Here is a 57,671-nt window from a genome sequence, read left to right as displayed (position 1 = left end):
GAGGATTTAGCATGTAAGGATACTAATCTAACCGCGACGGATCGAAGCATAAATAGATCAAAAAAGGCCAGTACCGTTACAGAATTCAGTGCAAAACTTGAAGCTGATAAACAGGGTCGCCAAGCAAAAATAAAAGAACTAGAAACTAAAGGTAATCTAACAGATAAAGAGCGTAACGAATTAAATAAACTCCAGAAGTTAGATGAAGTAGATCCTGAAAAAATGAAAAAAAAGGATGATAAAGCCAGGGAAGCATATGAAAGAGAATTGGCAGGAACCTATTATACAAGCAAGAAATTCCTAAAGGATACAGCTACCAGTAGTTTGAAAAGTGGTTGCACGCTGGGACTTCGTCAATGTATTGGCCTCATTTTATCAGAAGTATGGTTTAGTGTTTCAGAAGAATTTCCTCAAATAATGAAACGAATGAAAGATAAATTTAAACTTGATGAGTTTTTGAAAGAGATGGCAGAGACTTTTAAAAAGGCGTTTATTAAGATAAAAAGTAAGTATAAGGAAGTAATAAGTTCGTTTAAGGATGGGATGTTGGCCGGGATATTATCCTCACTTTCTTCTACAATTATTAATATCTTTTTTACCACAGCAAAATTCGTCCAAAGAATTCTTCGTGAATCCTGGGCATCAATCATTGAAGCTGTAAATATTTTGGTATTCAATCCGGACAATTTACCTTTTGGTGAAGTAATAAAAGCAGTTGCAAAAATTATTGCAGTTTGTGCCTCTGTTTTGTGTGGTGGTTTGGTTCAAGAAGCAATGACAAAAATGATCCCAATTCCAATAATAAATGATATTGTAGGAACGTTTTTAGGTGGGATGGTTACAGGAATTATGTCGATTTCGATGCTTTATTTCTTTGACCACTCAGAGATGGTAAAAAAAATTGTCGATTTTGCAAATGAACAAAGATCCGAATTTGATATTAAGTTAGAGCATTACAAAGAAATTAAAAAGAATTTAACTTCATATGTTGCAAAGCTTGCATCGATTGACTATGAGGCACTGAACAACGAAGTCGCAAAACTTGAAAATATTAACAGAAAGTTAGAAGAAGCAACTAATGAAAAAGAGTTAAATATGGCACTTCACAATGTAGTGAGTTTTTGTGGAATTAAGCTACCTTACCAGAATTTGAAGGAGTTAGACGATTTTATGGCAAATAAGGACATGATCCTTATAATATAATAATTTAAGAAAGAGGTAAAACATTATGTATTTATCGCAATTGGATTTAGAAGAGAAAGAACTGTTTTTAGATTTAGCCATATACGCTGCACTGGCAAATAATGAGTTTGCAGATAAGGAAAAAGAAATCGTAGATGCTTACTGTATTGAAATGGGATTAGAGAAAAGTTCATATGAACCAAAATTAGAATTAGAGGCAGTACTGGATAGAATTTCAAAAAAATGCACGAAAGTGGAGCTAAATATGATCATTGTAGAGATATTGGCTTTGGTAAGATCAGATGATACATATGATTCATTGGAAGAGGCATTTGTAGAAAAAATTCATCATGCATTCGATATTTCGGATGAAAAACTTGAACGGATTTATGGAGCAATAAACCAATTAACATCAGCCTATGCGACATTAAATGGTGTAATACAAGAATAATGTTCAAGTGTGACCGATGCGGCTTGTGTTGTCAAAATATTGGAGGTAATCCGGTTTATTCAGATTTAGACAACGGGAAAGGGACATGTAGATACTTTGATGAATCAACAAACCTATGCAGGATTTATAAAAACAGACCATTAAAATGTAGGATTGATGAGGCATATGATCTATGGTTTAAAAATTCAATTGGCTTAGAAGATTACTATGAATTAAATAATGAAGCATGCAATATTTTAAAAAAGAATAGGAGGAAATAGATGCCTTTACCATTTATATTAATTGGAGCAGCAGTTGTTGCTGGAGGCACCGGTCTTTTTACTGGTGCAAGAGGAACGATGAAAATTAATGAAGCGAAAGAAATAATTAGTAAAGCAGAAAATAAGTATTATGAAAAAGTACATTCTCTGGAAGAATCAGAGAGAAATACAAAAGATGTACTTGAAAATTTAGGTGAATTGAATTTAAATATTTGGAAAAGTTTTAATCGATTTTCGATTGCATTTGAAAAAATCAAGAATAAGCCGAAATATAGCAGTAATTCTAACGAAAAAATTTCGTTCTCAAGAAATGAACTTGAAGAAATAAAAAAGATCTCAATCACAGCAGTAGATGTTTTGAGTGCAGGGGCACTGACGGTAGGAGGAACGGCAATTGTATGCGTTTCAGGAATGGCAGTTTCAAGCGCAACTCTAGCGACTTTGGGTGGTGGAGCATTGGCTGCCGGAGGTGGAGGGATGGCTTTAGGAGCATCTGTATTAACAGGCGCTGTTGCTGGACCGATTATTGCAGTAGGTGGACTACTAATCAATGCTAAGGGAAATGATAGCATACAAAAGGCTTATGGAGTTGAAAAAGAAGTTGATGAAACTATAGACTTAATGCAGTCTAGTCTTATATATTTAGGACAACTCAAAGAAGTATCTAGAAAAATGGAAACTGAATTAAAAAAACTGTTTGTTTTATATGAAAAACAAGTAGGCATTCTAGAATACCTAGTAAACAAAGAAACGGATTTTGCCATGTATAGCGATGAAGAAAAAAGAATTGTTGATAATAATATAATGCTTGTAAAATTGCTTAATAAACTAACGAGAGTAAATCTGGTAGAAAAGATCAATGATAAAGATGTTGTTCAAGTTGGTAAAGTAAACGTAAGTGTTCTTGAATCAGAAAAACTTAGAGCTAATATTCATTAGTTACGATTATGTAAATCCGGTCTATTCAGATTTAAACGATGGATAAGGTGCCTGTCAATAATTTAATGCATTAGCGAATCTATGTGAAATTTATAATAATCGACCATTATGCGCAGGATTGATGCAGAATATAGACTTTGGATTGAAAATTTAATTATGAATCATAAAATACTTAAAAAAAGACGACAGGAGGAAATAGATGCCATTACCATTTATATTAATTGGAGCAGCAGTTGTTGCAGGTGGCACTGGTCTTGTTACTGGTGCTAGAGGCACAATGAAAATAAATGAAGCTAAAGAGATAATTAGTAAAGCTGAGAAAAAGTATAATGAAAAAAAATATATTCTGGAAGAATCAGAAAGAAAAACAAAAATTGCGCTTGAAAATTTAGGTGGATTAAAACTAAATATTTGGAAAAACTTCGAGCGATTTTCGGTTGCATTCGAAAAAATAAAGAATAAACCGGAATTCTCAGACAATCTTAACGAAAAATTTTTATTTTCAAAAACTGAATTAGAGGAAATTAAAAAAATATCAATAACAGCGATTGATGTTCTAGGGACAGGTTTGCTTTCAGCTGGGGCTGGTGCATTAGTGGGTGTTGCAGCATATGGAGGTACTATGGCATTGGGAGTAGCCTCAACAGGAACTGCAATTGCGACATTATCTGGCGTTGCTGCAACAAACGCAACATTGGCAGCTCTAGGTGGTGGTTCATTAGCTGTTGGAGGTGGAGGAATGGCTTTAGGAGCGTCTGTATTAACAGGTGCTGTTGCTGGTCCTATTGTTGCAGTAGGTGGACTCCTAATCAATGCCAAAGGGAATGACAGCATACAAAAGGCTTATGGAGTTGAAAAAGAAGTTGATGAAATTACTGTTTTAATGCAGTCAAGCCTTGTTTATCTAGATCAACTAAAGGAAGTATCCAATAAAATGGAGGCAGAGTTAAAAAAATTATTTGGTCTGTATGAAAAGCAAGTAGGTATTCTAGAATACCTAGTAAACAAAGAAGTCGATTTTTTCATGTATAGCAATGACGAAAAACGAATTGTTGACAATAATATAATGCTTGTAAAATTGCTTAATAAACTAACAAAAGTTAACCTCGTCGAAAAAGTTAACAATAAAGATTGTGTTCAGATTAATAAGGTTAATGGAAGTGTTTTGGAATCAGAAAAACTTAGAGCTACAATTAAATAATATCGAAATAGAAAGAATATTAAAATAGTCGATGAGATCTGCTGTTTAATTATTCGTGTGGGATTGGTGGAGTTGAAAAAATCGATTGTAAACTTGAAGATTTTGTGATAACATATACAGTATAGAAGACATAATTTTTTGGAGTCGCTTCTGGACAACACGCACCTTCTCCGCCACCAAGAACTACGCATCAAATATGATGTTAGATAGAACCTGTTACGAAAGTAGCAGGTTTTTTTTCAAAAAAAAGATCGTATCAATCTCTGGAATAGAAGTTGATATGATCTTTTTCTTTTTTATCTGGCTATTGAAAAATTGGAGAGTCGCTTACGTAAGTCCAGGGTTTGCCCCAGATATTAATAATTCCATCGCCCTGTGTACCAACATCAACTGTAAAAGAATCATCAATATAAGTAATAACCACTAGCTTCCGCAGTGCGATGTTCCTATAAAATAGTGGAATAAGAAGCTTCAATATTCTCTTTGAATGGGCTTGCGTAGGTCACATTGTCATTTGGTGCTGGATCACCTTTTGGCACGAGTTTAATTCGAATACCTTCTAGCCGATAACTATAACCAGCAGTACCAGCATTCTCACCGTTTTTAGCCCAACCCATCCAACCAATATTTTCGGCATGAACCTGATAATAGATATCATATTTATCCGTATCGGTTCCAGTCAGTTTGATTTGTATTGCTTCCAAACGGAGGGATTGAGCATAAGTGCCACTCATATCTCCGTCACTCTTCCATCCTCTACCAGTATTTGCTTCCCAACCAATATTTTGGATATGAGTCTGATATGTAACGCCAAGATTTTCATTGTTATTTAAATTGATTCTGATTCCTGTTTTTTGCAAGTGCTTTTTGCAGAAAGTTGCAAGTTAAAAATACAGAATGTTGCATTATGGAAAATCCATAGTTTTGCAAGCTGAAATGCGAAGCGATTTCGTCAGAAATCAAAGCATTGCAGGCAGTTTTTTTATTGTTTTTTTAATTGATTGTCTGAGATTGAACGATACAACTCATTGATGCTGGATTCCCGCATCCGATTACTGGGGCCCGGAAACATGAGCAGGTGACAGTGATGCAGCAGCCGATCCAGCATGGCGGCCGTCATCTGTTCGTCATAGAGCACATTAACCCATCGGGAGAATTCCAGATTGGTATTGAGAATGATGCTCCGACGTTCATAACAATCGGATATGATTTCGAACAGGAGCTGTGCTCCCGTTCGATCCAGTGGTACATAGCCATATTCATCTAGAATAATCACTTCCGCTTTATTCAGTCTTTTCAGAAAAGCGGACAGGGTGCCGGCTGTTTTGGCTTCGGACAGTTTATTCACCAGGGCTGCCGTCCGGAAGAATTTCACCGGGATTCCCTGCCGACAGGCGGCCACGCCGAGAGCGGTTGACAGCATAGTTTTACCGGTGCCGGTTCCACCATACAGGATGAGATTCTTCTTTTCGTGAATAAACGCAAGGGATTTCAGGCGTTCCGGAGTCAGATCCGAAGGCAGGGTGATTTCATCAAACCGATAACCTTCAAAAGTGTTGATCACATAGAAACCGGCACTGCTCACCAGCTTTTCGGTACGGGTAATATTCCGGTAACGGAGTTCTTCACTGAGCAGCTGATGCAGATACTCCTGGTGATTACTGCCATCAGTGGTTTGAGCCAATTCAGCCAGATTGCGGCTCAGTCGAAGTTTACGGCAACATTCAGCGATTTCTTTATCCAACATGGCAGTCAGCTCCCGTTCGCTTAAGCAACGCATCATAAGCTGTCAGATTGGGCTGCATTACCTTCATTTGTGGAATACCCAGATTCAGCGTCATGGCAGGTAGCTCGGGAATATCGGAATACAGCCGTCTGTAAAGATTTGAAAGACTATCGGCATCCTTCACCCGGTAGGTAATTGCATGATTAACCGTATTCACGGCACTGTCAAAACCGGTGCGACCCGTCAACTCGGAAAGAAGCTTGAGGATCTGTCCCACTTCGCTGCTTGAGCAGCTTGCCAGATAGGTTTGCATGGATTCCGGCATCATCTCGTAGATTCCCGAGTATTTGAGGGCTCGGGGTCGCAGGGATAATTGTTTCAGATAGGGCAGCCAGTCCATCTGCTCCTGTCTGGTATCCCCGTAAAGTCGCCGGTGCCGGATAATTTCACGAAAGTTTTCATCCTGAATGATCACCAGCGACGAAGTCAACACCAGGTGAACCGGACACTGGGCATACTTTGGTGCCACCGAATAGGCATGCTGTTTTTTGTTCAGATAAACCTTGGCCCAATTATCAGCTTTGAGGGTTTGATGACCGTTTAAGTCAAAGGCAATCACCGGCAGCTCATGGCAGGCCTTGAGATCAGCCTGAAACCGCTCCTCAATCGTTTCATTGTGGCGATAATGTTCCCGGTTGGCATCTTTCTCACACTCTGAAAGCAGTTGGCGGTTATATTCTGACAGCGACAAAAAGCGGGGAACCGGTACCATAAAGTTGCGGCGCTGATACCCAACTTTATTTTCGACATTTCCTTTTTCATGGCCAGCGCCGGGATTCATGAAGACAGCTTTGAAGCGATAGTGTTCCCGAAACCGTTCGAATTTATCAGTCAGTTTCCGTCCGCCACCATGGATGATTTCCGTAACAATGACTTTTGTGTTATCAAACCAGAGTTCCTCCGGAACAACACATATGTGGCGGAATATGGCATCCAGTCCTTCCAGCAGGCATTCCATGTTTTCGCCATAGAATAGCTGAAGATAGCCTTTATTACTGTAAGGGAAAGAGACCTCCAGGTATTTTCCAGTCAGTTTCAGGCCATTTTCATAAAATTCAGCAGTGCCAAAATCAACCTGAGCTTCCCCGGGTCGATGCACCAGTGGCAGATAGGCATCTTTGTTTTGTTTGAAAATTTCCCGGTGCTTCACCGCATAATAGGCAGCAACAGTTCGATAGGAACAGTCAAAACCAGGCACTTCGGCAAGCAGCCGCTGAAACACCCGTTTTGCCGTATGTCGTTGTTTTCTCGGGGCTGATTTATCATCAATCAGCCATTCATTGATGTCCGCCTTGTATGGGTCAAGTTTGGGACAGAATTTTTTATCCACCACCGGTTTGGGTGCCGGGTCATTAAAATCATTCTGATCAATGTACTTGCGTACCGTTCGCCAATCAAGGTGCATAGCTGCTGCGATTTCTGAAACATTTTCCCCTTTCTCATAAAAACGAAATCTGATATCATGTATTTGATCCATTGTGAGCATTCTCCATTTCCTCCTTGTTCTTTGGTCAGATACAAGGATAATTGACTTGAGTTTTGCCCGCAATGGATTTTTGCAATATTATGCATTTTCCAACTTGCAATACTCTGGATTTTTGCTTTGCAACTTTCTACGTTTTTATTTTACAATAAACACTGATTCCCTCTAAACGTAGAGATCGGCCATAAGTGCCACTTGTATTACCATTGGTTCGCCAGTCCTGCCAACCGACATTTTCGACATGCGTTTGATAGGAGATGCTGGGATCTGGATTAGTGACAGGAGATTTTTTCACATTAACTGTACATTTTTCACTTAGGTTGTTAGAAGTTGTTGCTGTAATGATTGCAGTACCTTCATCAATTCCAGTAACATTTCCGCTTGAATCAACAGTTGCAATATCTGAATTATTTGAGTCCCAAGTGATGGTTTTATCGGTTATGTCGTTTGGACTAAGTGTTGGGATTAGCTCGTAACTATTGCCGACGGTCAAATTGAGGTTAGTTTTGTTTAAAGAAATGCTGGTAGGGAGTATCTTTTCAGAATTCTCGATTTCGATAAAGGTGCGATTGTATTTTACCGCGAAATCTTTGGCCGTTGATGGATTGTGACCAATGATTGTTGCAGAGGTAGGGAATGTCCGACCGGGTATACCATCACCACCGGTGTCAATAATGGTCGTATTAGCTGAATTGATTTGAATTGATGTTAAACTGGAACACCCCAAAAAAGCAGCACAACCAATACTCGTAACACTGTCAGGGATGGTGACAGTTGTTAAACTGGAACACCCATCAAAAGCAAAAAAACCAATACTCGTAACGGAATCAGGGATGGTGATACTGGTTAAACTGGAACACCCCCGAAAAGCCATAGAACCAATACTTGTAACCCTATCAGGGAGGGTGACATTTGTTAAACTGGAACACCCATAAAAAGTCATATACTCAATATTTGTGACGCCGTTAGGGATAGTGACAGTTGTTAAACTGGAACACCCATCAAAAGCGTTTCGACCAATAGCAGTTACGCTATTCGGGATCGTTATACTTGTTAGGCCGCTGCACTCATAAAATATATAATCACCAATTGTAGTCACGCTATTCGGGATGGTGATACTTACTTTTCCTCCAGGACATGCGATTAAAGTAGTTACTGCTTTGTCAAATAGTATCCCGTCAAGACTTGAGTAGTTTAAATTATTAACATCGACATCAATACTGGTTAATCCAGTGCATTTATCAAATACCCTTCCACCAATCGTTGTCACGCTATTCGGGATCGTAATGTTTGTTAAACGGGAACACTCTTCAAAAGCACCGTAACCAATATTTGTGACGCTATCAGGGATGTTGATAGTTGTTAAACTGGAACACTTCTGAAAAGCCCACGAACCAATATTTGTGACGCCATCAGGGATAGTGACACTCGTTAAGCTACTGCACCCGTTAAAAGCAGAGGATCCAATACTCGTAACCGAATCAGGGATGGTGACATTTGTTAAACTGGAACAATCATAAAAAGCATACTCACCAATGGCCACGACTTTTTTTCCACCCAGCGTACCGGGAATCACCACATCTACAACTGATTTAGATTTATTATAAAGACTTATGGAAACCCCGCCTTCAACAGCTACATACCCAAAGTCACCTTCGATAGCGCTGGTCTGAATGGATTCGGTTATTTCCGAAGTTTGCGTCACGGTCTGCTGGGCCGGATCAATGCCGCTTTCGGCTGCTGCCGGTTCACCCGGTATGTTGTTACGCACGTTAACCATCGGGTCATTAGCTGATGGCATGGTTAGACTATTGGGCATCGACGTTAGAGCACTGTTCCCCTGACTATCAACACTTTCACCGCTCTGATTAACTGCCGCTCCATTTACCGCGGTTGCCTCTTCCGCCATGGCCCCTATTGGCATCATACTGATTAGCATCAGCACACCAACCAGTACGCTTAAACCTTTCTTGAATCCCTTTTTCATCGTTTTCTCCCTTTCAAATTTTAGTTTTTCCATGATGTCTCCACTGTTGCTGTCGTTTTCCCTCAATCATCGATCTGTTTATTTCAAATGATTTGTTTATGGTTTCTAAACCTTACTTCCATACTAACAGAGCTTTAAAAAAATCGTTTACAAAATCGATTGTAAAGATAGGAAGCCTAAATAATGGTTTTCTTATAGTAAGATATTAATAAGGTGTGCTTGTTTATCGAGTGGTGATAAATAAAATAAAGTAAAATAAAGCAATATAAGGACATTGTACAGCAATATAGTAGAAATGACAATGAATTTAAATGATAAAACGCAATAAGCGTTGATATTATTTAAAATAAATCACTGTGGCATGTTGTAACTCTAATCGCGATTGATCGATTCAAGTAAACAGCGCTGACAGTTTAAATTTTATTTCAGATAATGGGGTAACAGAATGGTTGACACCAGTTGATCGTTTTGCAACGATACGGGAAAAATGGTTGCTGTTTTCAATTTTTTTGTTTATACTCTAGCAAAGTGGAGGTATGACGGATGAAAAAGAAATTAGCATTGTTACTTGCATTAGGCATGGTATTCACCCTAACAGCCGGCTGCACGCAAACCAAAGAAAAATCAGCAAATGCTGAAAGTGATCGCTATGTTGGTTATACGACCGATGCCGACAAATTCATTGATGTCCCGAATTTGCGCCAATACGGTAATTACACCTGTGGCACAACGTGCGTGCAGATGCTGATGAATTATCTTTATCCACAGACTGGTGATAAAAACCTTTCAACCTACGAGCAGGAGCTGGGGACAACCCCGGAGAATGGCACATCGCCGCAGCAGCTTTACGATTATTTTAAATCGCAGGGGGTTGATGTTGAGAAAAAAGAGCAGATTACAATGCCAGAACTGGTTTCGTTGCTTGATGCTGGTCACCCAGTGATGATGTGCATTCAGGCCTGGAGTGATCAATACAACACCACCGATCCCAATGCAACGGATCACGCCTATCTGGCCGATGGGCACTGGGTGATTTGCGTCGGTTATAAAAAGACCGCGGATGGGTATCAGTTCTATTTTAATGATCCGGCCTGTGTCGGACATTGCCTGATGTCCCAGCTTGATCTTGAGAATCGTTGGATTGATCGGGATGAAGCCGGAACGATCTACAAGCACTTTGGCTTTGTTATAAAAGGGACGACCGAATATAATGATGATGGGGTGTTCTACCTCGATTAAAATGATGTTGATATATAAAAGCCAGCCCTGTCAGCCGCACTTGGTTGACAGGGTTGCTGGCAAAATCGGCAGAGGCCGATATTGATAAACGCCGTATTGCTCTGAAGAACACTAGATGACGGTTCTTTTGAGCTATCTCCCTCCATAGTGCCACAACACAGATAAGTCAAATAAAGTGTATAATAAATACGTTTTATTTGACTTATCTGTGCGTAATATGGTAAATTAAAAGAAAAGAGCACGATGGAGAATAACGATGAAGCGTAAATTTGAAGATGTTTTAGTATCATGGAAAAACAAGCATTCCCGTAAACCGGCCTTAATTTATGGCGCCCGTCAAATTGGGAAAACAACCAGCATTAAATCTTTTGGCGAAAAATATTTTGAAAATATGATTTATATCAATTTTGAATTAAACCGAGAATTAGCTGAAGATTTTCAAGCTAATATTTCTCCGGATTTTTTAATTCATCGCTTTGAGGTTTATTTTGGTGAAAAAATTAATCAGGAGACAACATTGATTGTCTTCGATGAAATACAGGCCTGTGAGCGGGCCTTGACCAGCTTGAAATATTTCTGTGAAGATGCCCCAGAATATTACATCATCGGTGCGGGCAGTTTGCTTGGCGTTGCTCTAAAACGTGAAGATTTCAGTTTTCCGGTGGGAAAAGTTAATCAAATTCATATGTATCCGATGGATTTCGAAGAATTCTTATGGGCGAAAAATCAAAAAATGCTGGCGGATGAAATAAGGGTGTCTTACGAAAAACGTGAGCCGATGGATCTGGCCTTGCACAAAAAAGCGATGGGCCTTTATCGTGAGTATTTGATTGTCGGTGGAATGCCGGAAGCAGTAAAAGAATATACAGAAAATAATAGCTTGCTTGAGGTAGCAGAGATCCAGGGAGCAATCATCAATGCCTACGTTGCAGACATGGCCAAGTATGCAACGCCTGGCGACACAACAAAAATCATGGCATGTTTTGATAGTCTTCCGGCGCAGTTGGCCAAAGATAATAAGAAATTTCAATATAAAGTTGTTGCCAGGGGCGGACGTGCCTCACTCTTTGGCGCCTCAATTGATTGGCTTTTGGCATCGGGGATCGTCATAAAATGCGAGCGGGTTGATCAAGGGCAGCATCCATTGGCTATTTTTAAAGACATCGCTTCATTTAAACTCTATATGGGTGATGTTGGATTATTGTCACACCGGGCTGGCGTCAATGAATATGATATCATTAAAGGCAATGACCATGTTTTTATCGGTGCACTGACAGAAAATTATGTTGCCAATGCTTTAACACAGAAGGGATATCCCTTATACTACTGGACTTCAGGTACGTCAGAGGTTGATTTTATGATTGAGAACCAAAGTGATGTTTTTCCCATTGAGGTCAAAGCAAGGGAAAATGTGAAATCCAGAAGTTTGTCAGTCTATGTCAAACTCAATCATCCGAATTATTCGATGCGCATCTCAGGCAAAAATTTTGGATTTGAAAATGATATCTTGTCGATTCCATTATATGCGGTTTTTTGTTTATAGCGGATATTATTATGTTTAGCGAGAGCTGCATCCAAGCCGTAAACCGGCGCATCAGGAAGCCGCAAACGACATCGGCAGAGGCCGATATTGAGAAACGCCGTATCGCTTTGAAGCGATACGGCGTAATTTTTTCTTAATACAATGAAGTTGTTATTTTAACGAAATCGGCATTGATTTGGCTCCATAAAGCCGTAGCCAGTTTTTGATGATAAGGTTATCGTCCGCGTGCGCCTGATTCTTGATGCAGTAGCCTCATTTTTATAATGAGGCACTAAGCAATGTGCCAGCCACAATTTACGCTTCTTGGGAGATTTCATTAGTATTTTTCACACTCAATGCTACCAGAACCATGGAAATGGCACTGCCAAGTATTAATGTCACAGCGGCAATTTGCCAATCTGCTCGTGAAGCCGTTAAGTTGAGTGTTCCCCGCAAAAACTTCAATACATAGGGCGATAAAAACTGGCCAATTCCAGTTCCGCTGACATAGATTGAAATAGCAACTGCTGCGTATTTAGGCTTGGTGGCACTTTTGGCGACAGCAATGACAATGGCTGGATTAAACAGTCCAAATCCGATGCCAAAGATAACAGCGCCAATGATGAGCATCGTCAAACTGTTGGCAAAAATCAATACAACAAAGGATAAGCCAACAAATAAAGCACCAATGGAGGCACTGCACTGTTTTAAGATTTTTGCAATATTTCCGTAGAGCAAACCGACAACAAATGCGGCTGCGGTAAAGATACTCAGGACGGTTGCTGATTGGGTTGCGTTACCAATCCCATCCGCTTTCATTACCATTGCCAGATTTGTCATAAAGCAGAACTGAACCATGTTCAGCAAAGCACATGCAATTGCCAGAACATAGGTCATCGTGGTCAGTTTCTTTTCTTTAACCCCGGAAGCATCAAGTTTTTCTGGTTTCTTAACGCCGGTATCGGGAAGAGTAAACCAAATAATAAGTGCAATTGGTATCACCAGTAGAAACCCGAGGAATGAAAAACGCCAATTATAGGCTGCAAGTATGCCGCCCAACATCTGGAAAATCATCCCTGCTGCAGCACCAACGGCACTTTTAAAACCCATTAGCTTATTTGCTTGTTGGCCGGTGAACAGATCGGTAATAACGGCGGAAGCCATTGGGAAGATTAGGCCATAACCGGCGCCAAAAACAAACCGCATGATGATCATGAATTGCAGATTCCCGACAAACGCTGAAGGAATACCACCGATAAAAATAAGCAGCATCGCAATCGTTATGATTTTCTTAATGCTCATATACTGAGTTAATTTCCCAGATATTAAGGCAAAAAACACCATCATCAGTGAAGGAATCGTGGATAACAGCTTAATTGTTTCCGGGGCCGCGTCGGGAAAAGCTTTTGCAATTTCTCCCAATGCTGGGGTTGTCATACTGGTTGTGTACAGCAGTAAAGCAACCGATAAGGCGGCTATCTGAACCCATACATTGTTAGTCTTTTGTTCGCTCATTTCTTTTTCTCCTTTAAATAAAATAGTTTGAGTTGAATTTTGAAGATTTACTTTGTCTAACGTAACTGCGTTTAAATATAACCGCGTTTAGTTTTTATTATAGTATCATCATTCGTTTCAGTTGTCACTATTTATTTATAGTAATTTTTGATATTTACATAATTTAGCCGATAAAATTGACAAAATGTGGCGTTATTTCAGATATGTTTCGTAATATATGGGTATTTATAATTTAAACGATGACATGGTTTTTTCTGCAAAATACAATCCCGGCAATTTAATCACGTTTAGAATATGGGCTTTGCCAGCGGCCGCAGAAAAGATCAACTAAATAAAATAAGGCCAAGACGATTGTTAACGGTTATTCAACAATCGTCTTGGCCTGATACGGTTTATTGCTTTTAAAGATGCGTCCTTGATGGCGCACAGCAATTATTTGACGGCAAAATTTTTCGCGACTTTTACTTCTATGACATCAATCATTTTTCGGGATTCGGCAATACATTGATCGATAAAATCATTTTCAAAACGCAGACTCTGGAAGAGTAAACGAATTTCCAACTCAGCCAGATATTCGCTGCTGCAATCCAAATAACCATCATCGCGTGACACGTGGAGGCCATGAACAACGGCAAGGTTCGCCAGCGCCAGCGCCTTTATCTCCAGTCGATCAAGTCCGAGCTTGTAAGAGCGATTGATATTCTCGACGAATCCGACAGAAGCGCTTTCGGTTTTCATTAGGATATTGGTATCACACAACTCATGATAGAACTGATTCAAATGCCGGTTCAATCGGCAGTTGCGATTCTGGATGCGGTATTCGATCGCGGTCTTTAAAACCGCATTGCAACCTGGAAATTTCTCATTGATGGCATTTTGGGTTCTGACTTTACTGGCAACCATATATTCATTGTAAACTTCCAAGGCCAGGTTGTTTTTGTTTTTAAAATAATAGGCAACCATGGCTTTATTGGTATCTGATTCTTTCGCGATTTCTGCTAAGGTGGTTTTAATAAATCCATATTCATAGAATAACTGTTTAGCGGTAACAAAAATTTTCTGCTTTGTTTCCAGTCCGGCTTTATAATTTCCCAAGCGATTTTCCCTCACTCTCATTCATTTTGTATAGCGTTTATTTTACCACAAAATAAAACTTTTGATAGCCACTATTCGTTTCTTTCAGCAGCTGATTTTTCAAAAAAGCCCTTGCCTTTGGATTGGTAAATGAACGCGGAACAAAGAAGAAAAGAGCAGAACGCTCATGGGGATCATTGCTGATGTTTAGGCAATCCTTTTTGCCAGGCCAGGGCAATCACCTGTTCCTGGGTTTTCAAGTTCAGGCTTTCCTTGATTTTTCCCATGTGATATTTGATGGTCCGTTCACTGAGAAACAGTTTCTGCCCGATCTCGCGGTAGGTCAGGCCCTGCGCCACCAGCGCCAATACCTCAATTTGCCGGTCGCTCAACTGGTCGGCCAGTTCATTGGTGCTGCTGGTATCCTTCGGTGACTGATGTTGAAACTCCTGTAAGATACAGGCTTCAAAACCTGGCGCAAAGGGGTTGCGGCCTTTTTCAAGTTCCCGGAGGCCTTCGATTATTTCCTGGCCGTCCAGATTTTTCAGCAGATAACCGGAAGCTCCGGCCTTGACAGCCCGGAACAGACTTTCCTTTTCCTCAAAACAGGTCAGAATGATTATTTTTATCTCTGGCAATTCGAACAGAATTTTCCGGGTTGCTTCAATGCCGTTCAAGACCGGCATATTGATATCCATTAAAATAACATCGGGGTGCTTCTGATGTGCCTCGGTTACCGCCTTGCTGCCATTATCGACGGTGCTGACAATTTCAAAATCTGACCGCAATAAGTTTTCCAGCGCTTCTACATAAAGCGGATGATCATCAGCTATCATTACTTTCATCGTTTTCCTCCTCATTGATCAGAAAATTGAATGACCGTCTTGGTGTATTTTCCAAGCCGGGAATCAATCTTCATGATGCCTCCCAGCAATCGGGCCCGCTCTTCCATGATACATAGTCCGGAACCGGTTCCTTTGGAATGGGAGCGATCACGGACAAACCCAATGCCATTATCTTCAATAACAAGCTGATAGCAGCCATCGTCGCCACCAAGGCTGATGGTTACGGAAGTGGCGCAGGCATGTTTCAGGATATTGTTCAGGGCTTCCTTGACGATGTTGACGATATGCACCTTTACGTCCACTGGGAATTCGTAATCAGTCAGGTTCAAGTGGATATCCTTTCTGGAAAAATAACCGCTGTTAATGATAAAGATGCTGATCTCCTTCAAAATGAGGTTCTCGATGCTGTTTTTTCGGTACTCGTCCAGATGGGTATTATAGACATAATCGCGCATTTCACTGTGAGCCGCTTCGATGATTTCGCCCAGACGTTCAATATATTTGTCGGCCAGTTCCTGATTGCCGCGCTGACGCTGCTGTTGGGCGGCCTGAATTTGTATTCCGGCAAAGCTGAAGATCTGCCCTAAATTATCATGGAGGTCTTTGGCCAGACGGTCGCGTTCGGACATCACGGCTATTTCACGCTGCTCGCGGTTCAGTTCTTCCTGCGCCTGCTTCAATTCGGTAATATCATTCATTACAATGACATTGCCCATCAGGATCCCCTCGTTGTTGATGATCGGGGATATCTGCATTTCATAACAGCGGCCGCTGCTTTCGGGCAGCGAAACAAACTCAAATTCATGTTGCACCTGCAGCTCGCTCTGGTTAACGACCTCAGCAATTTCTTCGGATAACTGGTGGAGCGGTTTGCCAATCAAATTCTGGCCTTTGTCGATGGTGAATAATCCGGCGGCAGCGGGATTGATGTCCACAACGGTATCGACCGCATCGATCACAATCACGATGTTCTGCATCGCTTCGATTACTTTATTCCGGGCAATCGGCACGAGATTGAAGAGCTGAAAGCGGAAAATTCCCCAGGCGATGATGGATCCGGAAAGCGAAAAAACGAGCGGTGAAAGGTCATACTGGGTGAAGCGGATGCCGAGGATATAGGTGAGATTAACGACTGCAATCATGCCGGTGCCGATCAATAACAGGAGAGCTTGAGTACGGTAGCAGGTTGTTTTCGAGAAGACGGTCTTTAATAATAAAAAGAGAGAATAAAAATTAAGAAAATAAGCCTGTGTAAAATGTACCCAAAACCAGGGACTGTATTTTTTGGCAATCACCGGCAGCGAACCGGTCAGATCCAGATAAATATCATGGCGAACAAAGCCCCAAAGCGGATCCGTCCAAACCAGAGAAAAAGTAATCGCCGGAATGATCAGCAGCAATAAGATGTTTTTTTTGGTTACCCAGTGGGATTTCTCGGAAACCTGCAGCACCATGATGATCCAGGCTACCGGCGCCAGGGCGTAGGCGATGTATTGAAGATTGGCCCAAAAAAGTTTGTGTTCCAGGGTCAGGGCTGAAATCTCCATCGCGTTGGCCACTGACCACAGGGTGCCAATGAACATCCCGAAAACAAACGCTTTCGTCCCCGGGGCGGCGCGATGCCGATAACCGTAAAGGCCCAGCGCCGCAGTAATCAGAGCGGACAGTAATAACAGGATTTGGTATGGTACAAACTGATAGGGCATTATGTTCCCTTTCACAATGAATATCACTGCATTCGCAAACCATCAAACGCTATTTACAAAGTTGCTTTTTCTGATGACTTGTGAACCGGACTTACGACAATAATTCTATAATCCCAGTATAAAGAAAAATAAAAGGCTTGTCAAACCTTTGCAAAAAAAATAATGCGTCGGTTTTATCGCTATCAGTCTATTTCCGGCATGGCAACGGGTAAAGTTAAAATCTCAATAAACGCCATCGAACTGTTTAATCATTTCATTTCTGGGTAAGTTATAACATATTATGAAATGAGGTGAAAGAAATGCAGTTGTTTTCTGTATTGCTGACGGTCTTTCTAATATTAGCCGGCATTGTCCTGCTGTTATGGCTGATCGGACTGCGGATCGTGCCCAACAATAAAATTGCCGTCATCGAAAAATGGTGGTCACGGAAGGGTTCTCTGGACATGCAGATCATTGCCCTGAATGGCGAAGCGGGTTATCAGCCCCAGGTCATTCGCGGCGGCATTCATTTTTTGACGCCGTTGATGTTTAAGGTACACATTTCGCCCCTGGTTACCGTTCCGCAGGGACAGATTGCCTATGTTTTTGCCCGGGACGGGCAGCCGCTGGAACCGATCCAGACGTTGGGTAAAATAATTCCCGAGTGCAGCAATTTTCAGGATGCCCGCGGATTTTTGCTTAACGGGGGACAAAGAGGCCCCCAGCGCGGCATCATCCGCGAGGGAACCTATGCCTTCAACCTGGCCCAGTTCATCATCATCACCGAGGATAAAATCTATTACCTGCCGATGGGAACCAAAGCGGAAGAAGCGACGATCATGAATATGGCGGCCCTGCTGAAAGACCGCGGCGGCTTCACGCCGATTGTCATCAAAGGCACCGATGACAAGGTCGGGATCGTGACGGTCCACGATGGCCTTTCATTGACGAAGGATGACATCATCGCGCCGGCGGTCGGCAACGATCCGGTTCAGCCGGAAATCTATCACAATAATTTTCAGGATCCGGAAAAATTCCTCAAGGCCGGCGGCTTCAGAGGTCGGCAGTATCAGGTTCTGGTCGAAGGGACCTATTTCATCAACCGCTTTTTTGCAACCGTGGAGTTGATCGATAAAACGATCATCGATGTCGGTTATGTGGGCGTGGTGGTATCCTATATCGGGCCGAAAGGGGTGGACTCAACCGGGGAAGACTACAAGCATGGCGAGCTGGTTGAGAAGGGCTACCGGGGCGTCTGGCGGGAGCCGCTGATGCCCGGGAAATATGCCTTCAATACCTATGCCGGAAAAATCAAACTGATTCCCACGACCAATATCATTCTCAAGTGGATCAGCAATCAGACCGGCTTTCACAAATTTGATGAAAACCTGAAGGAAGTCAGTCTGATCACCAAGGATGCCTTTGAACCGTCGCTGCCGTTATCGGTTGTCATGCACATCGATTACCGCAAAGCGCCGCTGGTGATTCAGCGGTTTGGCGATGTCAAGATGCTGGTGGATCAGACGCTGGATCCGATGGTCTCCGCCTATTTCAAGAATATCGGCCAGACCAAAACCCTGATTCAGCTGATTCAGGACCGTAATGAAATTCAGCGGATTTCATCCAGCGAGATGAAGGCCAAGTTCGAGCATTACAATCTGGAACTCGAGGAAGTGCTGATCGGCACGCCGGCGGCGTCGGCCAGCGATGACAAGATCGAGATCATTCTGACGCAGCTGCGGGAACGACAGATTGCGGTCGAACAGATTGAAACTTATACGCAACAGGAAAAAGCCGCTGAGAAAGAAAAGGAACTGCGCGAAGCTGAATCCAAGGCCCTGCAGCAGAAACTGCTCACCGAGTCGGATATCAACATTCATATTCAGAGCAATGTCGGTAAAGCCGATTACCAGCGTTCACTCCAGGAAGCAGCCAAGATAAAAGCCCTGGCTGAGGCGGAAGCAGAGAAGGAAGCACGGGTCGGGATCGGGAAAGCCATTGCTATCGAAGAGCAGGTTAAGGCCTATGGCGGTCCGGAGTATCAGGTGGTGCAGGATGTGATGACCAAGTTCACGGCGGCCATCGAAAAAGCAAAAATCGACATTGTCCCCAAAACCGTTATGAGCATGGGGACGAAAGACGGACAGGGCAGCACAGTCAACGCTTTTGAGATGCTGATTGATCTGCTGATCAGTGAAAAGCTGGGCGTGCAACTGGACCAGGCCGGAAAAACGGACGATCCGCGGGTTAACAAGATCAAAGAATCCATTCTGCGAGGGATGGAGCAGGAACCGGTTCCTGCGGTGGCGAGCATCGAAGTAAAAGAACCGACGGAAGCGGCACCGGAGAATAAATAAATTCATTTTTAAAGGGTAACCGAAATGGTTGCCCTTTTATTTTGAAACGAATTCGAATACTTTAGTTGTTGCTGGTTTAGAAATACAGGTTTTAATATAGGTTTATTCATTTTTGTAAAAAATGGAATGCCGCCACGTAATTTAACAAAAAATTAACAAATTGACGGTAGACAGATATTGTGTTAGAATCCCTTACTAAGAAATGTAGTTAAGAAAATAGAAACAATTGCCTTTGATCAGATGAAAGATAGTTACTTAAACGACCTGTTTGAAGAATTTGGAGATGCAAAATGCCCATCACAACATTTAAGCGCTATGAAAAAAAATACCAATTGGATCAAGCTCAGCTTAACGACTTAATGCCGGTTCTTTTAGCAGAAATGAAACCGGATATTTATGCAGATCAAGAAGATGGCTACGCTATTTACAATATTTATTATGATACCGATAATTATGATATTATCAGGCGCTCTCTCGCTAAACCTTATTATAAAGAGAAACTTCGCCTAAGAAGCTATACGATTCCATCGACGCCGGAAGAAATGGTGTTTTTGGAATTAAAGAAAAAAATCGGTGGCATTGTCAGCAAGCGTCGGGCCTGTTTAAAATTAAATGAAGCATACCGTTTTATCTCGAAAAGAGAATACCCCAGTGGATTGAATCAGGTTGATCATCAGGTTTTAAGAGAAATTGAGTATTTTTTGGAGAATAATCATATCGAACCAAAAGCTTATATCAGCTATGAACGGACGGCATTTATCGGAAAAAATGATCCCAACTTTCGGATAACTTTTGATCGCAATATAAGAAGTCGTCAAACAGACCTGTTATTGGAAAAAGGAAATTTTGGAAATCTGATTATATTACCCAATCACTATATTATGGAAATCAAGATTCTCGGAGCCATGCCTTTATGGCTTGCGCAGGCGCTTTCGGAATTAAAAATATACAGTTCCAGCTTTTCCAAATATGGAAAAACATACAAAGAATATGCAAGCAGAGCATGAGTAAAGGCGTGCGTTGGCGCATCGAAATAAATGTGAAATCTAAAGTTCACATCAGAAAAGGGAGAAAAATATTTGGAAACAATTTTTGCATCAACGATTTCTGATAAACTGTCTTTGGGAGCAACCGTAAATATTATCTTGGCTTCCTTAATTATGGGCTTGTTTATCAGCATCATCTATATTAAAACCCGCGGGAAAGAAGGCTATTCCCATGGTTTTACGGTAACACTAATTATGTTGCCGGCCATTATTGCAATCATTATTCTGTTGGTTGGCAATAATATTGCCCGAGCGTTTAGCTTGGCCGGCGCGTTTAGTCTGATTCGGTTTAGAAGTACGGCGGGGGACCCCATTGATGTTTCCTATGTCTTTTTTACCTTGGCAGTAGGACTCGCCTGCGGGATGGGTTACATCGCTTATGGTGTTCTTTTTGCGACCATATTATGTATGGCAATGGTTGTACTGAGTATCACAAAATATGCCAAACCCAAAGTTAACACCATGCAACTCAAAATTACCATCCCGGAAGATGTTGATTTTCAAAATTGCTTTGAAGATATTTTAGAACAATATACGCAAAGTTACAAAGTTCAACGCGTCAAAACCAGTGATTTTGGTTCGTTGTTTGAAATTGTTTATGTGATCCAACCCAAAGAGGATTTTAATCAAAAAGAATTTATCGACAAATTACGCTGCCGAAACGGAAATCTATGTATCATATTAAATACTAAAATCAGTGATGATATGGTTTATCTATGAGATAATAAAAACAAGACAACATGAAAATTATAGAAATAATACATAAATTGATGTAAAATAGGCCTGTTATAAGAGAAGCAGGTTAGACTGTAGACAAAGCACGAACGCAGTACCGACAATTGTTACATCGTGTTGTTTGCATCAAGGCGAACAGGCGATAGCCTGTACGAATTGCAAGCAAACAACTGATTAACAATTGGTCGGTACGGGTTTGTCGACAACCTGCCTGTTACGAGAGTAGCAGGTTTTTGATTTTACCATAAAATATTTTGATGAGGTTAGCAAATAAATGATTACAAAAGAAGAAGTTGAACAGAAAATAACAGAATACCCGATCTTTGAATACGCATTTTTTGATCCGGCGGAAATTAATTTTTATCCGGCGGTCAGAGAAATCTGCAAAAGCGAATGTCCGCAGTACGGAAAATCATGGTCCTGTCCGCCAGCGGTCGGAACCCTGGAAGAGTGCAAAGCGCGGTGCACCGACTACGGCAATGCCTTTGTTTTCAGCACCATCTCGGAAGTCAGCGACATTCTCAATATGGCGGAAACACTCGCGACCAGAGGCGAGCATCTCGAAGTGGTGGACCAGATCAAGGAGCATGTTTTTGGGAACAACGAGGATGTCCTGATCCTCACTGCCGAATCCTGTGCCGTCTGTGATGATTGCGCCTATCCGGAGACAGTCTGCCGACATGCTGACCGGATGTATCCCTGCGTTGAAAGTCATACGATCAGTGTGACGGACATCTGCGAAAGGAACAACATGTCATTCCTGAATGGCTATAATATGGTGACCTGGTTTGGCATGGTATTTTTTTAAAGCTTCAGGCGATGTTTTAAGGCAGAATAGCGTTGCCGCAGAGAAAAAAATGTGCCGGCAAACTGAAATCATTGAACGGTGCGATCGGGCAAGTTATCATTTAGATTTGAAAAATACAGTTAGGGGTGATTGGTAGTGACGGGAAATGTTGTAGAAATGGCAGATAATCTGATGCGGATTCTGGCGATTATTACTTTTCTGGGAATTGGTTTAACTCAGGTGAGCAAGAAAATACATATCCCGGATGTGGTGCTGTATATTGCAGCGGGCATTATTGTGGGGCCAACGGTTTTGAACATCATCGATTTCAGCGACTATGCGGTAATCAATCAGCTGATTTTGTCGTTCGGAGCAGCGTACATCCTGTTTGACGGCGGCCGAGAGATCGAGCTTGCGGTACTGAATGAAGTGAAGGTGACGATTGGGTTGCTGGCCACGGTGGCGGTGCTGCTGTCGGCCGTTATCACCGGTTTTTTTGCCTGGCAGATCCTCCACATTGATTTCATCTACGCCTTGCTGCTGGGTGCAGTCATCGCCTCAACCGATCCTTCCGTACTGGTGCCCTTGTTTAAACATATGAACATCAGCCCCAAATTGAAGCAGACCATCATTTCGGAATCGGCCTTCAATGATGCCGCCGGCGCCATCATCACCTTTGCGATTGTTGGCATCGCGGCTGGCGGCGGTTTTTCGGTGGGCGGCAGCCTTCTGGATCTGGTGAAGACAGCCGGCGGAGGCATTCTGGTGGGTGTCATTATCGGTTATGTTGCCAACCTGTTTGTCGGCGAAGGCAAGTATGGGGTGTTCCGGGGCTTTTCGGCCGAGATGGCTATCGCAGCGGTGCTGGCGGCATACGTGTTTTCGGATTCGATTGGCGTCAGCGGTTTTATGGCCGCCTTCACCGTCGGCATGGTCTGTGCCAACAAGCATCTGTTTAAGCTGGAAACCCATCACGCGGGGCATGAGAAGCATGAAAAATTCAAGGATGTCACCATCTCCCTGTTAAGGATGCTGATCTTCATGCTGCTGGGCATTCAGATGAATTTCGTCATCATTTCGCAGTACTGGGTTCAGGCGCTGCTGGTGATCCTGGCTTTTGTGTTCCTGGCACGACCGATCTCGGTGCTGCTCACGGTACCGCTGGACCGCAAAGCCAAGTGGAATATCCGGGAAATCGCCTATCTGTGCTGGACCAGAGAAACTGGCGTGATTCCGGCCGCTCTGGCCGGCATGCTGATTACAATGAATGTGCCCAATGCGCAGCTGATCTCGGCCGTGACGTCGATTGCCATCATCATCACGCTGACCTTCCAGGCCAGTACCGCGAAATACTTTGCCAAGGTGCTGAGGCTTGAGGTCGAACCGAAAAAATAAAGTGGCATGGTCAAATGAAGATGAAAACAAATCATAATATTAACTTTACAGGATGGTAAAACTGTGATATTATATTTTCACTTAAAAAAAACAAACTTTTGATTGAAAATAGTAGCCTTTGAAAGATGCTTCAGTGAGTTGCAGATAGTGTAAATGCAGCAGTAATCGCAATGGTGAATGGATTCATGAGGGTGAAAAGAAAGGCTGTCAAAGCTGAGTAATGTTCAACGGGGGTTCCGTCCGTTATCAAAGGAAAACGTATGATCGTACGTTTGAGGTGGATGTATAACGGCCTATTTCTTTAGGCAGCAGATGCATCAATTTAGGTGGTACCGCAGGAATTTTAACTCTTGTCCTTTTTTACAGGACAGGAGTTTTTTTATTGAAAAAAATCGTGAAGGAGAAGACAGATGACATACAGTGTTAATTTATCAAATTATACGGTGGGGGAATCCAGCTATGATGAAATTGATCATATCTGCTCACCCTACGGCAGGAATGTGGTGCTGATTGTCGGCGATCATGGTTATGGCCAGGCAAAAAAATATTTAGATGAAGCGCTAAAGAACAGCCGTCTCGCGGTTGAAAAACCGGTTCACTTCGGCGGGGAGTGCACCTTTGAGAATGTGGAAAGGCTGAAAAACGAAACGGCTGTGAAAAATGCGGACATGATTTTCGCGATTGGCGGCGGTCGGGTTCTCGATACCGGAAAATGCCTCGGCGATCAGTTGGGGAAGCCGGTCTTTTCGTTTCCGACGATCGCCTCCAACTGCGCGGCCTGCACCAGTGTTTCGATCATGTACCAGCCGGACGGCAGCTTTCTGAAACCTGAATTTCTGACAGATCCGCCGAAACATGCTTTCATTGATATCCGGGTGCTGGTGGCGGCGCCGGTCAAATACCTTTGGGCCGGTCTGGGCGATACCTACGCGAAGTACTACGAAGCAACCATTTCGTCCCGCGGCGAAGCGCTCAACCATTCCCTGACGCTGGGCGTTCACATCAGCCGCCAATGCGCCGACGGAGTGATCAGACATGGCCAGGGAGCCCTGGCGGCCAATGAGGCCAAGATTGCGAACGAGGATTTTGAGCAGACGATTCTGACGATCATCGTGACCACCGCCCTGGTCTCGATTCTGGTCACCCTGGATCATTCGCCGGATTACAACAGCGGGCTGGCGCATGCAATCTACTATCTGCTGACGTCCGTGCCAGGCTTCGATGAGGAAAAACATCTGCACGGTGAAATTGTCGGCTTCGGGGTGCTGATCCTACTACTGGTGGATCAGCAGCGAGCGGAATTTGAAAGAGTCTACCGCTTCAATTGCGAGACGAAGCTGCCGCATTCACTGGCGGAATTGGATCTGAATCTGGCAACCCTGGAACCTTATTTTGAAACGATCACGGAGATGGCAGATATTCGCCACAACCCTTACGTTATTACAGTCGATCTGTTGAAAGCTGCTTTTGCGGAGCTGGAAACCATCAATAAAATAAAGAATTAAGAGGAGAGAGAAAATGAAAAAGAGTTTAGTGAAAAAAATGACCGCAGTCGTTCTGGCAGTATTCATGGTAGTGTCATTGTCGGCCTGCAGTTCATCCAAGACCAGTCAAGGAACAAATGGCAAGAAACTGAAGGTCGGCATCATTCAGATGATTGAAAACGGCGCCTTCAATGATATGCGCGACGGCTTTATTCAGGAACTGCGCGACAAAGGCTATTCGGAAGACAAGCTGGAAATTGTCGTCAAGAATGCCCAGGGTGATACATCCAACTTGAACACCATCGCTCAAGAAATGTCGGACGGCAGTTATGATCTGGTCGCCACCATTGCGACACCGGCATCCCAGACATTTGTCAATATGAAGTCAGAAACACCACAGGTATTCATTGCCGTATCGGATCCGGTCAAAGCGGGAATCGTCTCGACAATGGAAAAGCCGGACCACAATGCCACGGGTACATCCAATCCGATTCCAGTCCAGAAAATCGTTGATCTTTCCAAAACACTGACCCCCGGCATCAAAACATTCGGGATCATTTACAACACCAGTGAAGTCAACTCGGTCAGCACGGTCAATAAAGCTAAAGAATACATGGCAGCTCAGGGATATGCCGTTTCGGAAGCGGTTGTCACCAATTCTTCCGAAGTGCAGCAGGCTATTGAAGGATTGTTAAGCGGGGTTGATGCCGTCTTTATTCCAAATGATTCAGTTATTCAGAATGCGATGCCAACCGTAGCTGCGGCAGCTAAAACAGCCCAAAAACCGGTATACGGCAGCTCCGCCGTGATGGTTAACAGCGGCGCCCTGGCAACCGTGGCGATCGGCGACAAGGCCATCGGGGCCGCCTCTGCGGATATGGCCGTTCAGATTTTTGAAGGCAAGACACCGGCGGATATTCCTGCCGTCAATGTCGAAGCAACGGATACCCTGATCAACCAGACAACCGCCGATGCCATCGGCATTACCGTTCCGGCAACGATCAGTCAAGCGGCAACCATCGTCAAATAATGCGTGCGTCAGCGGTGGCAGACTTTCAAAGGAGAAATAAATTATGTCATTAGTTATTGGTTCCCTGCAATTGGGATTGATCTACAGCCTCATCGCCATGGGCATCTATATCAGTTTTAAAGTACTGAACATCCCGGATCTGACCGCAGAGGGAAGTTTCACATTTGGCATGGCGGTGATGGCAGTCTGTGTGACCGGCGGCCATCCGCTCGTCGGGATATTTCTTTCATTGCTGGCGGGGGCGTTAGCCGGTCTGGTGACGGCGCTGCTCCATACCAAACTGCGGATTCCGGCAATTTTATCGGGAATTCTTACGATGACGGGATTGTATACCATCAACCTGATGGTGATGGGCGGATCATCCAACCTGACCCTGATCGGGGTTACCACGATCTATGATCTCGCTGGCGGCGTCCTGCCGTTTACGTTCACGATTGCCAAAATTCTGATCTCGCTTGTCTTTGCCGCCATCGTGATTGCGGTGCTCGTGGCCTTCTTCAAAACGAACTGCGGGCTGTGCATCCGCGCCATCGGTGACAATGAAGAGATGGCGCGCTCGTCATCGATGAGTGTTGATTTGTATAAAACCCTGGGACTGATCGTCAGCAACGCCCTGATTGGCTTATGCGGTGGTCTGATTGCCTGTGATCAGGGCTATGCGGACATGACCTCCGGCGCGGGGATGCTGGTGATCGGGCTGGCAGCGGTCATCATCGGCGAGGCTTTTATTCGCCGCCGCACCATTTTAGCCGGCCTGCTCAGCTGCGTGCTGGGCTCGATCATCTACCGTCTGATTCTGGCGGTCGCTGTCAGCACACGGATGTTCCCGGCGTATGCGATGAAACTGCTCTCAGCCATCATCGTGGCCATTGCCCTGTCGATTCCGGCCTACAAATACTACAAAGAAAACTACCAGTTAAAGAAGAGGAAAAAACATGCTTGAGATTAAGGATTTGCAGAAGAGTTTCCAGAAAGACAATGGAATAGAAAGTCGCGTTTTGAAGGGACTGAACCTGATCATCGCAGATGGTGAGTTTGTCACGGTTCTGGGAAATAACGGCGCCGGAAAATCGACCCTCTTTAATTTGATCAGCGGCACGATACTGCCGAACGAAGGCACAATCTATCTTGACCATGAAGACATCACCTTTATGCCGGAACACAAGCGGTCAAAATTCATCGGCCGGGTGTTCCAGAGTCCGATGAAAGGAACCGCGCCCCATCTGACTGTGGCCGAGAATATGGCGCTGGCTTACGGACGGCAGAATCGAAAGAATTTCAACTGGGCACTGACGCGGCCGCTCAAGGCGCTTTTTCGGGAGAAACTGGCGGAAGCCGGGATGGGACTGGAAGACAAACTTGACAGTAAGATTTGTGATTTGTCGGGCGGACAATGTCAGGTGGTTGCGCTGATCATGTGCACCATCAAGCCGCCCAAACTGCTGCTGCTGGATGAGCATACGGCGGCGCTGGATCCCAGGACGGCTGAAGATGTACTGGCATTCACCAGCAAAATCATCGCCAAGGATCATTTGAGCGCACTGATGATCACCCATCATCTCGAGGATGCCATCGCCTTCGGCGACCGGCTCGTGATGATGGATGACGGCGTGGTGGCCCATGATTTTGCCGGCGCCGAAAAGGCCGAGCTGACAACGGAGCAATTGCGGACCCTGTATCATCTGAGAGAAAGTTAAAGGAGGCAGCAGTGAAAGCGACATACCTAAAACTGCCCAAAACGGTAAGCAGAGAAGTGCTGGTCAACACAAGCGCGTGCACCCTGGTGCGGATGGTTGTCAAGGCCGGGACGAATCCGCCGCTTCATGCCCACCCGCACGCCCAGATTGATTACATGATCAGCGGAGCGGCCGACGTCAGCATTGACGGGGTCATCACCCATGTGAACCCCGGGGAATCGATCTTTATTCCCGGCGGCGCCGAACATGGCTTTCTGGTCAGCGAAGAGGATCAGGAATTTCTGGAGTTCTTCACCCCCGGAAGAGAAGATATCGAATAGACATTTCAGCTCATAACCCGTCCCGTCGGCAACCGCAAATCGTTGCCGGCAGGACGGCTTTTTTATGTTTAAAGAGTTGCTTTATCCGGGCTTTCAAATTAAAATGGAGGAAAGCACAAACGGCAGATAACGTGTATTCAGAAAAAGAGGGATGAAATGAATGTATTTGATATTATCGGTCCCATAATGGTCGGCCCTTCCAGTTCCCATACCGCCGGTGCGGTCAAAATCGGTTATCTCTCCAACAAGCTGATGGGAGAGAAGATCCGTTCGGCGAGAATCTATCTTCACGGCTCATTCCTGACAACCGGCAAGGGCCACGGTACGGACAAGGCCATTATCGCGGGTTTACTGGGCATGAAGCCCGACGATATACGAATTCCGGAAAGCTTTGAAGTGGCTGAAAAAGCGGGCCTGGCATTCGCGTTTGAAGGAATTGAACTCCGGGATGCACATCCCAACAGTGTCAAGCTCAATCTGACCGGCGCCTCGGGACGGGAGCTGGAGATTATGGCTTCTTCCATGGGTGGCGGCAATATCAAAATCTTCCAGATCGACGGGCTGGACGCCAATTTCGGCGGCGACCTGCCGACCTTGATCGTTCACAATCAGGATCGGCCGGGACTGGTGACCGAGGTGACCGCGATGCTGAGCCAGAAATCCATCAACATTGCCACCATGCAGCTGTATCGGAGCCGCCGCGGCGGCGATGCGGTGATGGTGCTTGAATGTGACCAGGAAATATCAAAAGCGTCCATTAGCGGACTGCAAAGCCTCGACGGCATCCGCAAGGTAACGTATCTGAGTCTGGAGGAATCAGCATGAGCTTTAAAGCACTTGAAGAGATCGTCAATATCACAAAGAAAACGGACAGGCCATTCTGGGAAGTGGTTCTGGCAGAGGAACTCAGCGAGAGTCAGCAAACCCGGGCAGAGGCGCTGGCGAAAATGGAGAACCTGTATCAGGCCATGAAAGAAGCCGATCAGAATTACGATAGCTTATTAAAATCCCCCAGTCGGCTGGTCGGCGGCGACGGTGAGAAAATAGCCCGGGCGATCGAAAACGGCACCATGATTTGCGGTGATTTCATCGGACGCGTCATCGCAAAGGCAATCAAAATGGGGGAATCCAACGCCTGCATGAAACGCATTGTCGCCGCTCCGACGGCCGGCTCCTGCGGGGTCATTCCGGCGGTGCTGCTGACTTATGCCGAGCAAAATGAAATCGACGAGATGCGCATCATCGAGGCTTTGTTTGTGGCGGCCGGCATCGGTGAAATTATTGCTCACCGCGCTTTTATCGCCGGAGCAACCGGCGGCTGTCAGGCGGAGATCGGCTCGGCCAGCGCCATGGCGGCCGGCGCCTTGGCTTATCTGCGCGATGGCGATGCGGACACCATTGTTCATGCGGCCGCTCTGGCCCTGAAAAGTCTGTTGGGGCTGGCCTGCGATCCGGTGGCCGGTCTGGTTGAAGTCCCCTGTGTCAAGCGCAACGTCATCGGCGCCGTGAACGCACTGACGAGCGTCGATATGGCGTTGGCCGGCATCCGCAGTCAGATCCCGCCGGATCAAGTGATCGATGCGATGCGGCTGATCGGAAATGCCATGCCGGCGGCGCTGAAAGAGACCGGTGAAGGCGGATTGGCGATTACACCGACAGGGCTGGCAATTGCCAAAGGACTGAAGGAATAATCGCCCTTGTCGTGATGAAAAAAACGCCTGCTCCGGACAAAATGGCATTGCCGAAGATCGGGAAAAGGAGTTTTTTTCAAATTACCACTTGACCAATGATGCATTTCACTGTAAAATAAAAAAGTTAGATGACCCATTGGTCAAGTGGTCAAGACACCACCCTCTCACGGTGGGATCAGGGGTTCGAACCCCCTATGGGTCACCATTGGAAATTACAGACGGCTTCAGTCATACACTGGAATCGTCTTTTTTTACGCGAAGCTGCCCGCGCAGGGCGTGGATGAAAACAAAGAACAACACGACGTGGTTCTTGCGATGATAAAGGAGATAAATATGGATTACAATAAATTGGCGAACTTGCTTTTTCCGGAGATCACAAAATCAGTGGCGGATTATGAAGCGCATTATCCGGCGCGGGAACTGCCGCCGGAAGCAAAGGTGACCCGTCTGGGACCGAGTCCGACGGGTTTCATTCATCTGGGCAATCTGTACGGCGCCTTTGCCGATGAACGTCTGGCGCATCAGTCACAAGGCGTATTCATCCTGCGGATTGAAGATACCGACGACAAGCGCAAGGTTGAAGGCTCGGAAGAGATCATCATCAACTCGCTGGATTATTTCGGGATTCATTTTGACGAAGGGGCCACGCTTGACGGCGAGAAGGGCGCTTACGGTCCCTATTGTCAGAGCAACCGGGTGGCGCTCTATCAGACTATCGCCAAACACCTGGTGGAGATGGGCTGTGCCTATCCGTCCTTTGCGACGGCGGCAGAGCTCGATGAAATAAGACAGCAGCAGGAAGCGCAGAAGCTGCTGACCGGTTATTACGGCGAATGGGCAACGGACCGGAACCTGACCGAGGCGGCGATTGAAGCGAAGCTTTCAGCCGGCGAACCCTGGGTGCTGCGGCTGTTGTCACAGGGCGATCCGTCAGAGACCCGGCAGGTGGCAGATGGCATCCGCAAGAGCGTCCAGGTCCATCCGAACAACATGGATGCGGTGCTGCTGAAAACAAACGGTGTGCCGACCTATCATTTTGCCCACGTGGTCGATGATCACTTCATGCGCATCACCCATGTGGTCCGCGGCGAGGAATGGCTGTCGACGCTGCCGATTCATCTGGAACTGTTTGAAACCCTGGGGTGGCAGCATCCGGTTTACTGCCATACCGCGCATATGATGAAAATGGATGGCGAAACAAAACGCAAGCTGTCCAAACGTAAAGATCCGGAAATGTCGCTTTCCTATTACGGCGAAGTCGGTCATTTCCCGGAAGCGGTGCGCGAGTACCTGATGACCTTGCTGAACTCCAATTTTGAGGAATGGCGACTGGCCAATCCAGCACTGTCATTGGAAGATTTCCCGTTTTCACTGGATCACATGTCCACTTCCGGCGCCCTGTTTGATATGAACAAGCTCAATGATGTGGCCAAAGACGTGCTGCTGCAAATGACGGAAGAAGCCATTGCCGATTTCCTGATCGACTGGGCGACAAAACATCAGGCGGAGGCGGCTGCAGTATTCACCCGTGATCGTGACAAGCTGATTAAAATTCTGGCGATTGGCCGGGATGAAAAGAAACCGCGAAAAGATCTGGAATACGGCCAGCAGATTTTCGATTTCATCAAATATTTCTTTGATGAATGGTTTGTCATTGCAGATGAACTGCCGGAAAATGTCGACGCGCCTGAAGCCAAGGCTATCCTGGCGGATTATCTGGCCACCTATGACCAGCAGGACGACAACGAAAACTGGTTTGGCAAAATCCGGGCGATTACCGAAAACCGCGGTTATGCAGTCAAGATGAAGGACTACAAAAAGCATCCCGAAGACTACAAAGGCCATGTCGGCGATGTCAGCACGGTGGTGCGACTGGCGATCACTGGCCGCCGCAACTCACCCGATGTCTGGACCATCCAGCAGATTCTGGGCGAAACCTGCGTGCTTGCCCGCATCAACAACTATCTGGAAAAATTAAACTAAACAAAAGGCACCTGATCCGCTGTTTCGGATCAGGTGCCTTCTATATTGAGAAACTTATTATTTGCCGAGCAGAATCGAATGAATGTCGACTCCGTAACGGCGGATCATCTCCTGCTTGGCCTGATGATAGGCGGCTTCCTGCCCCTTTTTCGCCGTGCGGTCAATATAGCGGTGGGCCATCTCAGTGGTGATCACATCGAGAAACAGTTCGGCGAGCAGGAGCCGCGCGCCGTCGGTAAAGCGCCCCTGCCCGTCGACGTAGAGCCGGACTGTGGGGGCTTCGGTGTTGATCAGGATCAGGCGTTCATCAGGGCTGTAAACGGCGCGGTCAACGTCATTGCCGAGATTGCGCAGTTGATAGCCGCGAAACAGGGCTCGGGAATCATCCAGCGTCCCGGTGAACGCAGCTTTTTCGGCGAGCGGCTCTGTTTCTTTAGCCGAAGCGTTCTCGGAGATGACAATTTCACAGTAGGCTTCATAGTCGTAAGACGTGACGCCGAAGAGTCCCCGGGCGCCGATCTCATTTCCGGTGACGGTTAAGACGAGTCGGCCATGCTCCGGGATCTCTGCGACCGGTATCGCCGCCGAAGATGGCATAATCGTGAAGCTGTCCGGCAGTTTGTTGATAAAAGTCAGGTTTTCATTTTGGTCCAGCTGACTGCGGTCAACCGTCAAGGTGATCTGAAACGGCTGGGCGACTTTGCGATAATAGAAGGGCGAGCCGAAGCGCAGCGCCTCCGGATGCGCCGCATGTTTTTTGGCGGCGCTTGAATCTCGGGGCAGGCGGATGCCCAGCTCTTGTGCGGCAATCCGGTTCATTTTTTCCAGGACGGTGTCAATCAGCAGACTGGTACGCTGTGATGTTCTGGCGCGGTCGACATGGCTTAAACGCAGCTGTTCGCTTTTGACGATATTGACAAGCAACTTGCTGACTGCGTCAGAAAAAGCCGCAACGAATGGCTCTTTCCGGTTCAGGCCGTCGCGCTCATCGCTGATGACGGGATGGCCATTGGCCAGCAGTAGAGACAGCCCGTCGCAGCGCACGGTGCCAAAAAGAAATTCCGTCCCCAACTGGTTTTCAAACTGGAAGAACTGGCAGTCGAAGACGGCCGTGCCGGAAATCACCAGCAGGCCATTGGTCCGCTGATCGCCCTTGATCACCAGCTCGCTATTGATGGCTTTTTTCAGCGTGACGCTGAAGGAGTAATTCTGATTCTGGTAGCGGAAGCTGCCCAGCTCATCTGGTCCAATCAGGATCTCCGATTCAGGTTCGCGATAATTCAGGATTTCCACGGTTCGCGACTTCTTAGGGCGGTTCAGATCCACCATCCCGATGCTTCGCCGGGACAAGATATCCCGGAGGTAGATGTTGTTGGTGATGGCCCCCAGCAGTGACTGAAAATGGGGAATAATGACCTGCTGATTGTCGATGACGATACTGACCCGGGTGCCGTTGCCGTCTGGAGGAATATCAAGCCGGGCATGGTCTTTATCCGCGGCCGGCCGGTCGCCGTCGCCGTCATCAAACAGATACTCGCCGGTGGCTGCACGGTAAAGGTCGATGCGGTTTACCCGGCCAGCGCGGATGGTTTCAATCCAACCGTATCCCAGGCCGTAGATGGCCTGCTTCATGCCGCGGCCAAAATAGCCCCGGCCACTGGCTTCGCCCTGGGCGAGATTGCTGTAGGCGCCGCCATAGGCAAGAACGGCGTGAAGCCGGTCATAATCCATGCCTTCGGCCTGATCGGAGACCGTTATGAAAGCGCCGTTCTGATGCCTTTCATAACCGATGGTAATCTGGTCAGTTACCGCCTTGCCACGATTCTCCAATCGGGAATAGCTATCATCACAGTTGGTGATGAGCTCAACTAGGGCCTTTTCGATCGAAGAAAAACGTCGGGAATCAATGTCGATGACCCGCTGGTCCACCGGCAGTACCGAAATTGTCATGAAAATCACCCCTTTAAAAATGAAATACCGGTGTCTGAGAAGCAATCACCCCGCTGTCGCCTGGTTTGCTTCAGACTTCCAAGTGACGCGGATAGGTATAGTCTTTTTCCATCGGCAGGAAAGTATAGCCTTCATCCTGAAGGGTTTTGATCACCGTTGGCAGCGCCGCCAAAGTACCTGATTTGCTTTCAGCATGGCATAATACCACCGATACATCATGTTCGTGACAGCCACCGACGATATTCTGGGTGACACCGTCAGCGCCGGGTGGATCAGAGCCGCCATCGCCGGAGGAAACGTTCCAGTCGGCATAATTCCAGCCGCGTTTTACCATGCCGCTGACACAGGTTTCATTGGCATTGGTTGATCCGCCGGGAAACCGGAAAATGTGGCTGGTTTCGGTCAATCCGGTGATCTGGCGCTGGTATTGATCCAGGGCTTGAACATCCGAATAAAAGGCGTCGGGATTGTTGTAAAGATCGTAGTTGTGGCTGCTGGTATGATTGGCCAGCGTATGCCCTTCATTGACAATGCGGCGGTAGGCCGCTTCGGCGACTTCACCGTCATGGCGATTGGTGAAGAAGGTAGCCTTCACGTTATAAGTGTTAAGAATATCCAGCACTTCGCCGGTATGTTCACTGGGACCATCATCAAAGGTAAGAAAAACGACCTTCAGTCCTTCGGTGTCATTATTTCGCAGGCGTTTTTTGGTGCATTCCAACGGATCATCGCTGGCAGCGGTATCATCAGTGACAGTCTGTTTATCTTCATCATTAGGCGCCACCATCGCATCGGCTTGCGCCGCGATTGCCGCAGTATCGGCGGTTGCATTTTGAGCGGTTTCAACAAGAGCGGCCGAAGCCTGCGCTTTTTCTGTTTGGGTGCTGATGGCAGACACAACATTGGTGACAAGTGTAACCGATAACATTCCAAAAATAAAAATAACCGCCAGACTGATGAGACTGAATGTAATAAAACGGGGCAACGACTTTATTCTTAATTTAGCTCTTTTTTTCATGTTCTCCTCTTCTTTTTTTGCTGCTTTTTATTTCAGAACGACATCCTGCGGCAACGAAGATGACGTTATTTGATCTATAATTTAATTGTAGCAGAAAATGAAGAGAAAGTGCAGTGGTTTTTAAAAAAATAACAATGGAATTCTTGCGGAAGATAAAGAAAAAAATCATCCTCAACGGGCGGTATTTTCTTTTGCGGCACGGATCGTCTTTCAGAAAAAAAGTTATATACATTTAAAAAAATGGTGTATTTATTAAAGCAGCTGTGCTAAAATGGTTTACAATTTAATGAAAGACAACACGAAAATGGTTGCGTTTTTCATATTAAGGTGGGGGAGAATATTATGGCTGAAGTATATGAGATCTTGGATCTGGCAAAAGAATATGGATTTTCGAAAGTGGTTGAAATGGCGGTTTCCTCAGTTCAATTGAATCCGGAAGTACGTGCAATGTGCGCAACGAACAAATGCAAGATGTATGACACAAACTGGGCATGCCCTCCAGGGTGTGGAACATTGGCAGAATGTGAAGCAAAAGTTGCAAAATACAAACATGGGATATTGATTCAAACAACTGGTGAATTAGAGGACAGCTTTGATTTTGAAGGCATGGAAGAAATCAAAGAAAAACATGATTTAAATCTTAAGAATTTTGTTGAAAAGCTATACAGCCTCGAGATTGACATGATGCCACTGGGTGACGGATGCTGTCAAATCTGCAAGGACTGTACTTATCCTGACGGGGAATGTCGTTTTCCCAAAAAGGCATTTTCATCGATGGAAGCCTTTGGCATTTTAGTCAGCGATTTTTGCAAATCCAATCAGGTGGAATACTATTATGGACCAAATACCTTGACTTATGTCGGCTGTGTGTTGTTTAATTAATAGGATGGCTTTTTAATAATCTATCGTACCCGCAAGGGTACGTCAGGTTGTCGACAAACCCGTACCGACCAATTGTTAATCAGTTGTTTGCTTGCAATTCGTACAGGCTATCGCCTGTTCGCCTTGATGCAAAGAGCCTGCCCCTTAGGGTGCAACACGATATAACAATTGTCGGTACTGCGTTAGTGCTTTGTCTACAGTTTCTCGTACCCGCAAGGGTACGTTTTTTATTGGTTGAGCAGACTTTTTAAAGGAGAAAAATAATTTGGATATCACCGTTGTTTTCAGTCAAATGATTCAGCTGTTTCTGGTCCTTGGGCTGGGCTATATTGCTGCCAAAACGAAGGTTGTCAATCAGAATTTTGGGACTCAGCTTTCTAAATTCATCTTGAGCATTACAATACCCTGCATGATGATTGCGTCGGCGGCGACCATGCCGGACAACACGGATAAAAACGAAATTCTGATGATGTTTGAATTCTCGATTCTGTTTTATTTCATCATGCCGTTTATTGCCTATCTGATCGTTCGCATCATCGGGGTCAAGAAAGCAGAACGCAACCTCTATATGTATATGACCATCTGGTCGAACGTCGGTTTTATGGGCTTTCCGGTAATTGCGTCGATCTTTGGCGAAAACGCTATTTTTTATGCTACCATCTTTAATCTGATCTTTAATGTCAGCAATTTCACCCTTGGCATTACCCTGATGTCGAAGGAAGGGAAAGGCGCACTGAGCCTGAAAAATTTTCTGTCCCCGGGAATCGTCGCTTCCCTGGCCGCGGTTGCGATGGTCGCGGCGAACATACAACTGCCGGCAGTGCTGAACAATACCATAAAAATGGTCGGTGAGACCACCACGCCCCTGGCCATGATCGTCATTGGCGTATCACTGGCCGGTATTTCCTTCAAGAGTGTCTTCACCGAGATCCGGATGTATCCCTATGTCCTGATCAAACAGATTCTGTTGCCGATTGCGGCGTATCTGCTGTTGAAAAATTTCATTGCGAATCCCTATATTCTGGGTATCGCCGTGATCATCATCGCCATGCCGGTCGCGACATCAGCGGTGCTTTTTGCCAACCGCTACGACAACAATGTCCCCCTCGCCACAAAAGGCGTCTTTATCACCACCCTGGCATCCGTGGTGACGATTCCCCTGATCAGCTATCTGCTGTTATAACAGGCCATGGTCGATGAATTTATTCGCGTCGAAGTTTAAATTGAGCCACGCGGGGAATGAAATAAACAGAACAAGCAATGATTGTAAAAATAATCAGTCAAGGAGGAAACCGAGATGCAGCATCCTTTTTATGGACAAAACAGTCGCTTTCTGGGGCAGGAGGATTCATGGTGGGTCGGACTGGCTTCGATGCTGCTCTATCTTTTTTTCTGGGCCGCGGTGATGATTTATGCATTCAGACTGGTCAATCAATATTTTCCGGATGGGCCGAAAACCATCAAGCAAGATCGCGCGGGGGAGATCCTTCGGGAACGGTATGCCAGCGGTGAAATTGACGACGACGTGTTTGAACATCGGAAAGCGGTTCTTCAGCAAAAAAAAAACACCTTATAAAATGGAAAGTGTTGGGAGGGATTGGTCATGCTGCTGACATCACTGCTGCGGGTGTTGCTCACCCGCTCTTTCAAGCCCTTTATATTTGATGGGGTTAATCAGGATCAATTGGATTTTGAAAAGCTTAATAATCTGGGTTTGTACGTCCATATTCCGTTTTGCAGATCGCTGTGCAGCTTTTGTCCCTACTGCAAGGAAAAATATGATCCCCACAGGGCAGCAGCCTATAAAAAAGCTCTGCTGCAGGAAATCAATCTGGTGTGCGGGAGCATGACAGCCAAAAATCCGGCGACGAGCCTGTATTTCGGCGGGGGAACACCGGCCCTGATGATCGACGACCTCGGGGTGATCATCGGCCGGCTGAAGCGGTATTTTGAGATAACCGGCGGCATCGGGGTCGAGCTTCATCCCGATGATATAACGGCAGAGAATCTTCTTAAACTGAAAACGGCCGGGGTCACGATGGTGAGCATCGGCATTCAGTCCTTTGATGAAGGCTGTCTCCAAAAATTGGGGAGATACCGTGCTGATTTTGGTGAAAAGCTGGAGCTTGTCAAAAACAGCGGCTTTGAAGTTGTCGATGTGGATCTGATTTTTGCCATTCCGGGACAGACCGACGAAATTCTGGCAAACGATATCCGGACGGCCTTTACTCACGGTGCGACGCAAGTGTCAACCTATCCCTTTATTGACTTCACCTTTGCTGACAACCAATACAAGCCGATGCCTGAAAAGGTAAAAAAAAGAATGATCACACAGCTCGCAGAATGCTGCGAAAAGATCGGTCTCGACCGGACTTCAGTCTGGACTTTTGCCAGCCATGGCACCGATAAGTATTCATCCGTGACCCGGGACACGTTCCTCGGCTTCGGCGTTTCAGCCACGACGCTGCTCAAAGACAGTTTCAAGATCAACACGTTTTCAATTGATGGCTATATCAAAAGAGTCGTGGCAAAGCGGCTGCCGACATCGTTAACGATCGCTTTTACTAAAAGGCAGCGAGCGGTTTATTATCTGTTCTGGAGTGCGTATGCGCTGAAAATCAACGCCGCTCAGTTCGAAAAAATAGTTGGATTGCCGCTTAATAGAATGTTCGGATGGGAATTGTTGATCGCTGAGAGAACCGGCTTTCTCAGAAGAAACGGCGCCAACTACGAGCTGACCAACAAGGCGGCAAGCGCCTATCATTACATCGAACAGGTTTATACGACGGCCTATATCGACAGGATGTGGAATGTGTCGCGAAAACAGGCATTTCCGGATAGAATTATTTTAAAATAGACATCGATCGGGCTGGCATTTAAAAAAGCAAATTGTCAGTCAATCAGAAGAGAATCGCGTAAATGCAGATTTTCCAGAAAATCGACGGACTCAGCAGAAAAGAGGCGGGAGGCCATGAAGAAAAAAGCCCTGGTCGTGGTTTTGATTGTTTTTACAATAGCGGTCATGTTTGCTTTGTTACTGTTTTCTGCAAGAACTGCCGGGTTAAGAAGCGATTTTGCCCTGCAAATTCAGGGGACGAGTTTTATCGGAGCAAGTGTTTTTTATCAGGCCGGGCTGCAGCTGGACATACCCACCGCCAGGGATTATGGTGGAAGTGGATGGTGCAAAAACATGAAACTTTTTGATGCCGACGATGTTTTTTTCGATCATGGCGTCGGCGGAGAAATGAGTATTCTGTATAATTTTGGCCGCTTCCAAAATGGCCGTGCGACTTTTTATGACCCGGCTTCGGATTATTTCAACGCCCATTACGGCATCTACGCCATTCGACGGGAGAACGATGTTTTCGGATGGGAAAACGGCAAACTGGATGTGGCAGAAATAGTGAAGATTGTCGCCTTTGATCAGGAAGATCTTGTGATGGCATCCCTGGGCTGCTCCAGATCAAAATGCCATTTTGATTATGAGATAACCTGCATCAAGGAAGACATTTCAATATCCGGTTTTTCTGACTGGACTCAAATCGATGCAAACATCGATACCAATGCGCCGCTGCACCAGCAGACCAAAAATCTGATCGGTTATCTGCAGTACGGAGAGCCGCCAAAAGATTATTCGGGGGAAGATTTTCCGGTTGTCGCCATGAAGGGCCGGCTTTACCTGCGCTATGATGAGCCGCGAAATGCAACGGTACTATATTTTGTCATCGGCAAGAGTCAGGCGTTCATTGACCAGACGAGCAGGGATTATCTGCTGCCGATCCGGTGGAATTAAATGAAAGTAGATAGGAAAGATGCGTCATCACGTGGATGACCGGGCCAGGCGGCAGACTGAGTTGTACCACCCAGGCAATACGAGCAGATGAGCAGCTTCAACGGCAAGGTCAAATACAAAAGAAGAGCCTGCAGTTATTCACCGCAGGCTTGGTTATCATCAATAATCAACCGGCTCTTTGACACAGTCAATAATCGCATTTTTAAAGGCTTCGCAGGCGGTTTTACAGCTGGCCTGGGTACCCGTTAAAATAGCGCCGCTCAGGTTTGAGTTGGTGGGCGGTCCGAAAAACTTGACCACTTCCACATCGGCGACGGTCAGTGCTTCATCGATTCCGACGACGCCTTCGAGTGCCGGAGCAAATAAGAAGGCGATCGACGAGCCGATTGGCAGGCCGTAGGTCTGGGAAAAATACTTTCCGATTTTTGGAACCAACTGGGCATAGATCAGATTGGTGTTGTCTTCGTTGACGCTGTAGACGCTGGCCTTGTTTTTGGCAAAGTCATGCACGTAGCGCAAGCCGTTTTCGACGTCGGAAATGGTCGGTCCGGTAATGACGCCAAAAACCTGTCCGTCATTCAGTCCGGCGCCGGCGCCGTAGAGTGTCCGGATATAGGCAACATCGACATTGGCGAATTTTGTGGCTTCATCGGCAGCGCAATAGCCGACGCCATCATATTGGGTGGTAAAGATGCCAATATCGATACAGCCTTCAGGCAGTTCAAATTCCTCCAGCATGATATCCTCAACAGCGGTCAGCAGTTTACTATAGACAATTTTACATTCTACTCGGTCTCCGGTCATGGCAAGCATCTCCTTATTTGAATTTTAAAATCGGTAATTGCGAAAGTGCCGTGGGCTTGCGGTCCAGTTTCGCACGAAACAATTTTTACACTGTACGGCGGACAGTCTTAGGACTGTTCGCCTACACGTTACCAAATTGTTTGTGGAAACTGCACCCCAAGCAACCAGTGTTCGCTGTTTTTGAGTTTCGCCATTACCTGTGAATTTTTGGTAATCGTTTTATGCTTGTGCTAATGATAACATCTCAGTCGCCATCCGTAAATATAAAAAGCAGCTGCGAAAAGAGTAAATTTTGTGGCAGTTTCGGCAAAAATATGCCCGGAACTCTTTGCAAAAAAAGCGTCGGAGGTTTTGCAAAAAAAACTGTTTTAATGGCTTAAAATACGGTTGACAGTGGGTATAATACTTCAGCAAACATCGTGCTGACTTCTCTGCCGCGGACTTTGGCCAGATCGAGGATGGCCGATTGATCGAGGGGATCCAACTGATTTCTCTGTACCTGAGAGCGATAGCAACCCAGAGCGGCGCTTTTGGCTGCGATATCGGATTCATCCAAATCAACATACAATTTGGTGAGGTCGACTTTATGCAAATTCCAACTGTCGTAATAGGGGTATTCATACATCGCTTTCAGTTTAATGAAATTAGTGCTGAAGCTTGGTCGCAGTGAAGCAAGAACGACTTCATTCACTAACTTGTGATCCTGGTGATGACTGGCATAGGGAAATAAAACGGCAGAAGGCTTGAATGAATTGATGATTTTGTCCAGTTCGGTTACATAGACTCTTTTGGGAACCAGATCCAGCTCGCCGTCTTTGTAGGAATAACCTTCGCTTTCGGATAAAAATTCAACTTTAATATTTCCGCCGAGTTTCAGCAACGCATTTTTCATTTCATCCGTACGTTCTTCAATCGAAACGTACCGGCTCACCGATGTGCTGAAACTTTTGTCCCGCGCAACAACAACAATAAAAATCTCTGAAGATGGATTTGTTCGATGCAATTTATGTATTAATCCGCCACACCCGATTGTTTCATCGTCGCAATGAGGTGTTAATATTAGCGTTCGATTAAATAGTTCTACCATAATTAGCCTGCTTCCTTTTGTAATTGTGACTTATATATTACCTTTGAAAGGTTGCTTTTTCCTTTAAATATTCAAGTTATTATCAGATAAACGAAAAGAATTTGTTTGCGGACATTTCAAAAAAAGTCAGCGAGATCAGATCAAAGGGGGCTTGTGGACAAGGAAGCAAAAGATGTAAAATGAAAAATATATGTTGAAACAAATGAAAGCATTGCACTGAAAACGTTTTACAAAAGGCGCTTGCTGGCGCGGCCAATAATAATCCACAAGGTCGGTAATTTTATGCAATTCGGGGGGATGAAAATTAGTTTTTTTCGCTTATTCTATTGACATTAGTTGGTGGTAATTATAGAATTAAAGGCGCGAGTCTAATAAACTAAGAAGGAGAGAAAAAATGACAATTTTCATCGTAGCAGTGGCAATAATTGCTTTATTATTTGCCCTGTATCTTTCAAAGTCAGTCCTTAAAGAGAGTATGGGAAATGACAAAATGAAAGAAATCTCAGAAGCAATCCAGGAAGGTGCAATGGCATTTTTAAATCGTCAGTATAAGACGATATTTCCAATAGCTATCGTAATCATTGTACTTTTGCTATTTACTGAATTTGGAGCTGCTTCAGCTATCGCATTTGGCGTTGGCGCACTGTTCTCAACATTGGCAGGATACATGGGAATGTATATTGCTACCAGAGCAAATGCAAGAACAACCAATGCGGCACAGTCAAGCCTGAAAAAAGCATTAGCTATTGCTTTTAAAGGTGGTTCGGTTATGGGTATGGGCGTTGTAGGCCTTGGCTTACTGGGTGTTTCCTTGTTATACATCTTTGTTGCCAAAGGAAATCCGGATCTGATCCCAGCCATTGACAGTTTCGCATTTGGTGCTTCACTGGTAGCGCTGTTTGCCCGTATTGGTGGCGGTATCTTCACAAAGGCGGCCGACGTTGGAGCTGACCTGGTTGGTAAAGTTGAAGCGGGAATTCCTGAAGATGACCCCAGAAACCCGGCCGTTATCGCTGATAACGTTGGTGACAACGTTGGCGATGTTGCCGGAATGGGCGCCGACTTGTTCGAGTCTTTTGCCGCAACCTCAATCGCAGCAATGCTGTTAGGTTCAACCTTATTGGGTACCGTTGGCGTTATGCTGCCAATGATGTTGGGTGCAATCGGTATCCTTTCTTCAATCATCGGTACATTATTCATCTATACTGGCGGTGAAGACAATCCCCAAGCTTCCCTTAACAGAAGTCTGTATTCTTCATTCATTCTGTCATCAATTGCAGCATTTTTATTAACAAAATTTATGCTGCCTGATCACCAGGTTGCATACTTCATTGCAATCGAGTCTGGTTTGATTGCGAATATCTTAATTGGTAAAATTACAGAATATTTCACATCAGCAGACTTCAACCCGGTTAAAAAAATCGCTGAATCTTCCAATACCGGAGCGGCTACTAACGTCATTTACGGTTTGTCAGTTGGTCTGGAAAGTACCGGGATGCCAATTCTTGTCATCATCGCCGTGGTAGCGGTTGCTTATATCGTTCCTGGTGGCGGAGAATATGGTTTCTACGGGATCGCGCTGGCGGCTATGGGAATGCTTTCGATGGCCGGAACAATTGTTGCGATTGATGCTTATGGTCCAATTGCCGACAATGCCGGTGGTATCGCTGAAATGGCCGGTCTTGATCCTAAAGTCCGTGAAGTCACCGATAAACTTGACTCCGTTGGAAATACGACGGCCGCCGTTGCAAAAGGATTCGCGATCGGATCGGCTGCAATTACAGCCATCGCTTTGTTCTCGGCATTTGCTCAGAGAGCAGAACTGACCTCACTGGATGTTTTAAATCCAATGGTGATGATGGGACTGTTCTTCGGTGCGATGATTCCGTTCATGTTCTGTGCTTACTCAATGCGAGCTGTTAGTGTGGCCGCATTTGAAATGATCGAAGAAGTAAGACGACAATTCCGTGAAATCCCAGGACTTCTTGAAGGAAAAGCAAAAGCTGACTCCAAGAAATGTGTTGATATTTCTACCAAAGCCGCAATTAAACAAATGATTCTTCCAGGACTGCTTGCGCCTGTCAGCATCGTTGTTGTCAGCTTTGGTGTCGCAGCGCTTGATCCACAAGCGGCACTTCAGGTTCTTGGCGGTATGTTAGTTGGCGGAACTGCAGCTGGTGTTTTACTGGCCTTGACAATGTCTAATGCTGGTGGCGCCTGGGATAATGCCAAGAAATACATTGAAAGTGGTGTACATGGCGGAAAAGGTTCAGAAGCTCATAAAGCTGCTGTTGTTGGGGATACAATCGGTGATCCATTCAAAGATACATCCGGTCCTTCATTAAACGCCGTTATCAAAGTTATGGGTACCTTATCATTAATCATTGCTCCTATTATTGCAGCAATGATTTAAGTCGCTAATTTTCTAGTACTCACGCGAAACAAAATAAATCTGTTATAGCGTCAGCTTATCAAGATCGATTCATCAGCCGGCACATCGAGAAGTGTTTACAACTCTTGATGTGCCGGTTTTTGCTTTATACTACAAAACACCGTGAATACCGGCAACAGGAGCTGAAAATGAAACAAAGAAAATAAAATACAAACGTTTACAAAAAATGTATTTACTTTTTGGCAGAAGGTGGTATAATTGGTCTAAATCAAAGATCAACTTAATCCTTTTCTAATTGAATGTTCTAGTTGATTGAAAAGTCGACAAGTCTTGACAAGCATTTGCTCAGGATGTTTTACTCTTGCGAAAGATAACCGGATTAAAACATATCAACTGCTGGCAGAACAATTTAAGATCGGTATTAACATTATGGAAAAACCAGCCATCGCTATTAGGAAAAAGGGATGACTCCATAAAAGAGAATAATGGATCGAGGATGAATAATCGCCAGGAAAGAGAAATGATGTCATTAGAAAAGCGAAAAAGAAGATGTTTGGTAAAATTGAAAGGGGTGATTCCAAAAGGATGACAACTGAAATATCTAATTAAAGCCGGTTCTGCAGGAGAAAATGCGGAATCGGCTTTTAGCGTTTTTTGCGGGGAAGCAGCTGGGCTCAGTGGTTTCTTTTTTTTTGTGTGGATTATTTTCTTTCATAACTGCAATGCCCAGTTTACCGTTTAAAGCAGCGCGAAGCGGGTAATAAAAAAATATAGCCTGATAATTGAGAAAGGAGAGAATAGCCGTGAACAAACTTAAATTTTGTCCGAAATGCGGAACAAAGCTCGATCCTTCGGAAAGATTCTGTGGGGAATGTGGTTATGATATCGAAAAGCACGATCATGCTGATTCGGGAAACCCGGAGCATTTGCGCGCGGAAGAATCCCATGAGGCGGTTCATGATACAGTGCCGGAACCAATACCAGTATCGCAGCAACAAGACAAAAAAACGGGAAAATCTCAGCAGACGGCGATTATTGTTTTGGCAGTTGCCCTGGGCGCGATTGTGATCATCGGCGGATTGGTCTTCTGGTGGTTTAGCCGGGGCAGCGCGCTGTTTAATAACGCCATGTCATCCGAAACGGCACAGACTAAAGAAACTCAGGTAACGCTTGGTTTGCCATCCTATTCGCTCAACGAAGGAAGCTATACTGCCGAACAAAAAGTCGTGATCAATAAACCGGATGGCGAAGGTATTCAAGTTTATTTTACGATTGATGGTTCTGAGCCGACTGATCAATCAAGCCGGTATGAAAATCCCATTACCCTACAAAGCAACACGACATTGAAAAGTATCGCTATCGATCAGAACGGAAACAAAAGCGGAATAAAAACGGCTACCTATAATATCACCATTCAACCACCGGCAACAAGTGAAGCAAAATTGGAGTCAACGACAGCTACGGAAGCATCTGAAGAAAGCGAATGGGAAAAATTCGGGACTTATATCTCCGGAACATGGAAAATCACGTATGCGGGAAGAGATTATTACTACCAGTTTAAAAACGGGATATTGAAAATAGCTGATGCGCCGGAAGGGACCACCGATGCGGGAGAATATATCGAGTTTACCTACAGTTACGACATTACGCCTGGCAATGAAGGGACGGTAGGAATCGTCTATGCGGAAGGTACGCCACTGGCCATTGACTGCAAGCCATTGGGCGATAATGCCATTTATATCAATGGCTATTTTGCGACTTATTCAACCAGCTCATTTCCGTTTAATGACTGATTTGTGTCTGCTTGCAGCGAGTGCCAAAAGAAAAAGAGCCTTTTGCAAAATATAATGAAACGAGTTTATCGTTTCACTAAAGCCGATATAATTGTCCGATGTTGCTAGGATCCTTTGATTGGGTTCAGGATATTAACAATAACGGACAATCACATCGAAGTTTTGCAAAAGGCCCTTATTTCAGGTGCTTCAAGTATAAATAAGTTCTGATTTCTTTGTTGAAAAAAGTGGAGACTTAAAACCATACGTTGCCCTATTCGTTATTCAGAAAAAATGATCAAGTTAAATTGTTGTTTACTTGGTTTCTTCTTCTGTTTTTTCAGCAGTGTCTTCGTTGGTGTCCGTCGTTTCAGCTTCAGTCGTATCAGAAACGAGGGCTTCTTCTATTGCTGCGATTTCTTCTATTTCTGAAAGTGTTGTTTCCGGAGCAGCAATGACGGCTTCGTCATTTGCAGACTGCAGGGTGAAGTTTGTGAACTTCTGGTAGGCTAAACCCATACAGAACAGGACCATTGATAATCCACCATAGAGTCCAATTGCCTGAAAGATAGTCGGCAGTAATTGTGATGGCAACAATTGAGTGGTCACCTCGCTGGCATCATAACCCATTGCCACATACTGGCTAACGGTGTCGCTATAAAGCTTTAGGTTGGTGACGAGTAAGGCTATACCCACAAGGGCGACGATTGCACCACCAACATAAAGTGCAATTGATAAAGAAGATTTTTTATTTTTTGTAAGAGCTGTTTTTTCCTCGGTTTTCATGTTAGATATTCTCCATTCCTGCCTCTTGGGCAAATGATTGTTAAAATTTTGATTAGGAATAAACGTAGGCGCTGTCAACTCGTATAGTGTAGCATTTTAAACCTGAAAATCACCTTAACATTAAGGCTTTTTAAGAATTTATGACGCAATAAAGGCAGAATTAATTTAGACCAGGAATTTGAAGCGCAACGGGAATGATCGGATTGTTTGATTTGTTTAAAAATGGGTAAAAAAACGATTATAAAAAGAGGGAGGATTCGCGTATGAAATATTTTAAAGCGCTTATTTTAATGTCTGTCATTTTAATATTTCCAATGGTTTTAGCTGGGTGCAACAGCGGTGTCGCCAGTTCCGGTAATCAGACGTCAATCTCAAAACAAACAGTTTTCAATTTTTATGACCAAGTGCAAATGGACCAAACGAAAGACCAGGTGGATTCTGAGTTGGGCGTCGTGCCGACCGAAAGTACGCAATTAAAGAATGTATTCAATTATATGGATGAAGAAACAAGTTTTGGGGTGTGCGTTTTATTCAATGAAAATGGGACCGTAATCAGCAAAACACTGCTGTATTCGAATCGGAAAGACATTGCTTTTTTAACGAATAAGTCAGTCACGCAGAAACAGGCTGATCAGATCAAAAATGGCATGAGTTATGAAGAAGTGAAAACCATCCTGGGGGCAGAAGGAACCGAGATCAATGCGACGCAGATTCCGTTTGAGGATAATCAAGAAAGTTTCATTCGAGTGTGGGTTAATGATAACGAATCGATGCTCCAGGTTGTTTTCGGAACCGATGGAAATGTGAACAGTGTGATGTTTTTTGAATAGAAACAGTGATTCAAAAAAATAATCGGAACAGTTTATACAGGAGTAGAAATGATACAGGTAAGTGCAACGAGTGTGTTAATTTTAGTCATCCTGGTGGGGCTTGTTTTTACCTTCACGAATGGTTTGCATGATGCGAGTTCGGTTATTGCATCCTTTATTAGTTGCGGTGCAGCCAGTCCCCGAAGCGGCATTGTCTTAGCCTCAGTATTTGGCATATTAGGGGCAGTCTTTGGTGGCAATCTGGGTGGCGGACACCATCGCCGGCATCATCAGTCTGCCAACGGATAAATCGCTGCTGATTGTTCTGTTATCAGCCATCGTCGGAGCAGTTCTCTGGGATCTCATGACCTGGCGGATGGGATTGCCATCCAGTTCGACGCATAGCTTTGTCGGCGGTATACTCGGGGCAGTTATGATTTCAGCAGGACCAGACCAGGTGCTGTGGGGTTGGAATGAACTGATCAGTTCAAATCATCAAGTGACGGGAATTGTTAAAGTTGTCATGGCGCTGATCCTATCGCCGCTGCTTGGATTTGGGCTGGCGTTTGGTTTGGAGAAATTAAGCCAGATACTTTTGCGAAACGCAACAACAGGCATCAACAACCATATGAAAAAAGGCCAGTGGATCATTGTTTCATTGTTGTCTTTTACAAATGGATCTAACGATATCCAAAAAATTATGGGCATCCTCGTTCTGGCTCTGGCAGCGGTAAGTGGCAGCCAGGTCCACGCTGTTTCTGTCTGGATGCGATTATTCGTCGGCTTGGCGATGTTCATCGGGATTATGATGGGGGGATGGCAGATTATGAAAACAATCGGGAGAGGCATATTTGATATTAAACCCATCCACAGCATCAATTCTCAGCTGTCCTCCCTGGGATCGGTATTTGCCGCCAATCTGACCGGGGCACCAGTTTCTTCGACGCAGGTTATTGTCGGCAGTATTATGGGCGTTGGCGCCGCGGATTCCTACAAGATGGTGAACTGGACGATTGTAAAAGAGATAATAATGGCATGGTTTATCACCATTCCGCTGTCGGGAATGATGGCGGCTGTTTTCTGTCTGCTGCTCAAGGCACTTTTCAGGGTAGTTTAGTTAAAGAAGGAAATCAAAAAAATTATGGATAAGAAGAACATTATTGACCGTATTTTTCCGGTCAAATACAGATTCTATGAAATGCTGTATAAACAGGCCTGTGCCAATGCTTCTGGCGTGAATGCGCTTTATAACTGGGTGAAACACGCAGCGGTGGTCGAAAGTGAAGCGTTGAATTTTCATGTAAAAGCGGCAGATGATGTCAGAATGAGGATGGAGCGGGATCTGGTTGAAGCTTTCTCGACCCCTTTTGATCGCGGCGATATCTATTCGATCTCGGTGGGAATGAATGAAGTGCTGAAATATGCCCAGTCAAGCCTGCTGTCCATGGAGGCTTTTGAAGTTAAGCCGGATGCGACCATCGTTAATATGATCGAACAATTAAAGACGGGTGTGGATATTTTCGCTCAAGCTGTCAGTGATTTGAAAACTGATCCCGACAAGTCGGAACAGGCCGTTGCGCAGATGCGAGATACCCACGTTCAGATTGAAAAACTCTACATCGGCGGAATGACAGCCGTGTTCCTCAGCGGGGATCCGATGTACGCACTAAAACAGCGGGAAGTCTATCACCATATCAAAGATGCCTCAACAAATTTGGATGATACCGTGGATGTGCTGCATCGAATTATTGTGCGCTTGATTTAGCCTCGTTTGAAAGCTGATTTTACGGAAACAGAAAAAATACGAAAGGCCAGCATGATCGGGTCGTGAGCATTATTTCGTACCGGTTACACCGGTACGAAACTGCAGACGGAAAGATCATGCTGGTCTTTTACTCAGTTGCTATCTTTTAGCAGGAGCGGCAATGATTTTGCGGCTTTTTTTGTCTTTAAGACATAGGCAAGACACGTTATGGCGATACAGACGATCATGATGCCGAGCAATACAATCGTGTACTCTCCAATGCCGCTACCTTTTGCCCCAATCGAAAGCGTCTGTTTGAAGGCCTCAATCGAGTAAGTCATCGGCAGGTAGGGATGGATCGCCTGGAAAAAGCTGGTTGTCAGTTCAACCGGATAAACACCACTGGCGCCGCTTAACTGCAGAATAAGAACGAGCAATGCGATGAAGCTGCCGCCTTCATCCAGGACAACTCGCAACATACTGGTGAAAGACATAAAGCAGAGGGAAGTGATCCAGGCAATCAAGAAGGTGGCGGCCACATTGACGGGCGACAGATGATTAAGCAGCATCAATGCGGTGATGGCTAAGATGGCTTGCAGTGTACTCACGATCAGCAGGATAAATGATTTACTGAGCCAATACGCGATGCCGTTTTTCGGTTTATCGTTGTTATCGTACAATGGATAAAAAAGGCAGAAAGCCATCGCCCCCAGATAAAGGGCCAATGAGATGATATAAGGTGCCATACTGGTGCCGTTGTTAGCGACGGTGGAAAAACTTTCTTCATCTGATATTGTGGGCGACACAAACATTTCGATGTTCTTGTCATTGGTATTGACCGCGGCCAGAGCTAGCGCCCCATCGGACATTTTTCCGGCGAGCAACTGACTGCCGTCTTTGAGGGAAATAATGCCGTTTCCCAGTGTTTGTGATCCGGCCGCCAGCTGTGATGAACCGCTGCTGATCTGACCGGCCCCATTTGCCAGCTGGCTGGCGCCGGCGATTAACTGACTGGAATTTGCACTCAGTATCGAAGAACCATCCGCCAGTTGCACAACACCGCTGGTCAAAAGCGGCGTCTGGTTATTGAGCTCAGTCATCGCAGCGGCCAGTCCGTTTGAACCGCTCGCCAAGGTTTCGGACTGATTATTCAGCGCCTGCAAACCAGCAGCAACATTGTTTACGCCGGTGGTATACTGTGCGACACCGGAAATCAGGCCGCCATTTTCATCATTCATGCCCTGCTGCAGCTGTTCCAACCCTTGGTCCATCCCGCTCAAAGCCTGAATCAGCGGTTCCGTGTTGCCGGCAGAAGTTGTTTCAGGGGTTGCATTGCCAAGATTCTGAATCACGCTTACTGCATCATCAATGCCAGCGCTGTTGCCGGCAAGACGGCTGCGCAGACGCTCCAAAGCATCGGCTTGGGCCTGGACTTGCGGATCTTCCGAAGTTCTCAGGCTTTCGATGACCGTATCCAATGAATCCAGATCGTTTTGAATGCTGTTTGTGTTGGTCAGAATATCCGTAGCACTGTCGCTGAGACCGGAAAGATCCGTTGCTGTTGCCGGCGGCTGATTCTGGATGAGTGATGCCAGCGTTTGATCATTGACGGCTTTAATCTGATTGATGCCATCAGCTACTGAGGAAACACCGGCGTTGAGGCTGTCACTGGAAGCGGCTAGATTCTGACTGCCGTCAGCGAGTTGGTCAACCCCAGTCGTATATTGGTCAACGCCGCTATTCAACTGGTTTGTGCCGGACTGAATCTGGCTGATCCCGCCAGTCAGGGCGGGCAGCTGTCCATTAAGCTGCTGCAGTCCCTGGCTGAGTGCTCCGACCCCATCGGTATATTTCGTAAGACCAACCGAAAGCGTTTTAGCACCATCACTAAAGGTCAGGCAGCTGTCCGCTAATTTTGAAAGATTGGCTGTGATCTGCTGATTACCATTTTCCAGCTGTTCTGAGCCGTCATTGATAGCCGTTGCCCCGTCAGCGGCCTGGTTCATGCCGGTTTTCAAAGTCGAAATTTGTTTAAAAATGACTTCGGTATAAGTTTGTGTCACCTTGTCAGAAACACTGTTTTTAATCGAAGTTGCCCCTGCGATGGCGGTTTTGGAAGCAAACAAATTTTCCCCGGGGTTGATTTCATAGGACAGCACCATCGGTTGCGGATCGGTATTCATCAGGGTTGCGGTATTTTTTGAAAAATCTTCAGGGATGGTGATGACCATATAATAGTCGCCATTTTTCAAACCATCCTGGGCTGTTTGCGAATCAACAGACGCAAAGGCGAGCGGCTTTTCATCGGTGAGGGTTTTGGTCAATTCCGCCCCGATATTAAGGGTGTTGCCATTATCATCGCAGGCTTTGTCTTGATTGACAAGCGCAACCGGTAACTGGCTGATTTTTGAATAGGGATCCCAAATTGAAGATAAAAAAATCGTGGTATACAAGGTGGGGACGAGTGACAGGACGACGATCAGTACAATTAGAAATTTGTTGTTTCTGAGATTCTGAAATTCACTTTTCAACATGATTGGTACCTCCTTTGGTGTTTAAGAAACGACGGTGAGCTTCATTGGCGGTTTATGCGAATACACTTAAAGACCTTGTTCGACAATGACGTTCCAGTCAACCGTTCCGGGAGTTTTATTGTCGGCATAATACCTTAGTTGTCGGAGCGTGCATTGCTGCAACCGATTTTTATAGAGTGCTTCGGCTTCAGAAATAATCGTGATGACGGTGCTTTTATTTTTTTTAATGGTTTCCGGCAGCAGGAAAACTTTCTCCACCAAATTGGAGGGGACAAAAAAAGGCTCGGAACCTTCGATTGCTTCGAAAACCTCTAATAAGGTGATCGACTCATCGGATTTTGCAAGGCTGAAACCGCCGGTTTTCGATGCGCTGGAATTAATCAGGCCACTAACCACCAGCTTTCGCAAAACTTTTTTGAGATAAGACTCCGACACCTGAAGCCGGGTGCTCAGGGTAACGCTTTTCAAGGGCAATCCGTTATGCTGTGAAGCCAGCATTAATAAAATGCAGACTGCCTGTTCGACACCACTGGTCATTTTCATTTTTATTCACATCCTTTTCTTGATATCTGTCGATATTATACATCTATGGATACGACATGTCAACAGATAATGTCGAAAATAATTTTGGATCAAGGAGGCAACAAAACGGGAGCCATGTTCGTTAAATAAGTAGAGTGCGTTGTGGTTGAATAATTATTATCTTATAGCTTTAATTAAGCTAAATGGTTATAATCAGAAGGTGAAGATTAGCTCAGGTCATGATGAAAAAGCTGTTGAAAAAAGATTTTTCTTCTGGGACAACGGGTATCAGTGTGGATAAATAGAACAGGAGAAAACAATCATATGAAAAAAGAACTAGGAAATCTGACAAAAGTGCTGATAATGGTTGTTATCGCTTTTTTACTTGTACCGGTAGGAATCATGGCGGCAGCGTCGACCGACAGCGATCAGCCGTCGGTTAAGATAGAAGATCAGAACACTGCCGATCAGCAGGAGAACGGGACCGTTTCGCATCAGGAAGCAGGTGCAGCGGTCATTGAAACGATGGCGGAAGTAGCAAACCTTGATGCAAATAATAATCCGGAGCAGCAGCTTGTTGTCATCTATGCAGACAGCAGCGATGCGAATGTCAAAGATCTTTCCCTGACCACAGATGAGGTTAAATCCGGAGAACATGTATCCGATCGGGTTGACGTGATTGAACCGGGTGAAAACACGAATGTTGACGAACTGATGACGGAATTGAAAAACAATCCCAATGTCTTATCGGTTTGTAAAAATGGTGAAATAAAAGTATCCTCGCTGCCGAACGATCCCTATATCACCAATGGATCAGCTTGGCAATTTACAAAAATCGGGGAAAACCAGACTTGGGATCAGGTATCGAACACAGAACCCGTTGTTGTCGCCGTGATTGATACCGGTTTGGAGACCAGTCATCCGGATATCGCCGCAAACACCGTCGCCGGTTATGATTATGTGACCGGCAGTGCGGCAGTTGTGGATATCGCCGGTCATGGCACAGAAGTGAGCGGATGCATTGCCGCCGTTACAAATAACGGGATTGGCACCGCCGGAGTCTCAGGGGTGTCGAACATAAAAATCGCCCCCTACCGGACCGGTGGCAAGTATGACGGCGACACATCCCTGAATGTTGCCTATATCTGTGCGGCGCTGATGGATGCGGCTAACCGGCCGGAAGTCAGGGTTATCAATATGAGCTTTGGCGGGTACGATCAATATACCGGTCTTGAGGATGCGGTCAACTACGCGATTGCGGCCGGCAAAATACTGGTTGGGGCTTCCGGAAACGAAGGCGATTTGTCGGCCTATGCCGGAAGATACTCCTACCCTTCATCCTATAACGGGGTGATTTCAGTGGCGGCAACCACCTCTGGCGATGGTCATGCCAGCTTTTCCCAGTACAATGACCGCGTCGATTTATGTGCGCCGGGGCAGTCGATTATGACAATCGATCACAATGGTTTATACAAGGCTGTCAGCGGCACATCTTTTTCCAGCCCCATCGTTGCCGGGGCCTGTGCTGTTCTACTGGCAAAAGATCCGGGTCTGACCGCGGGTCAAGTCGAAACGATTTTGAAAGATACCGCCCAGGATTTGGGAACGGGCGGGCCGGATATTTACTTTGGCAGCGGAAGAATTCAACTGGATGCGGCGGTTGCAGCGGTTGCCGTCAGTACGCCATTAAAGGTGGAAAGTTTTGAAACCGACAAAACGTCGGGCCAGGCAGTCAACACCAGCATTCAATTGAGTGCAGCGGCCAGTGGCGGAACAAACCCCTATCAGTATAAATTCTATTATCAGCGGGGCAGCGCAACGACCGTAATCAGTGGTTTTTCAACCAACAGCACGGCGACATTCAGGCCGGCAGCGGCCGGCAGCTATGCGCTGTTCGTCGATATCAAAGATGCGGCTGGAACCATCGTGACCGAGACGATCAGTGGCTACGAGATCAAGGTGCCGTCGATCGACGGGATCACCTGTGCCTATCGGACCCATGTTGAGGATGATGGCTGGCAGGACTGGAAGACCGACGGAGAATTAAGCGGAACATCCGGCCAGTCGCTGCGGCTGGAGGGCATTGAAATCAAGATGAACAATCTCGGCTACGATGTCGGCGTCGAGTACCAGACCCATGTGCAGAATATCGGCTGGCAGGGCTTTAAAAGCGATGGTGTTACCAGCGGAACAACTGCAAAATCGCTGCGGCTGGAAGCCATCCAGATCCGTCTGACAGGAACGGATGCCGATCAATGCGATGTTTACTATCAGGTTCATGCGCAAGACTTCGGCTGGCTGGACTGGGCCAAAAACGGTGCCAGCGCCGGAACGGAAGGGCTGTCGCTGCGGCTGGAAGCGATCAGAATTGTCGTCGTGCCGAAAGGTTCGGCGGCACCGGGAGCAACCGACCGCCCCTTTGTGAAAGATCTTGACTGCAGTTATCAGACCCACGTTCAGAATCTTGGCTGGCAGGGTTTCAAAAGCGACGGGGTCATCAGCGGAACATCCGGCCAATCGCTGCGACTGGAAGGCATTCAGATCAAAGTTGCGAATCAGGGCGATGACGTGGGTGTCGAATACCAGACTCAGGTTCAGGATATCGGCTGGCAGGGCTTTAAAAGCGATGGCGTTACCAGCGGAACATCCGGCCAGTCGCTGCGGCTGGAGGCGATTCAGATCAGGTTGACGGGAGCGGATGCCAATCAGTATGATGTATATTATCAGGTTCACGCACAGAACTATGGCTGGCTGGACTGGGCGAAGAACGGCGCCAGTGCCGGAACGGAAGGGCTGTCGCTGCGGCTCGAAGCGATTCGCATCGAGATTGTGCCGAAAGGCTCGGCGGCACCGGGAGCAACCAGCCGTGCGTTTGTCAAAGTATAAAATACGGCCAACGAAAAAAGAAGAATTGATGGTCCAAAGCCATCGTTCTTCTTTTTTTATTGACGCAATGACCTTTCAAAACTGTAAGCTGCGGCCTGAAATAATGTAAGGTGAATCGATGGCAGCTGAAAAGAAGGGATGATAGACTTATGTTAAAGTAAATTAGTGGAGGCGTTATATGCCAGTATTAAAAGTCAGTGATGTGAAAAAAGTATATGGTTCAAAACAGGGTGGCAGTGTATCCACCGCCCTGGATGGGGTTAGTTTTGAGATCGAAAAGGGTGAGTTTGTCGGAATTATGGGCCCGTCGGGAGCCGGAAAGTCAACGCTGTTAAATGTGATCGCGACCATCGATACGGTAACGGCGGGAGAAATTTCGATCGGCGGTCAGGATATCTGCAAAATAAAGGAACCGGAACTTTCCGATTTTCGCAGAAGTAAGCTGGGCTTTGTTTTTCAGGATTATAACCTGTTGGATACCTTGACCTTAAAGGAAAACATCGCCTTGCCCCTGATTTTATCTAAAAAAAGTCTAGCGGAAATTGAGGGCACCGTCAAAAACGTGGCCCTTGAACTGGGAATTGAAAGCTTTTTAGGCAAGTATCCTTATGAAGTATCCGGCGGTCAAAAGCAACGCGCATCTGCGGCCAGAGCGATGGTTAATTCACCGGAACTGATTCTGGCTGATGAACCAACCGGTGCGCTGGATTCCAAATCGTCAAAAGATTTGCTGCAATGCATGCAACGATTGAATGAAAAAAATCAGGCGACAATTATGCTGGTCACCCATGATGCTTTTGCGGCAAGTTTTTGCAAACGGATTATTTTTATCAAGGATGGGGTTTTGTTTATGGAGATATTCAATACCGGAACCAGAAAGGAATTTTTTGACAAGATCCTAAAAGTCCTGTCTTCGTTAGGGGGGGATAACAGTGAACTTCTTTAGTCTTGCGATCAATAATATCAAAAAGAAATTTGGAACGTATCTGATCTATCTGATCAGTACGACATTTGCGGTAACCATCTTCAGCATTTTCTGTTCGATCTATTTTAATCCGCAATTTTCAAATTACCGATTTGGCGCCGGTAAGATAACGGTTTTATTTAAAGCTGCGGCCATCGCCATTGTGCTGTTCTCTTCGGTTTTTGTACTGTATTCCAATAAGTTTTTTGTCAAAACAAGAAAAAAGGAAATTGCGATTTATTCGTTGGTGGGCATGAAAAAAAGTCAGATTGGTCGGATGATGTTTTATGAAAATATCATCATGGGTCTGATCGCAACCGCTTGCGGGACTGTTTTGGGAGTTGCCTTTTCACGTTTCTTTTCGATGATTTTATTGAAGCTCATGGCCGATGGAACAGCGGTCACCTTTTCGATTCAGTGGGAAGCAATTGCAACAACGATGGTGGCTTTTCTGATTTTGTTTATGATCAGTTCGCTTAACGCCTATGGAATAATTTATCGCTATAAACTGATCGAGTTATTATCGGCAAATAAAGAAAGTGAAAAATTACCCAAATATTCGCTAACGGGTGGAATATTGGCAATTGTGTTGATGATCGTGGGTTACACCATCGCCATGGTCATGAATGTTAATGAAGGGGGATTTCATCTGATGATCCCGGCGCTGGTCATTTTAGTTTGTATTGTCATCGGCACATTACTGCTTTTTAAAAACTTTATTCCGATGGCCATGTTGGCATTGAAAAAAAATAAAGCCTTCTATTACAAATCAGAAAATATTATCAGCATCTCCCAGATTGTCTATCGAATTAAAGCCAATTCAAAAATGCTGAGCTTTATTGCCATTGCCTGTGCCATTACCATCACGATGATGAGTGCGACCTTCTCCATGTACCGGACCTTAGGCGATCTGGTGCCCTATTACTCGCCCTTTTCATATATAAGTAAAAATAGCGATGATCAGCAGTTTAATCAGATGCTTGAAGTGATAGATCAGACCGGCGAAGTCAAGGTGACAGCGACAAATCAGTTTGAAATCATAAAAACCCAGCTTCAGAGTGATGAGTATTCACTTGAAACGGAGAACAACCCGGGAATGACGGTTGATGGATATATTATGTCAGAAAGCTCCTATCGATCAATCATTAAGGATACCAAAGTTGAAACCGGCACTTATAACAACCTGAGAACAGATTTCAATATGGATTTAAAAGATGGCGAAGGCTATTTTATTGATGGCAATACAAAAAAAGATTACTGCCAAAATTTAACTGGCAGTGCCATGAATTTGCAATTTTCAAATGAAACCGACGCTTATAATATTGTTGGAGTTTCCTTGCATAAATATATTGGCATTTTGGATTTGTATTTAAAACCAACACTGGTATTAAGTGATGCGGCCTATAATCGCTATCGGGAACAGGTCGGAGCTGACGATGTGGTGAAATTTACCGGCATTATGTTTGATAATCCGGCCGGATCGGAAAAAACGGTGGCGGCATTAAATAAAATTGTTCCGGAGAATACCCGGACCAGCAGTACTTTTGGCATCGCCAATCTGAGTTATATTGGGGTTTATAAATCGGTCTTTTCACTATATGGGGCCTATGTATTTATTGGATTATTTATCGGGATCTTGTTCTTGCTTGCCTCTGGCAGTATTATGTATTATAAACAAATCATTGAGGCTCAGGAGGAAGTCAGTCGATATGATATCCTCAAGAAAATCGGGATGAGCAGGGATGAGATAAAAAAATCCATTGCCAGACAATTGGCCATCGTGTTTGGATTGTCGTTAACCGTTGGCCTGCTGCATTCTAGCTTTGCTTTGTTGACCTATAACCGAACGATGGATCTCGCTGGAAAAGAATTGCCGACCATGATCAACGCCGGTATTATTGTGGGGATCTACATTATCATCTACTGCTTTTTCTATCTTTTGTCGGTCAATAGCTACATGCGCATTGCCTGGGGCCGGGAAAAATAATTTGTGAATCTGGCCCGGGATAAAGTATAATGTAACGAGAAAAAGGA

General features: G+C 45.3%; 49 protein-coding genes, 1 tRNA gene and 1 other annotated feature (1 of these 51 only partly in view). Of the genes, 35 read left to right on the top strand and 15 right to left on the bottom strand.

The features are described from left to right. The 5 genes from GH808_RS07435 to GH808_RS07415 form a co-directional block, all read left to right on the top strand. Positions 1 to 1,203, top strand: the 3' portion of a protein-coding gene (locus GH808_RS07435) for a hypothetical protein (RefSeq protein ID WP_186842148.1). It extends 492 nt beyond the left edge of the window; only the last 1,203 of its 1,695 coding nucleotides appear in the window; its start codon lies beyond the left edge, outside the window; its stop codon occupies positions 1,201 to 1,203. A gap of 25 nt (positions 1,204 to 1,228) precedes the next feature. Beyond that, positions 1,229 to 1,633 carry a TerB family tellurite resistance protein gene (locus GH808_RS07430; protein ID WP_186842147.1) on the top strand — a complete coding sequence of 135 codons (405 nt, stop codon included), beginning with the start codon at positions 1,229 to 1,231 and terminating at the stop codon, positions 1,631 to 1,633. Then, the gene (locus tag GH808_RS07425) at positions 1,633 to 1,893 is read left to right on the top strand and encodes a YkgJ family cysteine cluster protein (protein WP_186842146.1); all 261 of its coding nucleotides are present in this window, start codon (positions 1,633 to 1,635) and stop codon (positions 1,891 to 1,893) included. Before GH808_RS07430 ends, GH808_RS07425 begins: the two co-directional genes overlap by 1 nt. After that, the gene (locus tag GH808_RS07420; protein ID WP_186842145.1) at positions 1,894 to 2,832 is read left to right on the top strand and encodes a hypothetical protein; all 939 of its coding nucleotides are present in this window, start codon (positions 1,894 to 1,896) and stop codon (positions 2,830 to 2,832) included. Between the two features lie 199 nt (positions 2,833 to 3,031). Further along, positions 3,032 to 4,033: a hypothetical protein gene (locus GH808_RS07415; RefSeq protein WP_186842144.1), complete on the top strand. Its 1,002-nt coding sequence runs from the start codon at positions 3,032 to 3,034 to the stop codon at positions 4,031 to 4,033. A gap of 446 nt (positions 4,034 to 4,479) precedes the next feature. Here the strand turns inward: GH808_RS07415 and GH808_RS07410 are convergent, their stop codons facing one another. The 4 genes from GH808_RS07410 to GH808_RS07395 form a co-directional block, all read right to left on the bottom strand. Then, positions 4,480 to 4,893 carry a hypothetical protein gene (locus GH808_RS07410; RefSeq protein ID WP_243166150.1) on the bottom strand — a complete coding sequence of 138 codons (414 nt, stop codon included), beginning with the start codon at positions 4,891 to 4,893 and terminating at the stop codon, positions 4,480 to 4,482. Between the two features lie 122 nt (positions 4,894 to 5,015). Further along, positions 5,016 to 5,780 (bottom strand): IS21-like element helper ATPase IstB, encoded by a 765-nt coding sequence (gene istB, locus GH808_RS07405; RefSeq protein ID WP_186842143.1) that lies wholly within the window; start codon positions 5,778 to 5,780, stop codon positions 5,016 to 5,018. Then, the gene (istA, locus tag GH808_RS07400; protein ID WP_338000869.1) at positions 5,770 to 7,296 is read right to left on the bottom strand and encodes an IS21 family transposase; all 1,527 of its coding nucleotides are present in this window, start codon (positions 7,294 to 7,296) and stop codon (positions 5,770 to 5,772) included. The genes istB and istA overlap by 11 nt, the downstream gene beginning before the upstream one ends. 136 nt (positions 7,297 to 7,432) lie before the next feature. Next, positions 7,433 to 9,322 carry a leucine-rich repeat protein gene (locus GH808_RS07395; RefSeq protein WP_186842141.1) on the bottom strand — a complete coding sequence of 630 codons (1,890 nt, stop codon included), beginning with the start codon at positions 9,320 to 9,322 and terminating at the stop codon, positions 7,433 to 7,435. A gap of 510 nt (positions 9,323 to 9,832) precedes the next feature. On the opposite strand from GH808_RS07395, the gene GH808_RS07390 reads away from it, so the two are divergent. Further along, a complete protein-coding gene (locus GH808_RS07390; protein WP_186842140.1) occupies positions 9,833 to 10,528 on the top strand; it encodes a C39 family peptidase in 696 nt (231 codons plus the stop codon). Between the two features lie 256 nt (positions 10,529 to 10,784). Further along, positions 10,785 to 12,071, top strand: coding sequence for an ATP-binding protein (locus GH808_RS07385; RefSeq protein WP_186842139.1), 1,287 nt, complete (start codon positions 10,785 to 10,787; stop codon positions 12,069 to 12,071). A 294-nt stretch (positions 12,072 to 12,365) separates the two neighbouring features. Here GH808_RS07385 and GH808_RS07380 read toward each other — a convergent pair whose 3' ends face one another. The 4 genes from GH808_RS07380 to GH808_RS07365 all read right to left on the bottom strand — a co-directional run bounded on the left by GH808_RS07380 (position 12,366) and on the right by GH808_RS07365 (position 17,190). Further along, a complete protein-coding gene (locus GH808_RS07380; protein WP_186842138.1) occupies positions 12,366 to 13,565 on the bottom strand; it encodes an MFS transporter in 1,200 nt (399 codons plus the stop codon). Between the two features lie 432 nt (positions 13,566 to 13,997). Beyond that, positions 13,998 to 14,660 carry a TetR/AcrR family transcriptional regulator gene (locus GH808_RS07375; protein WP_186842137.1) on the bottom strand — a complete coding sequence of 221 codons (663 nt, stop codon included), beginning with the start codon at positions 14,658 to 14,660 and terminating at the stop codon, positions 13,998 to 14,000. A 173-nt stretch (positions 14,661 to 14,833) separates the two neighbouring features. Continuing rightward, positions 14,834 to 15,484, bottom strand: a complete 651-nt coding sequence (locus GH808_RS07370; protein ID WP_186842136.1) for a response regulator transcription factor — start codon at positions 15,482 to 15,484, stop codon at positions 14,834 to 14,836. Positions 15,485 to 15,495: 11 nt separating this feature from the next. Continuing rightward, positions 15,496 to 17,190: a sensor histidine kinase gene (locus tag GH808_RS07365; RefSeq protein WP_186842135.1), complete on the bottom strand. Its 1,695-nt coding sequence runs from the start codon at positions 17,188 to 17,190 to the stop codon at positions 15,496 to 15,498. A gap of 299 nt (positions 17,191 to 17,489) precedes the next feature. Between GH808_RS07365 and GH808_RS07360 the strand changes: the two genes are divergently transcribed. From GH808_RS07360 to gltX, 14 genes are all read left to right on the top strand, one after another. Further along, positions 17,490 to 19,526 carry an SPFH domain-containing protein gene (locus GH808_RS07360; protein WP_186842134.1) on the top strand — a complete coding sequence of 679 codons (2,037 nt, stop codon included), beginning with the start codon at positions 17,490 to 17,492 and terminating at the stop codon, positions 19,524 to 19,526. Positions 19,527 to 19,816: 290 nt separating this feature from the next. Continuing rightward, a complete protein-coding gene (locus GH808_RS07355) occupies positions 19,817 to 20,533 on the top strand; it encodes a polyphosphate polymerase domain-containing protein (protein WP_186842133.1) in 717 nt (238 codons plus the stop codon). A 72-nt stretch (positions 20,534 to 20,605) separates the two neighbouring features. Beyond that, entirely contained in the window at positions 20,606 to 21,292 is a 687-nt protein-coding gene (locus tag GH808_RS07350) for a DUF4956 domain-containing protein (RefSeq protein WP_243166149.1), read from the top strand. A gap of 289 nt (positions 21,293 to 21,581) precedes the next feature. After that, positions 21,582 to 22,115, top strand: a complete 534-nt coding sequence (locus GH808_RS07345) for a DUF2284 domain-containing protein (RefSeq protein WP_207722278.1) — start codon at positions 21,582 to 21,584, stop codon at positions 22,113 to 22,115. A gap of 135 nt (positions 22,116 to 22,250) precedes the next feature. Continuing rightward, a complete protein-coding gene (locus GH808_RS07340) occupies positions 22,251 to 23,489 on the top strand; it encodes a cation:proton antiporter (RefSeq protein WP_186842132.1) in 1,239 nt (412 codons plus the stop codon). Between the two features lie 89 nt (positions 23,490 to 23,578). Next, positions 23,579 to 23,850, top strand: a binding site (T-box leader). Positions 23,851 to 23,899: 49 nt separating this feature from the next. Then, positions 23,900 to 24,994 carry an iron-containing alcohol dehydrogenase family protein gene (locus GH808_RS07335; RefSeq protein ID WP_186842131.1) on the top strand — a complete coding sequence of 365 codons (1,095 nt, stop codon included), beginning with the start codon at positions 23,900 to 23,902 and terminating at the stop codon, positions 24,992 to 24,994. A gap of 13 nt (positions 24,995 to 25,007) precedes the next feature. Continuing rightward, on the top strand, positions 25,008 to 26,003 hold the full coding sequence (locus tag GH808_RS07330) for an ABC transporter substrate-binding protein (RefSeq protein WP_186842130.1): 996 nt from the start codon (positions 25,008 to 25,010) through the stop codon (positions 26,001 to 26,003). Positions 26,004 to 26,046: 43 nt separating this feature from the next. Beyond that, positions 26,047 to 26,946, top strand: a complete 900-nt coding sequence (locus GH808_RS07325) for an ABC transporter permease (protein WP_186842129.1) — start codon at positions 26,047 to 26,049, stop codon at positions 26,944 to 26,946. Continuing rightward, on the top strand, positions 26,939 to 27,700 hold the full coding sequence (locus GH808_RS07320; RefSeq protein ID WP_186842128.1) for an ABC transporter ATP-binding protein: 762 nt from the start codon (positions 26,939 to 26,941) through the stop codon (positions 27,698 to 27,700). The genes GH808_RS07325 and GH808_RS07320 overlap by 8 nt, the downstream gene beginning before the upstream one ends. An 11-nt stretch (positions 27,701 to 27,711) precedes the next feature. Further along, positions 27,712 to 28,020: a cupin domain-containing protein gene (locus GH808_RS07315; protein WP_186842127.1), complete on the top strand. Its 309-nt coding sequence runs from the start codon at positions 27,712 to 27,714 to the stop codon at positions 28,018 to 28,020. A 156-nt stretch (positions 28,021 to 28,176) separates the two neighbouring features. Next, entirely contained in the window at positions 28,177 to 28,845 is a 669-nt protein-coding gene (sdaAB, locus tag GH808_RS07310; protein WP_186842126.1) for an L-serine ammonia-lyase, iron-sulfur-dependent subunit beta, read from the top strand. Continuing rightward, positions 28,842 to 29,711 carry an L-serine ammonia-lyase, iron-sulfur-dependent, subunit alpha gene (sdaAA, locus tag GH808_RS07305; RefSeq protein ID WP_186842125.1) on the top strand — a complete coding sequence of 290 codons (870 nt, stop codon included), beginning with the start codon at positions 28,842 to 28,844 and terminating at the stop codon, positions 29,709 to 29,711. The genes sdaAB and sdaAA overlap by 4 nt, the downstream gene beginning before the upstream one ends. 130 nt (positions 29,712 to 29,841) lie before the next feature. Then, positions 29,842 to 29,916 (top strand) — tRNA-Glu (locus tag GH808_RS07300). A 128-nt stretch (positions 29,917 to 30,044) separates the two neighbouring features. Beyond that, positions 30,045 to 31,694, top strand: coding sequence for a glutamate--tRNA ligase (gene gltX, locus GH808_RS07295; protein ID WP_186842124.1), 1,650 nt, complete (start codon positions 30,045 to 30,047; stop codon positions 31,692 to 31,694). Positions 31,695 to 31,751: 57 nt separating this feature from the next. Here the strand turns inward: gltX and GH808_RS07290 are convergent, their stop codons facing one another. Beyond that, positions 31,752 to 33,644: an ATP-binding protein gene (locus tag GH808_RS07290; protein WP_186842123.1), complete on the bottom strand. Its 1,893-nt coding sequence runs from the start codon at positions 33,642 to 33,644 to the stop codon at positions 31,752 to 31,754. A gap of 70 nt (positions 33,645 to 33,714) precedes the next feature. After that, positions 33,715 to 34,662 (bottom strand): polysaccharide deacetylase family protein, encoded by a 948-nt coding sequence (locus GH808_RS07285; RefSeq protein ID WP_186842122.1) that lies wholly within the window; start codon positions 34,660 to 34,662, stop codon positions 33,715 to 33,717. Between the two features lie 342 nt (positions 34,663 to 35,004). Between GH808_RS07285 and GH808_RS07280 the strand changes: the two genes are divergently transcribed. From GH808_RS07280 to GH808_RS07260, 5 genes are all read left to right on the top strand, one after another. Next, positions 35,005 to 35,544 (top strand): DUF2284 domain-containing protein, encoded by a 540-nt coding sequence (locus GH808_RS07280; protein WP_186842121.1) that lies wholly within the window; start codon positions 35,005 to 35,007, stop codon positions 35,542 to 35,544. A 265-nt stretch (positions 35,545 to 35,809) separates the two neighbouring features. Then, positions 35,810 to 36,727: an AEC family transporter gene (locus tag GH808_RS07275; RefSeq protein ID WP_186842120.1), complete on the top strand. Its 918-nt coding sequence runs from the start codon at positions 35,810 to 35,812 to the stop codon at positions 36,725 to 36,727. Between the two features lie 114 nt (positions 36,728 to 36,841). Further along, positions 36,842 to 37,120, top strand: coding sequence for an SHOCT domain-containing protein (locus tag GH808_RS07270; protein WP_186842119.1), 279 nt, complete (start codon positions 36,842 to 36,844; stop codon positions 37,118 to 37,120). 27 nt (positions 37,121 to 37,147) lie between these two features. Further along, entirely contained in the window at positions 37,148 to 38,401 is a 1,254-nt protein-coding gene (locus tag GH808_RS07265) for a radical SAM protein (protein WP_186842118.1), read from the top strand. Between the two features lie 114 nt (positions 38,402 to 38,515). Continuing rightward, the gene (locus GH808_RS07260; RefSeq protein WP_186842117.1) at positions 38,516 to 39,337 is read left to right on the top strand and encodes a hypothetical protein; all 822 of its coding nucleotides are present in this window, start codon (positions 38,516 to 38,518) and stop codon (positions 39,335 to 39,337) included. Positions 39,338 to 39,496: 159 nt separating this feature from the next. On the opposite strand, the gene eutL is transcribed toward GH808_RS07260, so the two are convergent. Together eutL and GH808_RS07250 are read right to left on the bottom strand one after the other, a co-directional pair. Next, positions 39,497 to 40,141: an ethanolamine utilization microcompartment protein EutL gene (gene eutL / locus GH808_RS07255; protein ID WP_186842116.1), complete on the bottom strand. Its 645-nt coding sequence runs from the start codon at positions 40,139 to 40,141 to the stop codon at positions 39,497 to 39,499. Between the two features lie 376 nt (positions 40,142 to 40,517). After that, the gene (locus tag GH808_RS07250; RefSeq protein ID WP_186842115.1) at positions 40,518 to 41,228 is read right to left on the bottom strand and encodes a PIG-L deacetylase family protein; all 711 of its coding nucleotides are present in this window, start codon (positions 41,226 to 41,228) and stop codon (positions 40,518 to 40,520) included. Positions 41,229 to 41,622: 394 nt separating this feature from the next. On the opposite strand from GH808_RS07250, the gene GH808_RS07245 reads away from it, so the two are divergent. Then, positions 41,623 to 43,641 carry a sodium-translocating pyrophosphatase gene (locus GH808_RS07245; protein WP_186842114.1) on the top strand — a complete coding sequence of 673 codons (2,019 nt, stop codon included), beginning with the start codon at positions 41,623 to 41,625 and terminating at the stop codon, positions 43,639 to 43,641. Between the two features lie 782 nt (positions 43,642 to 44,423). Next, entirely contained in the window at positions 44,424 to 45,413 is a 990-nt protein-coding gene (locus tag GH808_RS07240; RefSeq protein WP_186842113.1) for a chitobiase/beta-hexosaminidase C-terminal domain-containing protein, read from the top strand. 294 nt (positions 45,414 to 45,707) lie between these two features. Here GH808_RS07240 and GH808_RS07235 read toward each other — a convergent pair whose 3' ends face one another. Next, positions 45,708 to 46,178 (bottom strand): hypothetical protein, encoded by a 471-nt coding sequence (locus GH808_RS07235; RefSeq protein WP_186842112.1) that lies wholly within the window; start codon positions 46,176 to 46,178, stop codon positions 45,708 to 45,710. Between the two features lie 263 nt (positions 46,179 to 46,441). Between GH808_RS07235 and GH808_RS07230 the strand changes: the two genes are divergently transcribed. Genes GH808_RS07230 through GH808_RS07220 form a run of 4 tightly spaced genes read left to right on the top strand, consistent with a single transcriptional unit; the run spans position 46,442 to position 48,752 of the window. Next, a complete protein-coding gene (locus tag GH808_RS07230) occupies positions 46,442 to 47,008 on the top strand; it encodes a hypothetical protein (protein WP_186842111.1) in 567 nt (188 codons plus the stop codon). Positions 47,009 to 47,056: 48 nt separating this feature from the next. After that, positions 47,057 to 47,296 (top strand): hypothetical protein, encoded by a 240-nt coding sequence (locus GH808_RS15360; RefSeq protein ID WP_243166147.1) that lies wholly within the window; start codon positions 47,057 to 47,059, stop codon positions 47,294 to 47,296. Next, entirely contained in the window at positions 47,241 to 48,104 is an 864-nt protein-coding gene (locus GH808_RS07225) for an inorganic phosphate transporter (RefSeq protein ID WP_311135762.1), read from the top strand. Before GH808_RS15360 ends, GH808_RS07225 begins: the two co-directional genes overlap by 56 nt. A gap of 24 nt (positions 48,105 to 48,128) precedes the next feature. Then, complete coding sequence (locus tag GH808_RS07220; RefSeq protein WP_186842110.1) at positions 48,129 to 48,752, top strand: DUF47 domain-containing protein; 624 nt, start codon at positions 48,129 to 48,131, stop codon at positions 48,750 to 48,752. A gap of 131 nt (positions 48,753 to 48,883) precedes the next feature. Here GH808_RS07220 and GH808_RS07215 read toward each other — a convergent pair whose 3' ends face one another. Together GH808_RS07215 and GH808_RS07210 are read right to left on the bottom strand one after the other, a co-directional pair. Beyond that, positions 48,884 to 51,265: a YhgE/Pip domain-containing protein gene (locus tag GH808_RS07215; RefSeq protein ID WP_186842109.1), complete on the bottom strand. Its 2,382-nt coding sequence runs from the start codon at positions 51,263 to 51,265 to the stop codon at positions 48,884 to 48,886. Positions 51,266 to 51,331: 66 nt separating this feature from the next. Then, positions 51,332 to 51,808: an Rrf2 family transcriptional regulator gene (locus GH808_RS07210; RefSeq protein WP_186842108.1), complete on the bottom strand. Its 477-nt coding sequence runs from the start codon at positions 51,806 to 51,808 to the stop codon at positions 51,332 to 51,334. Between the two features lie 303 nt (positions 51,809 to 52,111). On the opposite strand from GH808_RS07210, the gene GH808_RS07205 reads away from it, so the two are divergent. From GH808_RS07205 to GH808_RS07195, 3 genes are all read left to right on the top strand, one after another. Beyond that, a complete protein-coding gene (locus tag GH808_RS07205) occupies positions 52,112 to 54,673 on the top strand; it encodes a S8 family serine peptidase (protein WP_186842107.1) in 2,562 nt (853 codons plus the stop codon). A 178-nt stretch (positions 54,674 to 54,851) separates the two neighbouring features. Next, positions 54,852 to 55,619, top strand: a complete 768-nt coding sequence (locus tag GH808_RS07200; protein ID WP_186842106.1) for an ABC transporter ATP-binding protein — start codon at positions 54,852 to 54,854, stop codon at positions 55,617 to 55,619. Continuing rightward, entirely contained in the window at positions 55,606 to 57,624 is a 2,019-nt protein-coding gene (locus tag GH808_RS07195; RefSeq protein WP_186842105.1) for an ABC transporter permease, read from the top strand. The genes GH808_RS07200 and GH808_RS07195 overlap by 14 nt, the downstream gene beginning before the upstream one ends. The last annotated feature ends 47 nt before the right edge of the window (positions 57,625 to 57,671 follow it).

Source organism: Acetobacterium fimetarium, from assembly GCF_014284475.1.
Lineage (GTDB): Bacteria > Bacillota > Clostridia > Eubacteriales > Eubacteriaceae > Acetobacterium > Acetobacterium fimetarium.
Note: the sequence above shows the minus strand (reverse complement) of the source record. Positions and strands in the feature narration are given on the sequence as shown.

What these genes read in the sequence shown, in the direction of transcription:
- GH808_RS07430 (WP_186842147.1), top strand. Translation starts at nt 1,229, where the DNA reads ATGTATTTATCGCAATTGGATTTAGAAGAGAAAGAACTGTTTTTAGAT.
- GH808_RS07425 (WP_186842146.1), top strand. Translation starts at nt 1,633, where the DNA reads ATGTTCAAGTGTGACCGATGCGGCTTGTGTTGTCAAAATATTGGAGGT.
- GH808_RS07420 (WP_186842145.1), top strand. Translation starts at nt 1,894, where the DNA reads ATGCCTTTACCATTTATATTAATTGGAGCAGCAGTTGTTGCTGGAGGC.
- GH808_RS07415 (WP_186842144.1), top strand. Translation starts at nt 3,032, where the DNA reads ATGCCATTACCATTTATATTAATTGGAGCAGCAGTTGTTGCAGGTGGC.
- istB (WP_186842143.1), bottom strand. Translation starts at nt 5,780, where the DNA reads ATGTTGGATAAAGAAATCGCTGAATGTTGCCGTAAACTTCGACTGAGC.
- istA (WP_338000869.1), bottom strand. Translation starts at nt 7,296, where the DNA reads ATGGATCAAATACATGATATCAGATTTCGTTTTTATGAGAAAGGGGAA.
- GH808_RS07395 (WP_186842141.1), bottom strand. Translation starts at nt 9,322, where the DNA reads ATGGAAAAACTAAAATTTGAAAGGGAGAAAACGATGAAAAAGGGATTC.
- GH808_RS07390 (WP_186842140.1), top strand. Translation starts at nt 9,833, where the DNA reads ATGAAAAAGAAATTAGCATTGTTACTTGCATTAGGCATGGTATTCACC.
- GH808_RS07385 (WP_186842139.1), top strand. Translation starts at nt 10,785, where the DNA reads ATGAAGCGTAAATTTGAAGATGTTTTAGTATCATGGAAAAACAAGCAT.
- GH808_RS07380 (WP_186842138.1), bottom strand. Translation starts at nt 13,565, where the DNA reads ATGAGCGAACAAAAGACTAACAATGTATGGGTTCAGATAGCCGCCTTA.
- GH808_RS07370 (WP_186842136.1), bottom strand. Translation starts at nt 15,484, where the DNA reads ATGAAAGTAATGATAGCTGATGATCATCCGCTTTATGTAGAAGCGCTG.
- GH808_RS07365 (WP_186842135.1), bottom strand. Translation starts at nt 17,190, where the DNA reads ATGCCCTATCAGTTTGTACCATACCAAATCCTGTTATTACTGTCCGCT.
- GH808_RS07360 (WP_186842134.1), top strand. Translation starts at nt 17,490, where the DNA reads ATGCAGTTGTTTTCTGTATTGCTGACGGTCTTTCTAATATTAGCCGGC.
- GH808_RS07355 (WP_186842133.1), top strand. Translation starts at nt 19,817, where the DNA reads ATGCCCATCACAACATTTAAGCGCTATGAAAAAAAATACCAATTGGAT.
- GH808_RS07345 (WP_207722278.1), top strand. Translation starts at nt 21,582, where the DNA reads ATGATTACAAAAGAAGAAGTTGAACAGAAAATAACAGAATACCCGATC.
- GH808_RS07335 (WP_186842131.1), top strand. Translation starts at nt 23,900, where the DNA reads ATGACATACAGTGTTAATTTATCAAATTATACGGTGGGGGAATCCAGC.
- GH808_RS07330 (WP_186842130.1), top strand. Translation starts at nt 25,008, where the DNA reads ATGAAAAAGAGTTTAGTGAAAAAAATGACCGCAGTCGTTCTGGCAGTA.
- GH808_RS07325 (WP_186842129.1), top strand. Translation starts at nt 26,047, where the DNA reads ATGTCATTAGTTATTGGTTCCCTGCAATTGGGATTGATCTACAGCCTC.
- GH808_RS07320 (WP_186842128.1), top strand. Translation starts at nt 26,939, where the DNA reads ATGCTTGAGATTAAGGATTTGCAGAAGAGTTTCCAGAAAGACAATGGA.
- sdaAB (WP_186842126.1), top strand. Translation starts at nt 28,177, where the DNA reads ATGAATGTATTTGATATTATCGGTCCCATAATGGTCGGCCCTTCCAGT.
- sdaAA (WP_186842125.1), top strand. Translation starts at nt 28,842, where the DNA reads ATGAGCTTTAAAGCACTTGAAGAGATCGTCAATATCACAAAGAAAACG.
- gltX (WP_186842124.1), top strand. Translation starts at nt 30,045, where the DNA reads ATGGATTACAATAAATTGGCGAACTTGCTTTTTCCGGAGATCACAAAA.
- GH808_RS07290 (WP_186842123.1), bottom strand. Translation starts at nt 33,644, where the DNA reads ATGACAATTTCGGTACTGCCGGTGGACCAGCGGGTCATCGACATTGAT.
- GH808_RS07285 (WP_186842122.1), bottom strand. Translation starts at nt 34,662, where the DNA reads ATGAAAAAAAGAGCTAAATTAAGAATAAAGTCGTTGCCCCGTTTTATT.
- GH808_RS07280 (WP_186842121.1), top strand. Translation starts at nt 35,005, where the DNA reads ATGGCTGAAGTATATGAGATCTTGGATCTGGCAAAAGAATATGGATTT.
- GH808_RS07270 (WP_186842119.1), top strand. Translation starts at nt 36,842, where the DNA reads ATGCAGCATCCTTTTTATGGACAAAACAGTCGCTTTCTGGGGCAGGAG.
- GH808_RS07265 (WP_186842118.1), top strand. Translation starts at nt 37,148, where the DNA reads ATGCTGCTGACATCACTGCTGCGGGTGTTGCTCACCCGCTCTTTCAAG.
- GH808_RS07260 (WP_186842117.1), top strand. Translation starts at nt 38,516, where the DNA reads ATGAAGAAAAAAGCCCTGGTCGTGGTTTTGATTGTTTTTACAATAGCG.
- eutL (WP_186842116.1), bottom strand. Translation starts at nt 40,141, where the DNA reads ATGACCGGAGACCGAGTAGAATGTAAAATTGTCTATAGTAAACTGCTG.
- GH808_RS07250 (WP_186842115.1), bottom strand. Translation starts at nt 41,228, where the DNA reads ATGGTAGAACTATTTAATCGAACGCTAATATTAACACCTCATTGCGAC.
- GH808_RS07245 (WP_186842114.1), top strand. Translation starts at nt 41,623, where the DNA reads ATGACAATTTTCATCGTAGCAGTGGCAATAATTGCTTTATTATTTGCC.
- GH808_RS07235 (WP_186842112.1), bottom strand. Translation starts at nt 46,178, where the DNA reads ATGAAAACCGAGGAAAAAACAGCTCTTACAAAAAATAAAAAATCTTCT.
- GH808_RS07230 (WP_186842111.1), top strand. Translation starts at nt 46,442, where the DNA reads ATGAAATATTTTAAAGCGCTTATTTTAATGTCTGTCATTTTAATATTT.
- GH808_RS15360 (WP_243166147.1), top strand. Translation starts at nt 47,057, where the DNA reads ATGATACAGGTAAGTGCAACGAGTGTGTTAATTTTAGTCATCCTGGTG.
- GH808_RS07220 (WP_186842110.1), top strand. Translation starts at nt 48,129, where the DNA reads ATGGATAAGAAGAACATTATTGACCGTATTTTTCCGGTCAAATACAGA.
- GH808_RS07215 (WP_186842109.1), bottom strand. Translation starts at nt 51,265, where the DNA reads ATGTTGAAAAGTGAATTTCAGAATCTCAGAAACAACAAATTTCTAATT.
- GH808_RS07210 (WP_186842108.1), bottom strand. Translation starts at nt 51,808, where the DNA reads ATGAAAATGACCAGTGGTGTCGAACAGGCAGTCTGCATTTTATTAATG.
- GH808_RS07205 (WP_186842107.1), top strand. Translation starts at nt 52,112, where the DNA reads ATGAAAAAAGAACTAGGAAATCTGACAAAAGTGCTGATAATGGTTGTT.
- GH808_RS07200 (WP_186842106.1), top strand. Translation starts at nt 54,852, where the DNA reads ATGCCAGTATTAAAAGTCAGTGATGTGAAAAAAGTATATGGTTCAAAA.